52 protein-coding genes and 1 tRNA gene are annotated in these 52,247 nt (G+C 54.1%); 25 read left to right on the top strand and 28 right to left on the bottom strand.

The genetic code is table 11. The annotated features are described in order from the left end of the window. The 6 genes from GEAM_RS02780 to GEAM_RS02755 all read right to left on the bottom strand — a co-directional run. Nucleotides 1–320, bottom strand: a 320-nt coding sequence (locus tag GEAM_RS02780; RefSeq protein ID WP_034787954.1) for a 2-oxoadipate dioxygenase/decarboxylase family protein, incomplete at its 3' end; no start/stop codon positions are given. A 141-nt stretch (nucleotides 321–461) separates the two neighbouring features. Beyond that, nucleotides 462–1,151 (bottom strand): biuret amidohydrolase, encoded by a 690-nt coding sequence (gene biuH / locus GEAM_RS02775; protein ID WP_034787951.1) that lies wholly within the window; start codon nucleotides 1,149–1,151, stop codon nucleotides 462–464. After that, complete coding sequence (locus tag GEAM_RS02770) at nucleotides 1,152–2,471, bottom strand: purine-cytosine permease family protein (RefSeq protein ID WP_034787948.1); 1,320 nt, start codon at nucleotides 2,469–2,471, stop codon at nucleotides 1,152–1,154. It lies immediately after the preceding gene. A gap of 31 nt (nucleotides 2,472–2,502) precedes the next feature. Continuing rightward, on the bottom strand, nucleotides 2,503–3,939 hold the full coding sequence (locus tag GEAM_RS02765; RefSeq protein WP_034787945.1) for an amidase: 1,437 nt from the start codon (nucleotides 3,937–3,939) through the stop codon (nucleotides 2,503–2,505). Nucleotides 3,940–4,239: 300 nt separating this feature from the next. Further along, a complete protein-coding gene (locus tag GEAM_RS02760; RefSeq protein WP_051899380.1) occupies nucleotides 4,240–4,779 on the bottom strand; it encodes a nuclear transport factor 2 family protein in 540 nt (179 codons plus the stop codon). Between the two features lie 69 nt (nucleotides 4,780–4,848). After that, nucleotides 4,849–5,583 (bottom strand): SDR family oxidoreductase, encoded by a 735-nt coding sequence (locus GEAM_RS02755; RefSeq protein WP_034787941.1) that lies wholly within the window; start codon nucleotides 5,581–5,583, stop codon nucleotides 4,849–4,851. A gap of 108 nt (nucleotides 5,584–5,691) precedes the next feature. Between GEAM_RS02755 and GEAM_RS02750 the strand changes: the two genes are divergently transcribed. After that, on the top strand, nucleotides 5,692–6,510 hold the full coding sequence (locus tag GEAM_RS02750) for a LysR family transcriptional regulator (protein ID WP_034787940.1): 819 nt from the start codon (nucleotides 5,692–5,694) through the stop codon (nucleotides 6,508–6,510). Between the two features lie 10 nt (nucleotides 6,511–6,520). On the opposite strand, the gene GEAM_RS02745 is transcribed toward GEAM_RS02750, so the two are convergent. Together GEAM_RS02745 and yeiL are read right to left on the bottom strand one after the other, a co-directional pair. Further along, nucleotides 6,521–7,114 carry a TetR/AcrR family transcriptional regulator gene (locus GEAM_RS02745; protein WP_034787938.1) on the bottom strand — a complete coding sequence of 198 codons (594 nt, stop codon included), beginning with the start codon at nucleotides 7,112–7,114 and terminating at the stop codon, nucleotides 6,521–6,523. A gap of 97 nt (nucleotides 7,115–7,211) precedes the next feature. Then, nucleotides 7,212–7,904, bottom strand: coding sequence for a transcriptional regulator YeiL (gene yeiL, locus GEAM_RS02740; protein ID WP_034787962.1), 693 nt, complete (start codon nucleotides 7,902–7,904; stop codon nucleotides 7,212–7,214). Between the two features lie 132 nt (nucleotides 7,905–8,036). On the opposite strand from yeiL, the gene rihB reads away from it, so the two are divergent. Beyond that, complete coding sequence (gene rihB, locus GEAM_RS02735) at nucleotides 8,037–8,969, top strand: ribosylpyrimidine nucleosidase (RefSeq protein WP_034787937.1); 933 nt, start codon at nucleotides 8,037–8,039, stop codon at nucleotides 8,967–8,969. A gap of 137 nt (nucleotides 8,970–9,106) precedes the next feature. Then, nucleotides 9,107–10,357, top strand: a complete 1,251-nt coding sequence (locus GEAM_RS02730; protein ID WP_034787936.1) for a NupC/NupG family nucleoside CNT transporter — start codon at nucleotides 9,107–9,109, stop codon at nucleotides 10,355–10,357. A gap of 90 nt (nucleotides 10,358–10,447) precedes the next feature. On the opposite strand, the gene GEAM_RS02725 is transcribed toward GEAM_RS02730, so the two are convergent. Then, nucleotides 10,448–10,720 carry a hypothetical protein gene (locus tag GEAM_RS02725; RefSeq protein ID WP_128124581.1) on the bottom strand — a complete coding sequence of 91 codons (273 nt, stop codon included), beginning with the start codon at nucleotides 10,718–10,720 and terminating at the stop codon, nucleotides 10,448–10,450. A gap of 15 nt (nucleotides 10,721–10,735) precedes the next feature. Then, the gene (locus GEAM_RS02720) at nucleotides 10,736–11,311 is read right to left on the bottom strand and encodes a hypothetical protein (protein WP_034787932.1); all 576 of its coding nucleotides are present in this window, start codon (nucleotides 11,309–11,311) and stop codon (nucleotides 10,736–10,738) included. Between the two features lie 278 nt (nucleotides 11,312–11,589). Here GEAM_RS02720 and mdlD point away from each other — a divergent pair, with 278 nt between their 5' ends. After that, nucleotides 11,590–12,900 carry an NAD(P)-dependent benzaldehyde dehydrogenase MdlD gene (mdlD, locus tag GEAM_RS02715; protein WP_034787930.1) on the top strand — a complete coding sequence of 437 codons (1,311 nt, stop codon included), beginning with the start codon at nucleotides 11,590–11,592 and terminating at the stop codon, nucleotides 12,898–12,900. A 30-nt stretch (nucleotides 12,901–12,930) separates the two neighbouring features. Here the strand turns inward: mdlD and GEAM_RS02710 are convergent. From GEAM_RS02710 to gpt, 6 genes are all read right to left on the bottom strand, one after another. Further along, nucleotides 12,931–13,006: transfer RNA gene (locus GEAM_RS02710), tRNA-Thr, on the bottom strand. A gap of 178 nt (nucleotides 13,007–13,184) precedes the next feature. Then, a complete protein-coding gene (gene proA / locus GEAM_RS02705) occupies nucleotides 13,185–14,438 on the bottom strand; it encodes a glutamate-5-semialdehyde dehydrogenase (protein WP_034787928.1) in 1,254 nt (417 codons plus the stop codon). 23 nt (nucleotides 14,439–14,461) lie between these two features. Beyond that, nucleotides 14,462–15,565, bottom strand: coding sequence for a glutamate 5-kinase (proB, locus tag GEAM_RS02700; RefSeq protein WP_034787925.1), 1,104 nt, complete (start codon nucleotides 15,563–15,565; stop codon nucleotides 14,462–14,464). A gap of 142 nt (nucleotides 15,566–15,707) precedes the next feature. Beyond that, nucleotides 15,708–16,109, bottom strand: a complete 402-nt coding sequence (gene crl / locus GEAM_RS02695) for a sigma factor-binding protein Crl (RefSeq protein ID WP_034787922.1) — start codon at nucleotides 16,107–16,109, stop codon at nucleotides 15,708–15,710. Between the two features lie 64 nt (nucleotides 16,110–16,173). Continuing rightward, nucleotides 16,174–17,421 (bottom strand): esterase FrsA, encoded by a 1,248-nt coding sequence (frsA, locus tag GEAM_RS02690; protein WP_034787919.1) that lies wholly within the window; start codon nucleotides 17,419–17,421, stop codon nucleotides 16,174–16,176. Nucleotides 17,422–17,697: 276 nt separating this feature from the next. After that, nucleotides 17,698–18,156: a xanthine phosphoribosyltransferase gene (gene gpt / locus GEAM_RS02685; RefSeq protein ID WP_034787916.1), complete on the bottom strand. Its 459-nt coding sequence runs from the start codon at nucleotides 18,154–18,156 to the stop codon at nucleotides 17,698–17,700. A 307-nt stretch (nucleotides 18,157–18,463) separates the two neighbouring features. On the opposite strand from gpt, the gene pepD reads away from it, so the two are divergent. Then, nucleotides 18,464–19,924 (top strand): beta-Ala-His dipeptidase, encoded by a 1,461-nt coding sequence (pepD, locus tag GEAM_RS02680; RefSeq protein WP_034787912.1) that lies wholly within the window; start codon nucleotides 18,464–18,466, stop codon nucleotides 19,922–19,924. A 69-nt stretch (nucleotides 19,925–19,993) separates the two neighbouring features. Here pepD and dinB read toward each other — a convergent pair whose 3' ends face one another. Beyond that, complete coding sequence (gene dinB, locus GEAM_RS02675; RefSeq protein WP_034787910.1) at nucleotides 19,994–21,052, bottom strand: DNA polymerase IV; 1,059 nt, start codon at nucleotides 21,050–21,052, stop codon at nucleotides 19,994–19,996. 231 nt (nucleotides 21,053–21,283) lie between these two features. Here dinB and GEAM_RS02670 point away from each other — a divergent pair, with 231 nt between their 5' ends. Together GEAM_RS02670 and dpaA are read left to right on the top strand one after the other, a co-directional pair. Then, entirely contained in the window at nucleotides 21,284–22,183 is a 900-nt protein-coding gene (locus GEAM_RS02670; RefSeq protein WP_034787908.1) for a glycerophosphodiester phosphodiesterase family protein, read from the top strand. Nucleotides 22,184–22,481: 298 nt separating this feature from the next. Next, complete coding sequence (gene dpaA, locus GEAM_RS02665) at nucleotides 22,482–23,207, top strand: peptidoglycan meso-diaminopimelic acid protein amidase (RefSeq protein ID WP_034787907.1); 726 nt, start codon at nucleotides 22,482–22,484, stop codon at nucleotides 23,205–23,207. Here dpaA and GEAM_RS02660 read toward each other — a convergent pair. Next, a complete protein-coding gene (locus tag GEAM_RS02660; RefSeq protein WP_034787904.1) occupies nucleotides 23,178–23,945 on the bottom strand; it encodes a class II glutamine amidotransferase in 768 nt (255 codons plus the stop codon). The genes dpaA and GEAM_RS02660 overlap by 30 nt on opposite strands. A 26-nt stretch (nucleotides 23,946–23,971) precedes the next feature. Then, entirely contained in the window at nucleotides 23,972–24,553 is a 582-nt protein-coding gene (gene lpcA / locus GEAM_RS02655; protein ID WP_034787902.1) for a D-sedoheptulose 7-phosphate isomerase, read from the bottom strand. A 248-nt stretch (nucleotides 24,554–24,801) separates the two neighbouring features. Between lpcA and fadE the strand changes: the two genes are divergently transcribed. Beyond that, entirely contained in the window at nucleotides 24,802–27,258 is a 2,457-nt protein-coding gene (gene fadE / locus GEAM_RS02650) for an acyl-CoA dehydrogenase FadE (protein WP_034787899.1), read from the top strand. 88 nt (nucleotides 27,259–27,346) lie between these two features. Here the strand turns inward: fadE and GEAM_RS02645 are convergent, their stop codons facing one another. Then, complete coding sequence (locus GEAM_RS02645) at nucleotides 27,347–27,817, bottom strand: YehS family protein (RefSeq protein WP_034787897.1); 471 nt, start codon at nucleotides 27,815–27,817, stop codon at nucleotides 27,347–27,349. Nucleotides 27,818–28,297: 480 nt separating this feature from the next. On the opposite strand from GEAM_RS02645, the gene GEAM_RS02640 reads away from it, so the two are divergent. The 12 genes from GEAM_RS02640 (at nucleotide 28,298) to GEAM_RS02585 (ending at nucleotide 39,821) form a co-directional block, all read left to right on the top strand. Then, the gene (locus tag GEAM_RS02640) at nucleotides 28,298–28,993 is read left to right on the top strand and encodes a type IV pilus major pilin (RefSeq protein WP_034787894.1); all 696 of its coding nucleotides are present in this window, start codon (nucleotides 28,298–28,300) and stop codon (nucleotides 28,991–28,993) included. After that, on the top strand, nucleotides 28,993–30,636 hold the full coding sequence (locus GEAM_RS02635) for a type II secretion system protein (RefSeq protein WP_084674026.1): 1,644 nt from the start codon (nucleotides 28,993–28,995) through the stop codon (nucleotides 30,634–30,636). Before GEAM_RS02640 ends, GEAM_RS02635 begins: the two co-directional genes overlap by 1 nt. A 24-nt stretch (nucleotides 30,637–30,660) precedes the next feature. Further along, nucleotides 30,661–31,071 (top strand): TcpQ domain-containing protein, encoded by a 411-nt coding sequence (locus GEAM_RS02630; RefSeq protein ID WP_084674024.1) that lies wholly within the window; start codon nucleotides 30,661–30,663, stop codon nucleotides 31,069–31,071. A gap of 18 nt (nucleotides 31,072–31,089) precedes the next feature. Next, on the top strand, nucleotides 31,090–32,559 hold the full coding sequence (locus GEAM_RS02625; RefSeq protein ID WP_034787892.1) for a type II and III secretion system protein: 1,470 nt from the start codon (nucleotides 31,090–31,092) through the stop codon (nucleotides 32,557–32,559). Further along, complete coding sequence (locus tag GEAM_RS02620; protein ID WP_034787891.1) at nucleotides 32,556–33,116, top strand: hypothetical protein; 561 nt, start codon at nucleotides 32,556–32,558, stop codon at nucleotides 33,114–33,116. Before GEAM_RS02625 ends, GEAM_RS02620 begins: the two co-directional genes overlap by 4 nt. A gap of 6 nt (nucleotides 33,117–33,122) precedes the next feature. Further along, nucleotides 33,123–33,950: a hypothetical protein gene (locus tag GEAM_RS02615; RefSeq protein ID WP_034787890.1), complete on the top strand. Its 828-nt coding sequence runs from the start codon at nucleotides 33,123–33,125 to the stop codon at nucleotides 33,948–33,950. Then, nucleotides 33,932–34,408 carry a hypothetical protein gene (locus GEAM_RS02610; protein ID WP_051899378.1) on the top strand — a complete coding sequence of 159 codons (477 nt, stop codon included), beginning with the start codon at nucleotides 33,932–33,934 and terminating at the stop codon, nucleotides 34,406–34,408. The genes GEAM_RS02615 and GEAM_RS02610 overlap by 19 nt, the downstream gene beginning before the upstream one ends. Nucleotides 34,409–34,599: 191 nt before the next feature. After that, complete coding sequence (locus GEAM_RS02605) at nucleotides 34,600–35,934, top strand: ATPase, T2SS/T4P/T4SS family (RefSeq protein ID WP_244956617.1); 1,335 nt, start codon at nucleotides 34,600–34,602, stop codon at nucleotides 35,932–35,934. Further along, a complete protein-coding gene (locus GEAM_RS02600; RefSeq protein WP_034787888.1) occupies nucleotides 35,918–36,946 on the top strand; it encodes a type II secretion system F family protein in 1,029 nt (342 codons plus the stop codon). The genes GEAM_RS02605 and GEAM_RS02600 overlap by 17 nt, the downstream gene beginning before the upstream one ends. A 21-nt stretch (nucleotides 36,947–36,967) precedes the next feature. Further along, nucleotides 36,968–37,774, top strand: a complete 807-nt coding sequence (locus GEAM_RS02595; protein WP_034787887.1) for a prepilin peptidase — start codon at nucleotides 36,968–36,970, stop codon at nucleotides 37,772–37,774. Nucleotides 37,775–37,899: 125 nt separating this feature from the next. Further along, nucleotides 37,900–39,060 (top strand): pyridoxal phosphate-dependent aminotransferase, encoded by a 1,161-nt coding sequence (locus GEAM_RS02590; RefSeq protein ID WP_034787884.1) that lies wholly within the window; start codon nucleotides 37,900–37,902, stop codon nucleotides 39,058–39,060. Further along, entirely contained in the window at nucleotides 39,048–39,821 is a 774-nt protein-coding gene (locus GEAM_RS02585) for an amidohydrolase (protein WP_034787882.1), read from the top strand. Before GEAM_RS02590 ends, GEAM_RS02585 begins: the two co-directional genes overlap by 13 nt. A gap of 47 nt (nucleotides 39,822–39,868) precedes the next feature. Here the strand turns inward: GEAM_RS02585 and GEAM_RS02580 are convergent, their stop codons facing one another. After that, entirely contained in the window at nucleotides 39,869–40,375 is a 507-nt protein-coding gene (locus GEAM_RS02580) for a DUF1993 domain-containing protein (protein WP_034787880.1), read from the bottom strand. 179 nt (nucleotides 40,376–40,554) lie between these two features. Here GEAM_RS02580 and GEAM_RS02575 point away from each other — a divergent pair, with 179 nt between their 5' ends. Next, nucleotides 40,555–41,826, top strand: coding sequence for a glutamine amidotransferase-related protein (locus GEAM_RS02575; protein ID WP_034787878.1), 1,272 nt, complete (start codon nucleotides 40,555–40,557; stop codon nucleotides 41,824–41,826). A 75-nt stretch (nucleotides 41,827–41,901) separates the two neighbouring features. Here GEAM_RS02575 and hpxK read toward each other — a convergent pair whose 3' ends face one another. The 7 genes from hpxK to GEAM_RS02540 form a co-directional block, all read right to left on the bottom strand. Further along, nucleotides 41,902–43,143 (bottom strand): allantoate amidohydrolase, encoded by a 1,242-nt coding sequence (gene hpxK / locus GEAM_RS02570; RefSeq protein ID WP_034787876.1) that lies wholly within the window; start codon nucleotides 43,141–43,143, stop codon nucleotides 41,902–41,904. Next, complete coding sequence (locus tag GEAM_RS02565) at nucleotides 43,143–44,381, bottom strand: pyridoxal-phosphate-dependent aminotransferase family protein (protein WP_034787874.1); 1,239 nt, start codon at nucleotides 44,379–44,381, stop codon at nucleotides 43,143–43,145. Before GEAM_RS02565 ends, hpxK begins: the two co-directional genes overlap by 1 nt. A 43-nt stretch (nucleotides 44,382–44,424) precedes the next feature. Then, nucleotides 44,425–45,174 (bottom strand): amino acid ABC transporter ATP-binding protein, encoded by a 750-nt coding sequence (locus tag GEAM_RS02560; protein ID WP_034787872.1) that lies wholly within the window; start codon nucleotides 45,172–45,174, stop codon nucleotides 44,425–44,427. Beyond that, nucleotides 45,174–45,824 (bottom strand): amino acid ABC transporter permease, encoded by a 651-nt coding sequence (locus GEAM_RS02555; protein WP_128124642.1) that lies wholly within the window; start codon nucleotides 45,822–45,824, stop codon nucleotides 45,174–45,176. The genes GEAM_RS02560 and GEAM_RS02555 overlap by 1 nt, the downstream gene beginning before the upstream one ends. 2 nt (nucleotides 45,825–45,826) lie before the next feature. Further along, entirely contained in the window at nucleotides 45,827–46,492 is a 666-nt protein-coding gene (locus GEAM_RS02550; protein ID WP_034787866.1) for an amino acid ABC transporter permease, read from the bottom strand. 21 nt (nucleotides 46,493–46,513) lie between these two features. Further along, a complete protein-coding gene (locus tag GEAM_RS02545; RefSeq protein WP_034787863.1) occupies nucleotides 46,514–47,305 on the bottom strand; it encodes a transporter substrate-binding domain-containing protein in 792 nt (263 codons plus the stop codon). A gap of 281 nt (nucleotides 47,306–47,586) precedes the next feature. Next, nucleotides 47,587–48,426: a MurR/RpiR family transcriptional regulator gene (locus GEAM_RS02540; protein WP_034787860.1), complete on the bottom strand. Its 840-nt coding sequence runs from the start codon at nucleotides 48,424–48,426 to the stop codon at nucleotides 47,587–47,589. A gap of 152 nt (nucleotides 48,427–48,578) precedes the next feature. On the opposite strand from GEAM_RS02540, the gene GEAM_RS02535 reads away from it, so the two are divergent. Genes GEAM_RS02535 through hpxZ form a run of 4 tightly spaced genes read left to right on the top strand, consistent with a single transcriptional unit; the run spans nucleotide 48,579 to nucleotide 52,183 of the window. Continuing rightward, nucleotides 48,579–50,165 carry a gamma-glutamyltransferase family protein gene (locus tag GEAM_RS02535; RefSeq protein ID WP_034787859.1) on the top strand — a complete coding sequence of 529 codons (1,587 nt, stop codon included), beginning with the start codon at nucleotides 48,579–48,581 and terminating at the stop codon, nucleotides 50,163–50,165. 20 nt (nucleotides 50,166–50,185) lie between these two features. Then, on the top strand, nucleotides 50,186–50,383 hold the full coding sequence (gene hpxX / locus GEAM_RS02530) for an oxalurate catabolism protein HpxX (RefSeq protein WP_034787858.1): 198 nt from the start codon (nucleotides 50,186–50,188) through the stop codon (nucleotides 50,381–50,383). Continuing rightward, nucleotides 50,380–51,780 (top strand): AtzE family amidohydrolase, encoded by a 1,401-nt coding sequence (locus GEAM_RS02525; RefSeq protein WP_034787857.1) that lies wholly within the window; start codon nucleotides 50,380–50,382, stop codon nucleotides 51,778–51,780. Before hpxX ends, GEAM_RS02525 begins: the two co-directional genes overlap by 4 nt. A gap of 19 nt (nucleotides 51,781–51,799) precedes the next feature. Then, nucleotides 51,800–52,183: an oxalurate catabolism protein HpxZ gene (hpxZ, locus tag GEAM_RS02520; RefSeq protein WP_034787856.1), complete on the top strand. Its 384-nt coding sequence runs from the start codon at nucleotides 51,800–51,802 to the stop codon at nucleotides 52,181–52,183. Nucleotides 52,184–52,247 lie beyond the last annotated feature (64 nt).

Here is a 52,247-nt window from a genome sequence, read left to right as displayed (position 1 = left end):
GGCACCCCGGCAGAACTCAAATCGTAATAGCCCACCGGCTCCATGCCCATCACGGCGAACAGCCGCCGCAGGGTCGCCAGCTCTTCGGCGGTGCCGACGCGGATAGCGCCGTGCCGCTCCATATCCAGGCGCTGCAACTCGCCGGTCTGCGCCAGACTGCTGGCAATCTCCGGCGACTGCGCCATCACCTGCTGATTGGTGTCGGCCACCAGCTCCATCAAGGTGCCATAGAGCGGAACTTCCGCCTTATACATGTCGGACATCGCGCGCGAAAAGTTGGCGCGAAGGGTATCGCTACTGACAAAGCCTACAGCGTTCATTCGACTCTTCTCCATGACAACATTGGCTTTTCTCACTGACGTGAGCGCTTCAGTAAACTCTGTTCGATATTGTGAAAATATTCAAACGAAGCGCTCACGCTTTGAGGTTTAAAATTCTTAGCCCAAGCTGTCAGGAAAAGGTTACGCCGTGGCGAGAGCATCCAACAGCGTGGCGGAATCCGTCACCGCGCCGAAGATCCCACCCTGCATTTTGATCATGCTGAGTGCCGCCTCGTGATGCTTTTGCTCCGTCGCCGCGCAGCAGTCGGACAGCACCATGCATTCGAAGCCGCGATCGTTGGCTTCGCGCATCGTCGTGTGGACGCAAACATCGGTGGTGATGCCGGTAATGATCAGGTTTTTGATGCCCCGCGTGTGCAGCACCAGCTCTAGATCGGTGGCGTAAAACGAGCCTTTGCCCGGCTTGTCGATGATGGTTTCATTGGCCAAAGGGGCCAGCTCGGGGATGATTTCCCAACCCGGCTCGCCACGCACCAAGATGCGCCCGCACGGACCGGCGAAGCCAATCTCCGCGCCAATCTGCTTTGAGCGCCAGCGTTTATTGGCGGGCAAATCGCTGAGGTCCGGGCGATGCCCTTCGCGGGTGTGAATAATGGTGAAGCCTTGCGCGCGCATCGCGGCCAACACCGAGGCAATCGGTGCAATCGGTGCGCGCGTCAGGGCAATGTCGTAGCCCATGGTGTCGACATAACCGCCCTTGCCGCAAAAATCGGTTTGCATATCGATGACGATAAGCGCCGTGTTCGCGGCAGAGAGCGAGCCGTCGAATGGCCAGCGGTACGGGTCAGCGTTAATCGTAAATTCGGACATTTATTTCTTCTCCAGCGCGACAACCGGCGATTTGATTGCCAGCATAGTGATTGCGTAATAAGAGACGGCACCGGCGACCAATCCAACGATGGCTTCGCCTACAGACGGGAACCAAATGTGCGCGATGGTGGCGCAGCAGGTACCGATGGCCCATGCCACAAAGGCGCTGGCGCGGACGCGCTGCTCAGTGCGCAGGCGGCTGATTTCGCCCATCAGGATCAGGTCAACAATCATCACCGCGCCAAACGGCGGGACGGCCACGCCAAGCAGGCTCAGCCAGTTGAGGAAGTAGTGCCAAACGCCAATCAGCGCCAACACGCCGCCAATCGCGCCCAGAATCACCGTCCATAAACGCATCTTGCTGCCGAACAGGTGGCTGAAGCCCATCGCGCCGTTATACAGGCAGTGAGTACAGACCGAGCCGAGGTTGATGAACACGAAGACGAAGGCCAGCACTTCCAGCAGCGCGCCGTGGCCCATCAACAGAGAGAGGAAGTTGCCGCCGTTTTGCAGCGGATCGATAGCCGCGCCCGCCGCGACAATCACCACGCCAAACAGATAAGAAATCACGTTAGCTACCGGGAAAGCCGAGAATGCGGCGATCACCGCCGACTTGCCGTCCTTCGACCAGCGGGTGAAGTCAGCGGTCATGGTGCCGGAGTCAGCAAAGCCTGCCACCACCATCGTCACCGCCGTGCCCATGGTCATGCCACCGGCCACTGCCGCCGAACCGTGCCAATTCACAATCTGCGTTAAGTCATGGGTGCCGGAGATAAGCCACAGCGCCACCAGCCCGAGGATCACGTACATCGGCGCGGCAATCATGCCCAGCAGGGAGAGTGCGCGCACGCCAAGGAAGGTGATGGCGATGTAGAGCACGGCGGCGAAGGCGCTGACGCCCAGCTCATTCCAACCAAAAGTTTCATGAATGACCGTGCCGGTTAAGCCAGTTTGGAAGGCATACCAGCCAATCACCACGGTGGAGAGAAAACCGGACACCCAGCCGTAACCCTTAGTACCAAAGGTTTTTTTGGCTTGCAGCGCAAAGTTCAGCCCGGTTGAACCGGCGAAGTGGCTCAGCGCGCCGACATAGCCAAACAGCACCAAGTTACCCAGCAGAATGGCGGCTATCGCGGGCCAAAAGCCGAGGTGCCAAGTGATGATGCCGCCGAACAGCGCATTGGTGAGGATCATCGGGAAGCCAAACCACACGGCGGACACCGAGCGGGTTGAGTGGCGATGGGTTAGCGGAACCGGGCTGTGCTCAAACTCCTGCTCAAGCCCTTTTCCCGCTGCGTCGTTTTTGTTGTTAGTTTTCATAGTGGCGATTCCTGGTCAATAAGATGAAAAATCAGCGCGACAGAACACCGGGTTGCAGGTGGTTCCACGGCTGCGCTTGCTCAAACGCCGCACTGGCGGCAAGAACAGTGGCATCATCCAAATGCCGCCCCACCAGCTGTAAGCCGACGGGCAATCCAGACGGGGTAAAACCAGCAGGAATAGAGGCCGCTGGCTGGCCGGTTAAATTCATTGGGAAGCAGAGGCTCAGCCATTCGTTATTGGCGACCATGCGGCCTTCAATCACTTCTGGCCCCTGCATATGCAGTGGGAATGGCGCGACGGCAAGCGTCGGCGTCAGCAGCAGGTCGTAACGCTGCATAAAGCGCCACATCTGGTTGGTCACGGCTTTGCGCTCGGTGATAGCGTTGGTGAAGTCCTCCGCCGTCCAGTTGCGGGTCAGCATGTCCACCAGATGGGGAGACATCTTGTCGCCGAACTCCGGCAGCAGGCGGCGCATGCCGACTAAGTCGGTGTCCATCGCCACCAGCGCCATAAAGGCACGGCGCGGGTCGTTAAAGCCGGGATGGGCGTACTCCACCACGCAGCCCAGTTCGCGTTCAAACACGCTGACCGCCTGAGCAAAGACTTCGCGCACTTCAGGGGCGACGGCGGCGTATCCCCAATCGGCGCTGACGGCGACGCGCAGGCCTTTGATGTCGCGCTGGGTTGCGCCCAGCCAGTCGACATCGCCTGCCGGAATCGAGTGGCGGTCGCGGGCGTCAGGGCCAGCAATGACTGACATCATTAACGCGGCGTCGGCCACGCTGCGGGTCATCGGGCCAATGTGCTCGAGGGATTCCCAACTAGAGACGCCCGGATAGCGTTCGTCGCGGCACCCCGGATAGAGCGGCACTCGCCCCATCGAGGCTTTTAAGCCATAGACGCCGCAGTGGGCCGCCGGAATGCGCACCGAGCCGCCGCCGTCGCTGCCCAGCGCTAGCGGGCACATACGTGCCGCCAATGCCACGCCGGAACCCGCGCTGGAGCCACCGGGAGTTTTGCTGATATCCCACGGGTTGCGCGGCGATTCGAACAACGGGTTGTGGCCCACGCCGCTGTAGCCAAACTCCGGCGCGGTGGTTTTGCCGAGGATAACCGCCCCGGCGTTACGCACGCGTTCGACCACGATGTCGTCTTCATCGGCAATAAAGTGTTCATAGACGAAAGAGCCTGAGGTGGTTTTCACCCCAGCAGTATTGATCAGGTCTTTTACTGCAATAGGAACCCCCGCCAGTGGCCCGACGGTTTCACCTTTCGCCAGTTTGAGATCGATAGCTTCCGCCTGTGCCATTGCCAGCTCAGGCGTTGGGGTGCAGAAAGCGTGCAGAGTGGGTTCGAGCTGCTGCATCTGCTCAAGCGACGCCGTGGTGACTTCCACCGCAGACAGCTCGCGTTGGCGAATCAGCCGCGCCAGCTTGTGTGCATCAAAATTCAGGATCTCGTTCATCGCCGCTCTGCCCTATCAAACCCACATGACAAACCTATGTGGTGAGAAATGCATAAAGCAGGCCAATATTTGATCCACCTCTCAAAATCAGGTCTGAGAAATAGCTAGCGGGCTTATGGATACTGACTTGAATACAAGTTATTGGCGGTGTGAAGCAGCGAGGGAAGCATAGGTAAGTGGCGGAGGGAACGGCGATGATTGCTAGCACTGCACGGAAAAAAGGCAAGGTGTGCACTGAGGATGGGCGTTAGATGGCCGACAACGCTGGCGGCCATTTGATTGCCAATAATGCCTTTAAAATCAATTCGAGCCGTGAAGTACGTCTGTTAAACCACGAGTTAGCAGTTGGCGCGGAGCCTCGGTTCCATCCACCGGCAGCAGGGTTCTGCTGCGAATTTTCCACTTGCCCTGATGGCGCTCCAACTCCCAGCGGTTCACCACCACTCGGTGAATTCGATAGCCGTTGGAAAAGCCGTGATTGGCCATTTCACGCGGCTCGCCCTGCTTGTCGAGTTGTAGCAGTTGCAAATAGGAGGTCACCACCGCTTTATCGCCACGCAAATCAATCAGCGGCAAACCGGCGAAGTGAGCCAGCCCGCTCTTGATAGCTTCTTCATGAGCCGGTCGGAGGATAAAGGCCGCGATCTCATCAACGCCTTTGGCACCATCCAGACCCGCGCCGCGATCAAAAACGCCGTCTTCCATATAGACGCAAGCCGTATACTCCGCGAGGCCGGTATCCGCACTCGGCGGGTGCGAGGCAATGAGCTCGTAAATGGCTAATTTATCTTCTATAACCTGAAGTCTCTGCTCAAAACCTGAATTATTGTCGTCAGCCATCGGGGTATATCCTCTTTTTGCCAGGTTAAAAAAGGGGCCGAAGCCCCTCTTGAATTTGAATTACTCGGGTTATGCGCCCTGACGGGTCGCAGCCAAGACAATTTCACGCACGCAGACGTACTGCGGCTGGGAGTAGGCATAGTCAATGGCGTGGGCCACGTCTTCCGCGCTCAGCACTTTGCCGCCCATCTCTTGCTTCCACTCTTGGTATCCGGCTTTGATTTCGTCATTGGTGGTGTGGCTTAACAGCTCGGTTTCCACCGCGCCCGGTGCAATCACAATCACGCGAACATTGTGCGGCGAAAGCTCTTCGCGCAGGTTTTCAGACATGCCGTGTACCGCAAATTTGGTGCCGACGTACACCACGTGGTTAGGGAAAGTCTTGCGCCCCGCTACGGAACTGATGTTGATGATGGTGCCCGCTTTACGCTCAATCATCCCCTTGGTGACGGCGTGAACCCCGTTCAACAAGCCTTTGACGTTCACATTGAGCATGTGCTCCCACTCAGTCGGGTTCTGCTGATCAACGCCACCTAGCAGCATCACGCCCGCGTTATTCACCAGTGCGTCTATCGGCCCGAACTGCTGCTGGGCTTCTTTGACTGCCGCCGAAAATGCGTCGATGTCCGTGACGTCGACTGCACGACACAGCGTATTCGGCAGGTTTAAGGCGTTCATGGGCTCAACGCGGCGCGCCAGCAATAGCAGCGCGTGGCCGCGAGATGACAGCAATTTCGCCGTCGCTAAACCAATACCTGAGCTGGCACCGGTGATCACAATTAACGCTTTGGCTGCATGACTCATCACTCTTCCTCATAAATAAAAATGATAGCTAAATTCAGTGCCTCACTTTAAATTGAGCGAAATTTAATGAAAAATGGTTTATTCCTTTCGAAGTCATAAAATAAAATTATGGATAAGCGACAACTTAAAGCCTTCATGTGCGTGTTTGAAGAACGCAACATCACCCGAGCCGCAGCCCTTCTTAACCTGACGCAGCCCGCCCTGTCCGCCACCATTAAGGCACTGGAAGAGGAGCTGGGAACTCAGTTATTCGAACGAAAACCTCGGGGAGTCGAGGTAACAGAAGACGCGCGAGTGCTCTACCCGCACGCCCGACGCATGATTGGCGACATGAGCGCGCTGGCCTGCAGATTTCGCAAAAAACAGGACAAAATTCAGCTCAATATTGGCATTGAGCAGGATATTGCGGCTGCACATCTTGGCAACTTGATGGGCCGAATCAGCCTTGTCCTGCCTGAGGTGCTGGTCACGCTGGACCCGGGCTGTACCGGCGATATCCGTTTGGGGTGCGAAAACCTGCTCTGCGAGGATGAGTTGTTTATTCCGATGTTTGATGAAAGCTATGTGCTGGCTTTCCCGCAGAATCATCCGATTGGCCAAGTACCAAAATTAACCCTCGAGCAGCTTCACGAGCAGCCTTGGGTGATGTCTCCTGAGCATGAATCTCACCAGCGTTTCTTGCCGCTTTACGGCGCATCTGGCGGAATTCCGCGCGCCAATGCCGGAAATTTCACGCTGGCGCTGGATCTTGTCGCAGCCGGTTATGGCTTAACCATCGCACCCGCGTCGCTAGTTGAGGCGCACTGTGAGCTCTCTTCACGCCCGCTTCCCGGCCACCCGCTGATGCGCCGCGTGGGGATTTGCTACGCCATTCAGGCTCAGCTCAACCCAACCATTGAGCTGTTATTGGCGAATTTGGATCACTAGCGGCAGGAGATTATTTGTTTGGCGCGCACGTGAGATGGTCGATGACAGGGTCCACAATCTGTTGAAAGAGTTCAGCATTATTTAGGGCTCTGGCCGACAGCATCGCGCCGTGGACCGTGGACATAAAGGATTTAGCCTGAATATCCGGCGTCTCAGTCAGTTGGAAAATGCCGCTGCTTTGCCCTTTTTGCAGCAAAGCGGCCAGCCAGTTGGCGAGATCGGTGAAATGCCCGGTCACTTCGCTAGAAATCTCCGGTGGTAGTTTGGGCAATTCCACCGAAAGCATCACGCAGATGCAAAAAGGTGAAGTGCCATTCTCAATGCAGGTAGACCAGTAACCGGCGTAGGCTTTAAGTTCGGCCAGCGGATCGTTGAGTTGCTGGCTTATCGCCGCCATCCCGCCCCTCGCCTCTTCGCGATATTCCGCCAACACGGCTTGCACCAGTTCAACCTTGCTCGGGAAGTGATGGTGGATACTGGCTTTTTGAATCTTCACCAATTCTGCAATGTCGGCATAGCTAAAGCTGTTGTAGCCACCAGAGGTCAGCAGTTGTCGGGTGTGAAGAATAATCTCTCTGGCTTTTGGCGAACGCTCTGTAGGCATAGAATTCCTGAAAACTTAACTGATTGATATCCACTAAATTAATATCAAATCTAAGGATCTGCTGCTTTATTGTCAAGATAAACCTACTAGTTGGTAGTCAGGTGGAAAATAGGGTTGCATCCGGTTCCATCTCCCGCGCTAATGCAATGATCGCCGGCTTATTTTTAATGGCATAGCCAGATTTTTGTTTTATTAAAAAGCCGTCATCGACCAGCTGAGCAATCACAAATAATAAATGGCGGTAAGACACACCCATATATTCCGCCACCTGTGTGTGTTTTTCGTGATATAGATCACCATGTTGTGTAAGCAAAATAAATGCAGCCAGACGATTAACCAAAGGAAATGATTGATTACGGGTTAACGAGACAATATTGCGATAATTTTTCTGCGTTAAACTCATGCACAAATTGCGTAAAAAAACTGCGTCATTCAAAAGCTGCGCGCGGAACTGTTTCGCAGGTAGAGCCAGACACCAACACTCTTCAATAGCCTGCACGGCGCGTGATTCATGCTGTTGATCTATCAGCTCAATTTCACCTATAAAGCAACTTGCCGCAAAGAAATCAATCAGCGAAACCCGTCCATTAGCCAAGGTGGCATACAGCTTTGCCCGTCCTCGGGCGAGATAAAACAAGTAAACCGGCCGCTCTCCCTCCTTCACAATATAGTCTCCCGCCATAATGTGAAGTAGCCGAGTTTCCTGCTCAACATTAAATGAAAAATGCTCCTGATAGGCAGAATTCTTTATTAACTGTTGTTTCAAACTTTCATTATGGATTTCTTTCACAATCATTTCCCAGCATGAGATTTCTCATATTTAAGATACGATCTTAGCTGTTAGGTTTAAAGCGTTGACGTAGCAATTTTGTTATGCATTTAAAAAGATCGACAATTTAAACCCTAATAGAGGAAATGAGAGATGGCGCAGAGAAAAATTATACTCGATTGTGATCCCGGTCATGATGATGCTATTGCAATTTTGATGGCTGCTAAACATCCGGCAATTGATTTACTCGGAATAACCATTGTGGCCGGCAACCAGACGCTGGACAAAACATTAGTTAATGGCCTGAACGTGTGCCAGCAATTAGATATCAACGTGCCCGTTTTTGCCGGAATGCCGCAGCCGATTATGCGCAAGCAGATCGTGGCGGACAATATTCATGGGGAAACAGGCCTTGATGGTCCGGTGTTTGGCCCACTGACTCGCAAGGCGGAAAGCACCCACGCCGTGCAGTTCATCATTGATACGCTGATGGCCAGCGATGGCGATATCACTCTGGTGCCGGTTGCTCCGCTGACCAATATCGCGGTCGCCATGCGCATGCAGCCCGCTATTATCCCTAAAATTAAAGAGATCGTGCTGATGGGCGGCGCCTACGGCACGGGGAACTTCACCCCATCGGCAGAATTCAATATCTATGCTGACCCGGAAGCCGCCCATGTTGTCTTCAGCTCCGGCGCGCCTTTGGTGATGATGGGCCTCGATTTGACCAACCAGACAGCCTGTACTCCAGACGTGATTGCTCGCATGGAAAAAGCGGGCGGACCAGCAGGCAAGCTGTTCAGCGACATGATGAACTTCACGCTGAAAACGCAAAATGAGAACTATGGCTTGGAAGGCGGCCCGGTACATGACGCCACCTGCATCGGCTATCTCATTAATCCTGAAGGGATTAAAACCCAAGACATGTATGTCGAAGTCGATGTGAATAGCGGCCCGTGCTATGGCCGAACCGTGTGCGACGAGCTGGGTGTTACCGGCAAACCTGCCAATGCCAAAGTCGGGATCACTATCGATACCCAATGGTTCTGGAATTTGGTCGAAGACTGCGTGCGAATGTACAACTAATTAAATGAAATAAAACACTCTGTATCAGGCATGCAAAATAATGCTTATTTTTTGCATGCCTAAAAACTCATGGGCAGTTTGCTGTCGCCCATTTGGATATCCTGCATACCAAAATTAATAATAACGAGATAATCATTATGGACATAATGAGAAGTGTTTTAGGTATGGTGGTATTACTGGCAATTGCATTTATCCTGTCAGTAAATAAAAGCAAAATCAGTCTTCGGACTATTGGTGCGGCGCTGATTTTACAAATAGCCATCGGCGGCGCGATCCTCTACCTACCCCCAGGAAAATGGTTAGCTGAAAAAGTCGCCTATGGCGTTCATAATATAATGAATTACAGTGATGCGGGCAGCGCATTTATATTTGGTGCATTAGCCGGGCCAGATATGAATAGAGTATTTAACGGCGCGGGCTTCGTTTTTGCCTTCCACGTACTGCCTGCAATTATCTTTATGACGGCCTTGGTGAGCTTGCTTTATTATATCGGCATTATGAAGTTACTGATTCGCGTTCTTGGCGGCATTTTCCAAAAAGCTTTGAATATCAGCAAGATTGAGTCCTTTGTTGCCGTCACCACCATCTTCCTCGGCCAGAATGAAATTCCCGCCATCGTTAAACCTTTTATTCATCGCCTCAATCGCAACGAGCTATTTACAGCGATTTGTAGCGGCATGGCGTCTATCGCGGGGTCGACAATGATTGGCTATGCCGGGCTGGGCGTGCCAATAGACTATCTGTTGGCGGCGTCATTAATGGCAATCCCCGGCGGTATCCTCTTTGCGCGTATCTTGAGCCCGGCCACGGAGGAGTCGCAGATTGTTTTCGATAACCTCTCCTTCACCGAAACGCCGCCAAAAAGCATCATTGAAGCCGTGGCGTCTGGGGCGATGACCGGGCTGCGGATTGCCGTCGGTGTCGCAACCGTGGTAATGGCTTTTGTCGCGATAATCGCCCTAATTAATGGGCTGATTAGCGGCGTGGGCGGGCTGTTTGGGCTAGGCGGTGCAAGCCTTGAAGGCATATTAGGCTATGCCCTTGCTCCCCTTGCTTGGGTGATGGGCGTCGATTGGCATGACGCGACCTTAGCAGGCAGCCTGATTGGCCAAAAGCTGGCGATTAATGAGTTTGTTGCCTATCTCAGTTTTTCGCCTTATCTGCAAACCGCCGGGACTTTAGATGTCAAAACCATTGCCATCATTTCATTCGCGCTATGTGGTTTTGCCAACTTTGGCTCGATTGGCGTGGTGGTCGGCGCATTTTCTGCCATAGCACCTCAGCGTACCTCTGAAATTGCTCAACTCGGGATGCGAGCACTGGCGGCGGCAACGCTTTCTAATTTGATGAGTGCCACCATTGCAGGGTTCTTTATTGGTCTGGCATAAATAATAATTCGCCAGACTTCGGTTGTTCAGGCTAATAATTTTGTTAGCGTGACCAGGTAAAGTCTGGCGATATTAGATATTGAATTAGTATTAAGAATAGCGAGACTCTTTAATCAGCAGCATGACCATTTTATCGACTAAGAACGGCGCGCTTTTATTTAACTCGGAATCATTAAGAATTTTAACTGCCAGAGACAGTGCAAATTCACGAATGTCTTTACTCCCCTTCTCATCGGATTGAGTTGATGAGTTAAATTGCAGTTCGATGATGATTTGAATAAGCTCGTCAATTATCTCAATCAAATCATCTCGCTCACTTCCCTGTGTATTTTTACGGTATGTTGGAAAGTCCATCACATTCACATTACCGTCCTCTCATTAAGCCGCCTTTAAACGACGCTGGCTTACCGTTAGCCAAAGGGCGGAAACCAAGAAATAAAAAGCACCGACCGCCGAGTAACCGGCAATATTAACAATCGAAGGGGGAACCGGCATTTGTGCTTGTAGAATAAAGAACGCGCCCGCCAGTGAAGACTGCGCGCCGCTGAGGATCATGGTCCACTGAGCACCGTAGCTTTTCCAGCGGCCCACTGCGACGCCCAGCTGTAATAAGCCAGACAATATGGCCCAGACGCCAAACACCCCAATTACCCAATTGCGGCTAATCGACAGCGCCCCCAGCACCGCTAAGGTGGTCAGCACGCTGACAATGATATTGGTGGTCTGGATACGGTTATGACCGAGGCCGCCGCTGCGCGATGCATCAATGTAGTTTGCCAACGCATCCCACGCCGGGTAAATGACCAGCAAAACCGCGCCTATGGTCGAAGAGTGTTGCCCCAACGTGAAGGCGGACGCCACCCATAACACTGAAAATAGCGCGCGGGTATAGTAATAACGCTTCAGCCACTGCTCTTGGCCAAGGTTCGCTGAACTTACTGGATTTTTGCTCATACTCTCTCCAAAACTCACTCGTCGCTGAAAACAAAAAGGGTCAATTGGTTGAATTACACAATCAACCTACTAGTTGGTAGGTTGATTGTCAAACACCTGAATGGGACGAGATGCATGACTGAAGATGAGCCTGATTACAGACTGGTAACAAATGGAACCTAGTCGAGCACGATGACCACCCAGTACACTAAACCGAAAATCTACTTGGCTTTAGAGCCGCCAGAACCATCGCTGTCTAAGATTGATCATGACGTTGTACCCAACACCGGAGGATTGAAATGTTAAAAACTGATAACTCGACCATTCAAGCCGTATTTACTAAGCAGAAGAATTTCTTCAAAACTGAAGCGACCAAAAGCGTTACCTTCAGGAAGGAGAGCCTGCAAAAGCTCAAGCAGTCTATTGTCAGTCACACTGAAGACCTGTATGCCGCCTTGGATAGCGACCTCGGGAAATCCAAGGATCTGGTCGATCGCACCGAAATAGGCCGGGTCATCTCAGAACTCGATTTCACACTGGCGCATCTCGACGAATGGGTGGTGCCAGAAACCGTGCCTTCTTATCCTGGCACAACGTTCTCTGAAGCTTTTATTGAGCACGAAGCCTTTGGGGTTAGCTACATCATCGGCCCCTTCAACTACCCGATTAATCTGGTGTTTTGCCCGCTGCTGGGCGCGATTGCCGGGGGCAATACCGCGGTTATCAAACCTTCTGAATCCGTTCCTGAAACCGCGCTGGTTATCCAGAAGATCATTCAGTCTGTATTTGACGAAGAGTACATTGCGGTAATTCAAGGAGGCCGGGACGAGAATGAATTCCTGCTGAGCCTGCCGTTTGACTTCATCTTCTTCACCGGCAGCCCTGCGGTCGGCAAAATTGTCATGACCGCCGCGGCCAAGAACCTGACGCCGGTTATCCTCGAATTAGGCGGGAAATCGCCATTTATCGTGTTGGAAGATGCCAATCTGGACCGCGCGGTGGACATGCTGACTTTCGGCCGGTTCTCCAACAGCGGCCAAACCTGTGTTGCGCCGGACTACGTTTTTGCTCACGAAAGTGTGAAAGACGCCCTGCTGACGAAACTGGTTGAGCGTATCAAAAGCACCATTCCTAACGTTGACTCTGTAGGTAAGCTGGTTTCCAGCAAACAGGTAGAAAGACTGACCGGCATGCTTGAGCAGACCAAAGGCAAAGTGATTTATGGCGGTGAAGCCAACATCGCAACCCGCCATATGCAGGCGACCGTGGTGGATAATGTGGATTGGGATGACGCATTAATGCGTGAAGAGCTGTTTGGCCCGGTTTTGCCAGTCATGACCTTCACCGAGATTGAGCAGATTGCCGAGGGCGTGAATAAGCATCACCCGAAACCACTGGCGGCTTATGTCTTTACCAATGACATTGATAAAGGCCGCAAAATCACCACCCAAATTCCATCTGGCGATGCCATCATCAATGGCGTCATGCAGCAGGCAAGCTCACCGTACCTGCCATTCGGCGGCATCGGTAACTCCGGCGTGGGCGAATATCACGGGAAATACAGCTATCTGGCGTTTACTCATCGCAAATCTGTGGTGATTAATAAATAAGGGTAAACCTAGAGGGGGCTTGCTTTGAAATGGTGCCGACTACCGGAATCGAACTGGTGACCTACTGATTACAAGTCAGTTGCTCTACCTACTGAGCTAAGTCGGCATTTTTACTGCGGGTTACTTCGGGGTGACAAATTATTGAAATCCGAGTCGCAAGTCAAGAGGCAAAGAATCGACTGCTGCTTTTCTCGTCACAGCGGGTGATGGAAGGCTTGGAAATGATGATTTCTGTATAGTTTTTGTTAATAGCCCCGGTGATTCGGGGCTATTTTTTTGGGCTTTTACGGGCGCACTAAATCGTCGCCGTAGCCAATCCACTTGTAGGTGGTCAGGGCTTCTAAGCCCATTGGGCCACGGGCATGAAGTTTTTGCGTGCTGACCGCCACTTCCGCGCCTAAACCAAACTGCCCGCCGTCGGTGAAACGGGTGCTGGCGTTGACGTACACCGCCGAGGAGTCCACTTCATTGACGAAACGGTCGGCCTGACTGATAGAGCGCGTCAGAATAGCGTCGGAGTGCTCGGTGCCGTATTTACGGATGTGGGCGATAGCCTCGTCGATATCCGCCACCAGCGTAACGTTCAAATCCAGCGACAGCCACTCGTCCTGATAATCTTCTTCCGTCACGGCTACTACCTTCGCCGGGCCATTTTGCAGATAAGGCAGCGCCGACTCGCTGGCATGCAGCGTGACGCCCGCGGCATGCATTTTGGCACTCAGCTCAGGCAGGAAGCGGGCCGCGATGGCCTGATGAACCAACAGGGTCTCGAGGCTGTTACAGGCACTTGGGCGCTGAACTTTGGCGCTTTCAATCACGGCCAGCGCTTTGGCGAAATCCACACTCTCATCAACAAAGGTGTGACACACGCCGATACCGCCGGTGATCACCGGAATGGTGGACTGCTCGCGGCACAGCTTGTGCAGCGCCGCGCCACCGCGAGGGATCAGCATGTCGATGTATTTATCCAGACGCAGCATCTCGGTGACCAGCTGGCGGTCCGGGCTTTCAATCGCCTGCACCGCCGCGCGTGGCAGACCACACTGCTCCAGCGCCTGTTGAATCACTTTCACCGTCGCCTGATTGGTGTGGTGAGTCTCTTTGCCGCCGCGCAGAATAGCCGCGTTGCCGGTTTTCAGGCACAGGCTGGCGACGTCAATGGTGACGTTAGGGCGCGCTTCGTAAATCACCCCGACCACGCCCAAAGGCACGCGGCGGCGCTCTAGCTTCAGCCCGCTGTCTTGGGTCGAGCCGTCAATAATCTGGCCGACCGGGTCACTCAGGCGGCACACGTCGCGCACATCGCTGGCGATAGCAGCCAGACGCGCAGGGGTCAGCAGCAGGCGGTCGAGCAAGGCTTCGCTCATGCCACTGGCGCGGGCGGCGGACATGTCTAATTCATTGGCCTGAATAATGCTCTGGCTGTTGGCTTCGAGCATGTCAGCAATCACTTGCAGCGCGTGGTTCTTCTGCGCGGTGCTGAGTGTCGAAAGTGTATAAGAGGCCTGTTTGGCGGCCTGCCCCATTGCGTTCAACATGGGTATATCCTTAAAAATCAGTCTTAACTGACAATCATATCGTCACGGTGTACGGCGACCGGGCCATACTCGTAACCGAGGATTTCACTAATCTGCTGGGAGTGGTGACCGGCAATCATGCGCATCGCGTCGCTATTGTAGCGGCTGACCCCATGGGCCAAATCGCGCCCAGTCAGGTTGCGAATGCGGATCACTTCCCCACGCGAGAAATCGCCTTTCACTTCACGGATGCCTTTCGGCAGCAGCGAACTGCCGCGCTCCAGCATGGCGGCAACCGCGCCGTCATCAATGGTGATTTCACCCGCAGGCGGCGCGCCGAAGATCCAGCGTTTGCGGTTCTCGAGTGGCGTCTGCATGGCGTGGAAGCGAGTACCCACTGACACGCCATTGATGACGTCAGCAATCACGCCCGGCAGGTTACCCGCGGCGATAATGGTGTCGACACCCGCGCGGCACGCTACGTCGGCGGCTTGCAGTTTGGTGGCCATGCCGCCGGTTCCCAGACCAGACACGCTATCGCCCGCGATGCCGCGCAGGGCGTCGTCGATGGCGGTCACTTCGCGAATCAACTCAGCCTGCGGGTTGGTGCGTGGGTCGGCGGTGAACAGGCCGCGCTGGTCGGTCAGCAGCAGCAGTTTGTCTGCACCGGCTAAAATCGCCGCCAGCGCCGACAGGTTGTCATTATCACCGACTTTAATCTCGGCGGTAGCCACCGCGTCGTTTTCGTTAATGACCGGCACGATATGGTTATCGAGCAGCGCGTTCATGGTGTCACGCGCGTTGAGGAAACGCTCGCGGTCTTCCATATCGGCGCGAGTCAGCAGCATCTGGCCGACATTAATGCCATAAATAGAAAACAGCTGTTCCCATAGTTGAATCAAACGGCTCTGCCCCACCGCCGCCAATAATTGCTTGGAGGCGATGGTGGCGGGGAGTTCGGGGTAGCCCAGATGTTCGCGCCCGGCGGCGATAGCGCCCGACGTCACGATAACAATTCTGTGCCCTGCCGCGTGTTGCTGCGCGCACTGGCGAACCAGCTCAACAATGTGAGCACGATTAAGGCGACGGGAGCCGCCGGTGAGCACGCTAGTGCCCAGTTTTACAACCAATGTTTGGCTGCCACTCATAATCTTTCTGCCGTTTGCGTTTGAAGAATTGAATAGAGTTTAAATGATGAAGTGTACTGTTGTCTTTGGAAAAGGAGAACAGCGTTATGCCTTAGGGCATAACGCTAAATTGCAGGGTTCAAGCAGGGGAAAATCGCGGTCTTTAGGCCGACAATTTTAAAGGTTCGTCGCCAAAATCTTCAGCAGGTTCGAGTTTCAAAGACATCTCGACAATCATGGCGTTGAGGTTCTTATGGAAGCCACGCAGCGTAGTCTCCAGTTTGTCACGCACTTCAGCATCTTTAATGTTTTGCTCCTTCCAGTCGCCCTCTTTGTCGAACAACCCGAAGTGATAAACATAGGTAAAACGCTCTTCCTCAGCCTGAAGCTCAATCCACCAGCCCCAGAATTCACGCTTCTCCGGCGCGGGTTTTACGTTAACGCATACCGCTAAACAGTCGAAGAAAAAGCGATCGTTCTCGCACTTGGCTTCCCTGATATAGGGCCCCAACGTGCCGAAACGTTTCATTAGCCTACTTTTAGGGTGACCACTTGGTAACGTCATTACACATTCTCCTTTTAGGGGGCTTCATTTGTAGCAAACCCTTAAGAATTAGCAACCTTTTCGTTTAACGCATGTGAGTCGACAGCCATTCACAAATATCATGCAGCGCCTTGTCGAAATTCTGATAAAGCGGCTCTCTTTTAATGCTCAACAGCTTGCCATCCCCCGAGGAATCAGCGATTAAGCGAGATTCCTCCTTAGGACTGAAGGGGTCTTGCTCCCAGTAACCGGCAATGATTGGCGTCGGCGTTCTGCGCCCGAGCAGCCCCTGTGTTTTCAGAGAATACCTATTAAGCTCGGTCTTCAGCGCGCTGTCACTGGCATTGGACATTCCCAGTCGGCTGGCGAGCACGTCCATATACATGTCGGGTACTTTGTCCTGACATTTGGCGTCGAATAATAGGGTATGAACCAGTGCGCCGAGGGTCGCCACACCGCGAACGCGACGCGGCTCTAAATAGGCCAGACGCACGGCGACATTAGCACCAAAGCGGAAGCCGAGCAGGCTGACTTTGGTTGAATCTATCCACACTACGTCGCTGAGTTTTTTCAGCACTTGCTGATGCAAGAAGCTGGTGTCCTGGGTCAGTTTCCACTTGGCGGAGAAGCCAATCGACGGCATGTCGATGGTCAGCATGGCAATGCCACGCGGCGCAAGGTAGTCGCGGAACAGCCGCTGATGGTCACTCTGCAAGGTATCCAGTCCGCCACACACCATCACGGTTGGGAACGGCGCTTTGCCCTCGTTGGGCAGATGCAGGAAGCCGGTGATCGCGCTGCCGCCTTCGATGGCGAAGTCGATCTCTTTCAGTTGATAAGGAGAATGCAGCGCAGACTGCTCGAAAGCCTTGTTGGCTAACACTTCTGCCTGTTCCGCCAGCGTGTCGCCTCTTAAATGAGGGTAGCCAGCAATGCTATAAAGGTTGGCGGCTTTGAGCCAATATTCGCTGGCGAGGGCCAAGTCTTCGGCCTCTTGCGCCTTTTGTTGCCACGCCATGCCCTGCTGCGACCACTCATAAATCCAGTTACCGCCGCGATAGCCAATCACGGTATCGAGAAGGCGCTCGTCGCTGCGCTTGGCGGTAGAAACGGCAATGCGAGACAGCACTTCTTCCACTTCCAGCGGATTTACGCCGCGCCACAACCACATCAAACGGTTAATCGTGCGATACCAACAAGGTGCCGAATCCCCTTCCAGCGCCGAGTGGAGCGTATTCACCCCGGCATGATGCACACGACGAACCAGCGTCGAGGTTTCTGGATATTTGAAGGTGGGTTTGAACAGTTTTTCCGTAAGGTTGGCTGGTGCCATGATGCAAAATCCTCCGTTAACCAGCTGCGTGGACGAGAATTATAACAGGGACACGTTGCGATAACTCAGCACTCAGGTCAAGCCTGATGCAAATGAAAGACAAACGAAAACGCCCAACCAATCGGCTGGGCGTTTTGCTTTCAACTTCTGTAATCCTCTAAATCATTCGAGTCGCGTCAAGGCGGCAACTGAGCAAAGCCCAGGAGCTTACATTAGTAAGTGACTGGGATGCGCGAGGGCAGCCAACGCAGGAGCGGCTCGAAGGATGACGAGGATTTATTTGCCGACCAGAGGAGGTACGAACACCACACCCATATCCCACGGCTGCTCAATCCACGTATCCTGCGGAATATCAATCACATAGTCATCAACCAGCGGCGCACCGGCTGGTTTGGCGAACATGGTGATGAAGTGCGCTTTTGGATACATGTCGCGGATGGCTTTGGCGGTGCCGCCGGTATCGACTAAATCGTCAACTACGATGAAACCTTCACCGTCACCTTCAGCGCGTTTCAGCACTTTCATTTCGCGCTGATTGTCGTGGTCGTAGCTTGAGATGCACACGGTATCAACGTGACGAATGCACAGTTCACGCGCCAACAGAGCGGCAGGAACTAAACCGCCACGGCTTACCGCGATGATGCCTTTCCATTGTTCTGCCGGCAGCAGGCGTTTTGCCATGGTGCGGGCGTGGATTTGCAGCATGTCCCAAGTTACAACGTATTTTTCGCTCATATAGGTGTCCCAGCCAGTGAAATGACGGCTTCTAAAAATGTATTCGGGGGGAAGAAAAAAGGTTGCGCGAGATTATAGTGAGTCCAGCTCACAAAAACCAGCGCTTATGAGGCCAGAACCCCGCAAACCCCAAGGATTTTCCACTGCCTTACGCGCACTGCTTAGGATTAAGTGATATTCTGTTTGACCAGCCGCCACACCGATTGGCAACTGGATCTGATGAATAATTAACCTTAAACCTACAGCACCTCAATCAGTTCACCGGCCAATGCCTTCTGACTGAGCTGACTGTTACAGGAGACTCATAGTGTCTGAATTGTCTCAACTTTCGCCACAACCGCTGTGGGATATTTTTGCCAAAGTTTGCTCGATTCCACACCCTTCTTACCATGAAGAAGCACTGGCAAAACACATCGTTGAATGGGCACAGGAAAAAGGTATTCACGCTGAGCGTGATGAAGTTGGCAACATATTGTTGCGTAAGCCAGCCACTAAAGGCATGGAAAATCGTAAAGCGGTCGCCCTGCAAGCTCACCTCGACATGGTGCCGCAGAAGAACAACGATACTGTTCACGATTTCACCAAAGATCCCATCCAGCCGTACATTGATAACGGTTGGGTAAAAGCACGCGGCACCACGCTGGGTGCTGACAACGGCATCGGTTTAGCCTCTGCACTGGCAGTATTGGCTGACGAATCCGTTGAGCACGGCCCGCTGGAAGTGCTGCTGACCATGACCGAAGAAACCGGCATGGCAGGCGCGTTCGGCCTTCAGCCAAACTGGTTGCAGTCTGAAATTCTGATCAACACTGACTCAGAAACCGAAGGCGAAATCTATATGGGTTGCGCCGGTGGTATCGACTTCACCGCAACGCTGCCACTGACTCGTGAAGCCGTTCCGGCAGGCTACAGCCTGTTGAAGCTGACCTTCAAAGGCTTGAAAGGCGGCCACTCAGGCGCTGACATTCACTTAGGTCTGGGCAACGCCAGCAAACTGCTTGCTCGCTTCTTGGCTGACAATGCTGAGACTCACGGCCTGCGCCTGTTGGACTTCACCGGCGGTACGCTGCGTAACGCTATCCCACGCGAAGCCATTGCGATCGTTGCCGTTGCTGCTGATAAAGCCGACGCGCTGAAAGCGGCTGCCCAAGAGTTCTTGGCTACCGTTCAATTCGAACTGGCTGCGGTTGAGAAGAAAATTGCTTTCGTAGTTGAAGCGGCGCAAAGCGATGCTAAAGCGCTGAACAAAGAGAGCCAGCATCACTTCCTGTCACTGCTCAACGCGACGCCAAACGGCGTGATCCGCATGAGCGACGACGTGAAAGGCGTGGTTGAAACCTCTCTGAACGTCGGTGTTGTCACCATGACCGAGAGCGAAGTGGCGATCAACAGCCTGATCCGCTCCCTGATCGACAGCGGCAAAGAGTACGTGGTCAGCATGCTGACTTCTCTCGGCCAACTGGCTGGCGCTAAAACGCTGGCGAAAGGCAGCTATCCGGGCTGGAAACCAGAGCCAAGCTCTCCGGTCATGACGCTGGTGCGCGAAACTTACCAGCAGCTGTTCGACAAAACGCCAAATATCATGGTTATCCATGCTGGTCTGGAATGTGGTCTGTTCAAAAAGCCATACCCAGACATGGACATGGTGTCTATCGGCCCAACCATCACCGGCCCGCACTCGCCGGATGAGCAAGTTGAGATCGAAAGCGTTGACCTGTACTGGAAGCTGCTGACCGCCCTGCTGAAAGCGATCCCAGAGCGTAAGTAATGTTTCTTTTGCACCTCCCCCTGAGAAGGGGGAGGAATCAAAACCAGAGAAGATAAAGCGTTTTCAGCCTCACTCCCACGGCAGCAGCAACTGCCTCTCGATCTGCGGATCTTGCAAAGTCACATGTAACCCAACCAATCGCACACCTCGACCGCCCCGCCGCTGTTCCCATGCTTCATGGGCTACCTTCAACAAGTCATTTTTATTCAAAACCGGCCAGACGTGCTCTTGAGTGGTTTGCTGGAAATCGTGAAACTTCAACTTTACGCCCTGCCGGGCAATGCGCAAATCGGGGCTGACGCGGCTCAGTCGGGTTTCCAGCTCGGGGTAAAGCCGGTCGATCAGCGCCACGCACTCTTCCCAACTGTGAATATCTTCCGCCAGCGTGCGCTCGACGCCGACGGATTTACGCAGGCGCTCCGGGGAGACTTCGCGCTCATCAATGCCCTGACAGCGCTCCCACAGCACGCGGCCAAACTTGCCGAAGCCTTTTAGCAGCTTCGCCAAATCATAACGCTGCACATCGCCACAGGTGATCAGGCCGTGCTCCTGCAAACGCTTTGCCGTCACCTTGCCCACGCCGGGGATTTTGCTAAGCGGCAGGTCTTGCAGGAAATCAGCGACTTTATCTGGGGTGATCACGAACTGGCCATTGGGCTTATTGAGATCTGAGGCGATCTTGGCGAGGAACTTGATGGGCGCAATCCCGGCCGACGCCGTCAGGTTGATTTCATCTGAAATGGCTTGGCGGATCTCAGCGGCGATAAGCGTAGCGGAGCCATTGCACTGGGTGGAATCAGAGACATCGAGGTAAGCCTCGTCGAGCGAGAGGGGTTCTATCAATGAGGTGTAGCGGGAGAAGATTTCACGAATATGGTTTGAAGCTTCTTTATAAGCTTCCATCCGCCCGGGGATCACCTTGAGGTGTGGGCAGAGCTTGAGCGCCATGCCGGTGGGCATCGCGCTGTGGACGCCGAACTTGCGCGCCGGATAGTTCGCGGTACTTATCACGCCACGGCGATCACGGCTGCCGCCGATGGCTATTGGGATGTCACGCAAAGAAGGATCGTCGCGCATTTCAACTGCCGCGAAGAAGCAATCCATATCGACGTGAATAATTTTACGCATAGCCCCTCCCAATGACTGTACAAGCATACAGTATCAAGATGGAAATTCAAGTCTACTGAGTTAACCCATAGAGTAGACAAATATTAAAATTGCCGCTTATTTATCCTAATAATAGTTATCTCAATTTTAGATTGAATACTGAAAAATAATCGTTTTTGTGTATGAATTTAATATTTTTTTCATAATCACTCTGTATATTAATTGCTCCATTGTCTCTAAAAGGAATTAGTTATGATCAGCTTTAATCGAAAATTGTTATGCACCACGTTGTTATGCAGCGCCCTGTTCCCACTGACGGGCTTGGCGGCGACCATTAGCGGCGCACCGCAGATTATTGCCCATCGCGGCGGCACGGCTGATGCACCGGAAAACACGGTTCCGGCTATCGAACTGGCGCTAAACAATGGCGCGGATGCCATTTGGGTAACCGTGCAGCTCTCCAAGGATAACGTCGCGGTGCTGTATCGCCCGTCCGATTTAAAATCTCTGACTAATCAGAGTGGTCCGGTGTCGCAGTACACGGCGATGGAGCTGTCGAAAATGGATGCCGGTTGGGCCTTTGGCAGCGGCGATAACCATCCTTATCGTGGCAAAAACATCGGTATTCCGCGCCTGGAAACCGTGCTTAACGCCTTCCCTAAAACCACTTTCTATATTGATATCAAAAGCCCGGACGCCAGCCCTGCCGAGATGGCTAAAGCCTTAAACAAGGTGCTCGACAACACGCACAGCCAGCGCCGGGTGCGCATTTACTCCACCGACAGTCAATATCTGGATTCCCTTCCGGCTTCTATTCCGCGCTTTGAAAGCCGCGATACCACCCGCACCGCGCTGGCTAATATCACCATGGCGCACCAGTGCCAAATCAAAGCTGATGACAAAAGCCGCTGGTATGCGTTGGAAATGAAACGTGAAGTGGAAGTGGTGGAAAAATACACCTTGGGCGAGGCGCGCTCTAAGGCCACGCTGGCGTGGGATAAAGAGGCGATGGACTGCTTCCGTTCACAGGGAGAGGCGCACATTATTCTGATCGGTATTAATAATCAGGCTGACTATCAACAGGCCAAAGCGCTGGGGGCTGACGGCGTGTTAGTTAACTCACCGGCTGATTTCAAAAACATTCCTCGCTAGCGATATTCCCCGGCAGAAATGTCGGGGTATTCACAAAAAAATTGATTAAAAAGTAAACTAACTCATTTTTTCACACTTTATCTGTAAATTTATTCCTAGTGGGATTGCTAAAAAAGCCACCAGCATTAATATGGCATCGAATCATGCATGTTTAATGCCGATTGTATATCAGTGGCGGTCTTAAAGATCTTCGTATCTGTAGACAAAATAATCAGACCTAAACCCCACATAATTGAGATTGCCGCGACGTCAGTAGCAACAGCAACTATCGAGGGGAAATCGTTAAGCAGGAATAAGAATGATCAGAATCGCGCTGTTACTTGCGATGCTCCTCAGTTTGCCCCTTTTTACCCTCGGCACCGCGGCCGCCAGTGAGCCTGTCCCGGTTGATCAAGCGTTAAAACAGAAACTTTTGGGTTCCCCGGTTTATATCCAGATCTTTAAACAGGAACGCAAACTTGAGCTTTATGCCGAACTTCAGGGCGAATATCGCCTAATTGGCACTTACGGTATTTGTGATTTCTCGGGCGGCTTAGGGAATAAACGTCGCGAAGGGGATTTCAAAAGCCCAGAAGGTTTTTACAGTGTCGACATTCATCATTTAAAACCTGATAGCAAATTCTACCGGGCAATTAACATCGGTTTCCCGAATGCCTATGACACGGCTCAGGGCTATTCCGGCAAATATTTAATGATCCACGGTAACTGTAAATCTATCGGCTGCTATGCGATGACCGATCAATACATGGATGAGATTTTCACTTATGTGCAGGCGGCGTTCCAATACGGCCAGCGTAACGTGCAAATCAGCATTTACCCGTTCCGCATGACAGATGCCAACATGGCGTCGCACAGAAACTCTTCTTACATCAGTTTCTGGAACGAGCTAAAGCCGGGCTATGACTACTTCCAGAAGTACCATACGCCGCCAAACGTGGTCGTCAGCTCAGGTAAGTATGTGCTAACTCAGCCCGTGCAAACCACCCCGCTGGGTTCACAGTTGGCGTTCACCACAGTGAAATAAGGCGAATTCACCTGGAGCAATCTTGTTCCAGGTTTCGTTACCCGTTAATGGCTGGGTAGCGATCACCGTGACGACATCATTGGGTGTCGTCTGCTGCTGAAAATCAATTTCCACATCCTGATCCAACAAGGTTGCCTTGCCAAACGGCGCTCTGCGCGTGATCCAATACAGATTGGTCGAGCAGTAAGCCATGACGAAGCGCCCGTCAGACAACAGCATATTGAACACCCCTTTCTGCCGCATTTGGTCAGCCAGCGACGCGATATAGCGAAACACCGCCGGCCAGTTGCCCGGCGTTCGCGGATAGCGTTCAGTCAATTTATGCAGTAACCAGCAGAAGGCGAACTCACTGTCAGTCTGGCCGATGGGCCTTAAGGTGCCAGTATCCAGCTGGCGATAGCCGCGCAGCTGCCCGTTGTGCGCGTAGGTCCAGTTGCGGCCCCACAGTTCACGGGTGAAGGGATGGGTATTTTCCAGCGATACTTCGCCGCGATTGGCCTGACGAATGTGCGAAATCACCGCGCAGGATTTGATCGGATACTCCTGAACGAGACGGGCAATGGGCGAATTAAAGCTCGGATGCGGATCTTTAAAGGTGCGACAACCATTACCTTCATAGAAAGTAATACCCCAGCCATCTTTATGCGGACCCGTGCCGCCACCTCTTTGCACCAACCCACTGAAACTGAAACAGATATCAGTAGGAACGTTGGCGCTCATCCCGAGCAATTCGCACATTGCCAGTCTCCTTTACATCAAAAGCCTTACGCTTTTGCCATCTCTTTTTCGATTAACAGAATCAAAATATGAATCACTTTAATGTGGATTTCCTGCACGCGGTCCGCGAAACCAAAGTGCGGTACGCGAATTTCTACGTCAGCTGAACCGTCCATCTTGCCGCCGTCTTTACCGGTCAGGGTGATGACTTTCATGCCTTTCGCACGCGCAGCTTCAATCGCCTTGATCACGTTAGCGGAGTTGCCAGAGGTGGAGATCCCCAGCAGCACGTCGCCCTTCTGCCCAACCGCTTCAACGTAACGGGAGAAGATATGGTCGTAACCAAAGTCGTTACCCACGCAGGAGATGTGGCTGACGTCAGAAATGGCAATCGCCGGGTAGCCCGGACGGTTTTCACGGTAACGGCCAGTCAGTTCTTCAGCGAAGTGCATGGCGTCGCAGTGCGAACCGCCATTACCGCAGGAAATCACCTTCCCACCCGCTTTAAAAGAATCCGCTAGCAGCACGGCAGCACGTTGAATTGACTCAATATTTGCTGAATCACTGAGGAATTTGTTCAGTGTCTCAGCAGCTTCGTTCAGTTCACTACGGATAATATCCAGGTACATGGCAGCCTCTTTTTATGTCCATTTTCAGCAATAAAGCGTTCCGCCACGCAGTGTAACGGATTGCCGAAACAGCGAGAAGCCAAGAAGCGGTAATCAATCCGAATGTTTGTGATTTTGACCCTTAGTGCGATCGGTTTGTGAGCCAAGTTGTAATTAAGATGTAAATACATTGATAAAGAAATGGACCTGAACTAAAACCAATATATCACTCTAACAGGTCAGACCTCCTACAACTGGGGAGATTTATCATGATGGTTCTTAGTATCGTTGCCTTGCTCGTTATCATCGGTGTGCTGTTCTATCACCGCGTGAACCTACAACTTAGTAGCTTGATTATTCTGGCTTTTACCGCTGCCATGGGCGCTATCCACCTGTGGACTCTCTGGCTGCTGGTGCCGCTGGCAATCATCTTGCTGCCTTTCAACATTCCTGCTCTGCGCCGTTCACTGTTCTCCGCTCCGGCCCTGCGCACCTTCCGCAAAGTCATGCCAAGCATGTCTCGCACGGAAAAAGAGGCGATTGAAGCCGGTACCACTTGGTGGGAAGGCGACCTGTTCAGCGGTACGCCTGACTGGAAAAAGTTGCAGGATTACCCGCAACAACGCCTGACAGAAGAAGAACAAGCCTTTATCGACGGCCCGGTAGAAGAAGCCTGCCGCATGGCGGATGACTTCCAGATCACGCACGAGCTGGCCGACCTGCCGCCAGAGCTGTGGGCCTATTTGAAAGAGCACCGCTTCTTCGCGATGATCATCAAGAAAGAGTATGGCGGCCTCGAATTCTCGGCTTACGCTCAGGCTCGCGTGCTGCAAAAACTGGCCGGTGTGTCAGGCATTCTGGCCATCACCGTCGGCGTGCCTAACTCCCTCGGCCCCGGCGAATTGCTGCAACATTACGGCACCGACGAGCAGAAAGATCACTATCTGCCGCGTCTGGCCCAAGGTTTGGAAATCCCATGCTTTGCTCTGACCAGCCCGGAAGCAGGCTCTGATGCCGGGGCTATTCCTGACGTCGGCGTGGTATGTAAAGGCCAGTGGGAAGGCAAAGAAGTGCTGGGCATGCGCCTGACTTGGAACAAACGCTATATCACGCTGGCCCCTATCGCCACCGTGCTGGGACTGGCCTTTAAGCTGAAAGACCCGGACCACCTGTTGGGCGATACCACTGAGCTTGGCATCACCTGTGCGCTAATCCCAACGGACACCCAAGGCGTGGAAATCGGCCACCGTCACTTCCCGCTGAACGTACCTTTCCAAAATGGCCCGACGCGCGGTAAAGACATTTTCGTGCCTATCGATTACATCATCGGCGGTCCGAAAATGGCCGGTCAGGGCTGGCGTATGCTGGTTGAATGCCTGTCGGTTGGTCGCGGCATCACCTTGCCGTCCAACGCTACCGGCAGCCTGAAATCACTGGCGATGGCGACGGGTGCTTATGCTTATATCCGCCGCCAGTTCAAACTGCCTATCGGCAAGATGGAAGGGATCGAAGAGCCGCTGGCGCGCATTGCTGGTAACGCCTATGTCATGGACGCCGCGGCAACGCTTATCACCAATGGCATTATGCTCGGTGAAAAACCGGCGGTGCTGTCGGCTATCGTCAAATATCACTGTACCCACCGTGGCCAGCGCGCCGTGATGGACGCCATGGATATCACCGGCGGTAAAGGCATTATGCTCGGCAAGAACAACTTCGTGGCCCGTGCTTATCAGGGTGCGCCAATCGCCATCACGGTAGAAGGTGCCAACATCCTGACCCGCAGTATGATTATCTTCGGGCAAGGCGCTATCCGTTGCCATCCGTACGTGCTGCGTGAAATGGCGGCGGCGGAAAGCAACGATCTGCATGATTTCGACCGCGCGCTGTTCGGCCATATTGGCCACGTCGGCAGCAACAAAGTGCGCAGCTTCTGGCTGGGCCTGACCAACGGCCGCACCAGTAAGACACCGGCCAAGGACGCGACGGCTCGCTACTATCAGCAGATTAACCGCCTGAGCGCCAACTTGGCCCTGCTGTCCGATATTTCCATGGGCGTGCTGGGCGGCAGCCTGAAACGCCGCGAGCGCATTTCGGCCCGTTTAGGCGACATCCTCAGCCAAATCTATCTGGCAACGGCGACGCTGAAACGCTATGAAGAAGAAGGCCGTAATAAAGATGACCTGCCGCTGGTGCATTGGGGCGTGCAGGACTGCTTGAATCAGGCGGAAATCGCCATTGAAGAGCTGCTGCGTAACTTCCCTAACGGGCTGGTAGCAGGCGTGATGCGCTTTGTTATCTTCCCGCTGGGTCGTGCTCAGGCCGCGCCTTCTGACCAACTGGACCACGAGCTGGCGCGCATTCTGCAAGTGCCATCAGCCACCCGCAGCCGCATTGGTCGCGGCCAGTATCTGACGGCGAGCGAGCACAACCCGATTGGTCAGTTGGAAGAGGCGCTGAAGGATATTCTGGCGGCTGAGCCGGTGCATAAACGTCTGTCCGACGCGATGGGCAAAAAGCTGTCGTTCACTCGTCTGGATATTCTGGCGCAAAAAGGTCTGGATGCTGGTCATCTGACCCCGGACGAAGCCCGAATTCTGAGCCGTGCCGAAGAGAGCCGCCTGCGTTCTATCAACGTGGATGAGTTCGAAGCCGATGAGCTGGCAGCAAAAAAGCCAGAGCCGGAAGAGAAGAAAGTGGTGAAGCCACGGCAGACTGAAGCCGCATAATACGCGAACCGCAGCACAAAAAAGCCTGAGTGTGTCATGCACTCAGGCTTTTTATTTGGAGCAAAGCCGATAAGACGGCGAGCGGGCTTTAGGCTTTAGACGGGCGGACCCGCGCGGTCAAACCTTTCAGGAAGTAACGCAGCACCTGATCGCCGCAAGGACGGTAGTTCTTATGGCCTTCTTTGCGGAAGAACGCGCTCAGTTCGCCTTCGGACATTTTGAAGTCGGCGGCGGCCAGCACGCTCAGCATGTCTTCGGTTTTCAGCTCAAACGCCACGCGCAGTTTCTTCAACATGATGTTGTTGGTGACGCGTTTTTCTACTTCTGGAGCTGGGAAACGGTCGTCTTTACCACGTTTGAAGGTGATCAAACCGTTGAGGAAGTTAGCCATGACTTCGTCAGGAACCTCCATGTAACCCTCTTCGTCCTCTTTCTTCAGGTAGCGGGACATCACTTCCGGGCTGACGGGCACGCCGGTGGTTTTGAGGATCTCAATCAGTCTGCCTTCGCTTAAATCAAGCATGTGGCGCACGCTGCGCAAGACGTCGTTATGCATCATAATTCTGTATTCCTGTTTGGAGTAAACCGAGGAAATGCCACTGGGTTCACCCCTTCGCACCTCGAAGCGGCACATTATACAAGAAACCGACGCGCTTCGCTGAACTGACGTTCACAGGTCATTTTGTGAAAAAAAATGCGTTCCGCTAACTAATCTAAATAGCTAATCGATGAGGTTCATAATAATAAAAACACCTTGCCAATATTTTATTTTAAGAATCAAAAACAAAACCCAAAATTAATTAATCAAACAAATAACAATTGCGAATAATAAAAATCAACTCAAAAACAACAATTCAATAAAAAAACACCCAGAGCAATTCCAAAAATCTATTGCATTTCATAGCTCGCTTACATAACAATCAGCCTGCCATTAGATATCTGCGCTTAAATAATCACTTCACCGGGGATTATTTATTATGTGTTTAATGAAAAATAAAATATCCAGAAAATCGCTATTAGCATACATAAGGAATGTGTCGTGAAAGAACAAATTAATATACTTAAGAGTAAAGCTAACGCGTATAAGAAATTTAGAAAACAGCGGGGAATGTCATTACTCGAAGTCATTATCGTTTTGGGTATTGTCGGGACTATAGCCGCAGGCGTGGTCGTGCTGGCACAGCGCGCCTTCAGCAGCCAGTCCATTACTAAATTAGTCAGCAACACCAATAGCATCCGTCTGGCGGCACAGGAAGCTTACAGAAATACCGGCTATCCGGTGGCTTCACCTACCGCCACCGTCAACATGTCTCCTACCTCCATCCTGGTAAACGCCAACGCGAAAATCATGATCGCGTCACTGGTACAGCTGGGAAAACTGTCTGAATCTGAAGCCAAAAACGGCATCTCTGGTGACTACTTCCATATGGGCGGAGTACGTATTACCACTGGCCCCACAGCTGGCTTGAAAGGCTTTTATCTTACTATCAACGGGTTAGATCAAGCTCAGTGCCGTAACATTATTACTCAAATTGGTAATCAATGGGATTACGTTGGTGTCGTAGCCGCCGCAGCCGGTGTCGATGCCGTGGCACCAAGCTCGCTGGATGCCACACTGGTTTCTGGGGTATTGAGAAGCCTGCATGCCAGTGGCAACGTCACTATCACTCCTGCGGCAACCTTAGGGGTTTGTACCAATACCCCAAACAACGCCATCGTGTTGGGTAGCCGTTAATGCCCCGCCCCTTCTCCTGTGGGAGAAGGGATTTCTCTACTGACCATCATATTGGCCTAATCGTGCATAAATTCTCTCGCGGTTTCACTTTGCTTGAAATGTTAGTGGTGCTGGTGATCATCGGCCTGACTATGGCTTTTACAGTCAATATCAAGCAAAAGAACATTGAAGAAATTAAACAACGACAGACGGCAAAACTCATTACTCGTGAGATATACGGCTTGGTTAAATTTATTCAGCAAGGTCAGGTTTCTGTTATCGAAAACGGTAAAGGGGATAATTTTAAAACCAATCCACTTTATGATCTGAAATTAAACGGGGCCAGAAAAGCTGTTTATAGTAGAAGAGTCACTAATTATAAAATGACTGAAGTCATTCACTCGGCAAGATTCTTTGAATGGTACGGGCCTATGAGCCAGAGAAGCTATTTTGTCAGTAATCGCTGCGGGCCGGAGACATTAAATAAGGTCTACCAATTCGAGAAAGAATTTCTGCCGTGCGCCTCCCCGAGTCAGCTCAGCAAAGAGGTTTTAAATATTGTTCGCGTTGATTTAGTTGGCGACCCCAAGCGTCAGGATGTCGACCGGGTCGATTTCATCATCAGTTACAGCCCTCTAACGCCGCGAACCGAGGACAAGTTGCGCTTTGACAGCTACCTTCAGGCATTTAACAAAGCGTTTGAAGATATGGGGCTGAGTTACGCCCACGCGCACATTGTGGTGCGCCCGCCGGGCAGCAAGGCTAACTCGGCGTGGCAGCTATTGATGACGGGCAGCGAAAGTCAAAGAGTGCCAGTGAATTTCGGTGAAATGAGCCGCTATATCGCGACCGCCGGCAGTAAGCTTAAACAGCAATTTGGCATCCGTATTTCGGTGAACACTAAAAATGCTCAGAAGACTCAACTCGCAGGCAGCGTCGGGGCGGGAAAGCTCTGCTGGGATGCCTCAAAATCCAATACCACCCTTTGTCTCTCAAGCGAAGCCGGACAGGGCTATAACCATGCTGAAAACAATGTGCTGGTTCTGGAAGCCAATAATGCTGACGGCTCAAAGACCGTGGGCACATTGCTCACCAACGTGATTCTAGAAAGCCCAGGAAGATACACAAACTCTCCCCCGGAGTTGACCACCATTCCGCTGATAAGCTACGCCGCTTTTGGCAATACCATTAATATCGATGCACCTCCCTTATATGGTGCAAGATATTACCAAGAGTACATGGGTCGTCTGGATGATGAAGTGGGGAGAATTACATTACCCGTTCAGCGTTGCCCAATGGGCCCGAACAATCGCCAACTTTACCCAAGAATTGCGGCAGCCATTTCGTCCTTGTCCTCCGATATCTCTTATAACATGAAGGAGAATGTAGGAACTTATCTAAAAGATTATTCTAATCCAGCACTGACTCGATCAGTCGCTCCAAGCGAACTGTCATCGGATTTTAGCAAAGTAGAGATCCAAGTTAACCGTTACGACAATAAATGGGTCGTTACTTCCACCATATCGGCTTATAACCGTGCACACAAAAAAACATTTAGCTACCGTAATCCAAGCTCTGTATCCGTAGTGATCACCCGATGGTGCAGCACCGTTGAAGTTGATTATTCCCGTCTATTTTATAAAGGCCTCACCCCTAACTTTTAATTGGCACTACAGCAGGACATTACTATGAAAGGGATATTTAAACCATTATCGTTACTCTTATTATTTATTAGTACTGCCTCTTATGCGTCACTTCACACTGGTGCTAACTCGGCTAAAATTGATAATACCCACCGGACAGGATTGCTATTAAAAAAACCTCTACTTCACGCCGAAGTTACAACCCAGAAACAAATATTGATTCTGCATGAAAATAGCCTATTAAGTCAGGAAATAAAAAAATGGGCGGATAAAGTCGGCTATAAGCTGCTATGGAATAGCGAAAGCGATTACATGATATTTACTGATACGCTGATATCGGGGAAGAGCAATGATGAAATTCTCAATAATTTGGGGCGTATTTTTGTCTCGGAAAACTATGGGTTAGTTATTAAGTTTTACAGCAAAAATAAAGTGTTAATCATTGATGGACAATAGTTTCACAGGGAAACAGTGATGAAGAATAAATTATTGGTATTTTGCTTATCCGCCATGCTGCCGGGCTGTGCTCACTATTTTGACCAAAAGTACGATCTTAATAGTGAATCTAACCAGATGCCTCAGGTGGTGGAAGCGGATGACATCAAAACCCGTCCCTACCAAAAATATGACGCAGCCTTCCTTGGCAAGCGCGTTGAGTACAATGCCAAGACACAGCAACTGCTGAGTCAAAACGTCAATATTGAATCCTATGAACCTATAGATCTGCCGACCCTGCTTGAATCCGTCGCCGACCAAACGGGGATCAGCTATCGCATCAATGATTCTTTGCCTAATAGCGAGAAGACGGGCAGCCAAGCGGCCCCACTTCAGGCACACACTATTAACTTCAACGGCACGTTTGAAGAGTTTATGCGTTACATATCCGTGCTTTATGATGTTTCCTCGACACTGGACCACAACAACGTGTTGACCACGTCGTTGTATGAAACCTATGCCATTAAGCTGGATTTCTATGGGCAAAATAACAAATTCGAAGCCTCACTCGATCTGTCGAGCAATGAAGCCACGGCGGAAGGCGGCCTGATTGCCAAATCAGAAACCAAGTTTGAATCCACCTTCTGGGAGGATGTTAAAGACATGGCGGAGAAGTACGTTTCTAGCGGTATTTACAGCCTTTTTAAAGATGCCTCTATTTTGACTTTTACCGCCAGACCTTCGGAACATAAGACCCTTAGCCAAATCCTCAAGAAATACCAGACCGACAACAGCCGCCAGTTTATTGTCAGCTACAAGGTTTTTGTGCTGGATAAGCGAAAAATTAAAAAAGCCGGTGCCGCGATGAATATCGATCTGATTAACGGCGGCACGGGGATAAACCTCACCACCGCAATGATGAAATCTGCAGAAGGAACCTTTAAGGCCGGGCGTAAGTTCTATTCGCCAGAAGCTGGGCGCACGCTAAACATTAATGCTCAACTTGACGCTTTTTATGAACTTACGGGTTCGCGAGTATTGCAGAGCGGCACCTTTGTTACTCGTAACAATATGCCTATTCCTTTGAATATGACCAAGAGACAGAACTATGTCTCCGGGCGCACCAGAACCATTAATGAAACCACTAATCGCGAAACCATAGAGGTCACCACTGATAGAATTATTACTGGCACCAGTTTTATTATTACGCCTAGAGTTCTGTCAGACGGCAGAATAGAAGTCTCCAGCGGCTTTACCAAAAGATTCCTCAATGGTCTCGACACCTTCGAGCTTATTCAACTGCCTGTCGTGACCACCACGGAAACCTTTAATGTTTCTACCGTCACGGCGGGCACATTATTAATGGTCAGCAAGTACCAAGCGACGGAAATGTCAGACGGACAGCGAGCGATGCTGATAGGCGCGGGCGGCGAGAGCAACCAATCTGATGCCACTGTCGTCATGGTGGTGGGTATCGACTATCATCAGGCGCCCTACTCATTAAAATGAAAAATAACTTCATCCAACAGTTAACCGAAAACCATATTGTCACTGGGTTAATCTGGGAAAACGCCTATTCCGGCAGTAATGCTAAGGATTATCGCCAATGGATTGAGGCGACGAAAAAGAGTCACCATCAGGTGGTCTATACCGATGATAAGAATAAAAGCCACTATGGCTACACGGACAAGCCGGTTTTATATCATGACCCGTTCGCCACCTATATTAATACTCAATTTGGCGATGGCATTTATTATGCCGTTGTCTCTGAAGATGAATATTATTTGTTAATGATTTATAGCGGTCAGATTATAGCTGGAACCGACAGGCTGATTGGCAAAGCCTTTTTTGATGAAGTGATACGCGTGTTGCCGGAGTCGGACTACGGCGATTTGGAGCTTATTCTATTAGAAGACAAGCATATCGAAACCGTCATTTCATTGTGTGAAAAACGCAAGAAAAGGCTGCGCAAACAGAGACTGTTCCTCTATAGCGCTTTGCTGCTTACGGCCATCGGCGTGGTGGGGTTAACGCTGGTGCTGATAGACTTCTTTTTCTCCGGATAATTAACCATGCTGAATAAAGATTACATCTGGAAAGACATCACCCAATCGGCGCGTAAATTGCCCATTATTATCAGCACCGTTGTGGTGATACTGATTTTATTGTCGATTAGCGGAGGATACTTCCTGCTGTATGTGCCGAAAAAAGAGCGACTGGCGCAAGAGGAGATCGCCCAGCAGCAGGTAGCGCAGAAGATCCAGCAAGTAAAACAGTACTATCTGGATAGCTTTAGCGGCGGGCATATTACCAGCTTAAACAAATTGCTGACGGAGATGGCGCGCAGCCGCATTCCATTACAACTGGCGGGTTATCGGGAAGAGAATGTCAACTGCGATACCACCAGCTGTAATTTCCATTATCTATTGCAAGACAATGGGATTTTTAATTTACAGCAAAAGCAGTTTTGGCATCGGCTATTTACGGCGAGCTTCTCTGCTGGTGAGGTTAATTATCAAGGTCTGCCTTCAAAACTGGAAAATCATCCTTTATTGAAGAAATACCAATCCGCTGCGGCTATTCAATTACCCCAATGTGTCAATCTGTTGAATTATATTTACGGGCATAACAACGCCGTCGCCAGTAAAGAAAAAATAATCCTTCTCAGCGCGCCAGAGTCCTCAATTTCATCTCTCGAGGATGAAGTCGGCCAGCGCATGGGTCAGCGCTATCAATTCTTAAGCGCCACTTGGGAAGTTGAACTGCCCAGGGAAGCCATTTACGTGATGCAGTATTTCAAAACTCTCGCCTATCAGGACGCCTTCTTTATTAAAGAGGTGGCGGTGAGCAAGACAGGGACCAAAATATCAGGAGGATTGTTATGCAAAAATGGACATTGATCGCCCCGCTGCTGCTCATGTCAGCACCCTATGCCGTGCTGGGTCAGGATAATCTCCCGCCACTGGCCAGTAATCAGCTTGAGATCCCGGCGGTATCTCCTGAGCAAGACCATATTGCCAGCATGATGGAAGACAACTTCTATTTTGAGACTGAGCATCGCAAGCTGGTCAACGAACTGGCGCTGGAAGAGCTTCGTAGCAAGCTGAGTAAGCTAAAAAATGAGCCTTTACAAGGCGATGTGCCTGACAGCGCCGCCAGTGCCCCGCAGCAATTTTCTGAGGGGCCAAAAGTCCTGCTGATTTCTGACATCGCTGGCGTGTCGCGCGTGGCCATCGCCGTGGGCAAGCAGGTAAAAATGGTGCGCCTGAATGAAGTATTTCAGGCCAATGGCAAAGCGTACAGGCTACAAGCCGGTGCTCAACGTGGGGCAATGAGCATTAAGGAAGTCACGCCGTGAGCTTCGAATTCCTCCGGCTTGAGTCGCCGGACATCACCGGCAGCGGCTGGCTGTTCAAAGAATACGATGAGCACCTGCTCACCGCCTCGTTTGAGGATAAGCACTACCTGATCTGCCCCCGCCCGCTGCTGGAATGCTTGCCGACCATCCAGTTTGACCTGTGGCGGTTGGGCAAATTCCAGTCGCCAGCCATCAGCGGCATCGTGCAGGTCAGCGACAGCACTTATTACGAAATTCTCGAGGAGCTCTCCTCGCAGACTCGCCAGTTAGCCGTGCTGAGTACCAGCTCGACCCAAAAAACGCTGGAGCAGATCTTGCTCTACGCCGTCGATTCCGGTGCCAGTGACCTGCATATCACCCGCAATGAAGTGGTAGCGATTATTGAGCTGCGCATCAACGGCGTGCTGACCCTTTACATGCAGATGAAGTCGCAACGGTGCGATGAACTGGTGTTTGTGCTCTATAACGTCGAGGCCAGCACCAAGGACACCACGTGGAATCGCAACATCCCGCAGAGCGCCAACATTCTCTACATGCTGAACAAAAAGAGTTATCGCTTTCGCTATGCCCACTTCCCCATTTTTGGTGAAGAGGACGGCTGCTACCACGCCGTGCTGCGTATCATCCCCTCCGGCGTGTCGAAAGCCGTGGTCGCCAGTCTGGACAAGCTGGGGATCAGCGACGCCGAGTTAAGTGACCTGAAGAAAATCCTCTGCAACCCTTATGGCGCCTACTTTATCTCTGGCACCACGGGCTCGGGGAAATCCACCACCCTCAAGAACCTGATGGAGTGGCTACAGGTCAATCGCTACGGCGACAAGGGCTGTTTTCTCACCGTCGAAGACCCGGTGGAATATCAAATCTACGGCGCCAAGCAGAGTTCGGTGCTCAATGGCGAAGACGGCGGCTTTCACGCCGCGATTAAATCCGCGCTGCGCCGCGACCCCGACGTGCTGATGGTCGGGGAGATCCGCGACAACATCTCGGCCAACGCGCTGGCCGGAGCCGTGGAGAGCGGCCATTACTGCTTCACCACGGTTCACGCAGGGAATATTGTCTCGCTGCTGCAACGCCTGTGCGCGATGGGCATCACCAGCGACAAGCTCTCAACCCCCGGCTTTCTGGCCGGGCTGCAGTGCCAAAAGCTGATCCCTATCTTGTGCAACGCCTGCAAAAAGGCCACCAGCGCCAACCACTGTGACAAGCCCTACGCGCTGTTTGCCCGCAATGCCGAAGGCTGCGCGGCCTGCAAGAACACCGGCGTTGCCAGTCGGCAACTGGTGGTGGAGTACATGCTGCCGACCCATGCCGAGCTGGAATTCATTGCCAAAGAGCAGTGGCTGCAAGTCTACGGCCTATGGCGCAATAAACGCGCCCTCAGCCCTTCACTCACTGAAGGTTTTGAAATCAAAGAGAAGGTGATGGCCGCCGTGCTGCAAGGGCGAGTCTGCGCCAATTGGTTTGCCATGGAATTTGGCACCCTGCTTGAAGAAGACATGGAGGTTCTGCTTGAGAAAGTTAGCTAAATCGCAGCGACTGTACCTGTATCAGTTCTGCTCGGACATGATCCACGCCGAACTGCCGCTGTATGACGCACTGCTCAAACTGCAGCAACAAGGCGGGAAATTGCTCGGCAAAGGCTTCAGCAATAAGCTCAAAACCCTTACCGATAAAATGCGTGAAAGCACCTCAATATCCGCGGTGTTCGAAGAGCTTATCCCACGCGATGAACTCAGCGTTATTCATGCCGCAGAGCGCAGCGGCAGTCTGGCCGACGGCTTTCTAACACTGGTTAACGTCATTCGCTACAACAGTGAATTAACTCAAAAGTTAATCTCAGCGGTGATCTTCCCGATCATCATGCTGGTGCTAGCGCTGATTGTGATTGCCGGTTACGCCGTCAAGGTGTTCCCGGCTTTCGAAGAGGTGGTGCCCATCGCCACTTGGCCGAGCGTGACGCAGGCTTTGTACCACTTCGGTAACGCGCTGATTGAGGGTTTATGGCTAAAAATAGTGCTGGTAGGCACCGCCGCCATTTTCCTGATCCGCTTTACCATGGTGAACCTGACCGGCTACTTCCGCGATCGCGTTCTGGATAAAATCCTGCCCTTCTCCACCTATAAACAGATTGGCGCGTCGATATTTCTCAACAATATGGCGCTGATGCTCAAAAACGGCATTCCCATTAACGACGCTTTGGAAATCATCAAGTTAAACTCCAATCGCTGGCTCAAGCATCACATCGACAGCATGCTGTCTAAGATGTCCCACGGCCAAAACTACGGCGAGGCACTCAATAGCGGGCTGTTTGGGCATGAAGAGCTGCTGAACATTAATCTCTACGCCGGGCTTCCCTCGTTTAATCAGGTGCTGAACTCTGTCTCCAGCCGCTCGCGGGTGAAGATTCAGGAATATATCCAGAAGCTGTCGGGGCTGCTGAAGTCTCTCTCCACGCTGGTGCTCGGCGGCTGCGTGATTTGGGTCTTTATCGCGCTGTTCGCCCTGTCGGACACCATCTCGCAGATGACCTCCTTCTAATCGCCTTGCTGGAAACCCCTCGTGACTGAATTCATTAGTCTGTTTTACCCGCCGCTGATGTGCATGATTGGCCTGATCATCGGCAGCTTTTTAAATGTGGTGATTTACCGGCTGCCTTTGATGCTCTGCCGTGAAGAGGCTGCTGCGGCCGCCTTAAGCCTAAGCTGGCCGCCCTCGCACTGCCCAAGCTGCAAGCAAAAGGTGCTCAAGCGCGACAACGTTCCGGTGCTGAGTTGGCTCTTGCTGCGCGGCCGCTGCCGTCACTGCCAGACGCCAATCTCCGCGCAATATCCGCTGATTGAAGCCCTGACCGGCGCGGCTTTTCTGCTGATAGCGCTGGCCTATGTCCCAGAGTACAGCGAAGTGCAACTCGGCCTGTTTGCCCTGTTGTTCGCCATCCTGCTCTGCCTGTCGGTGATTGACCTCCACCACCTGCTGCTGCCGGATCCGTTGGTGTTTTTACTGCTGTGGAGCGGCCTTGGCGCGTCGGCGCTGGGCTATCTTCCTCTGCGATTGTCTGACGCAGTACTGGGCGTGATAGTCAGTTGGGCCTTGCTGAGCGGGCTGCGCGAGCTGTATCAGACACTGCGCAAGGTCGAAGGTCTGGGCTATGGCGACGTAAAACTGTTCGCCGCCGGCTCTGCGTGGTGTGGCTTGCAAGCCCTGCCGCAGCTGATTTTGGCCTCGGCGCTGTTTGGCATCGTGGCGCATATTCTGTCAGGTATTCGCCGCCGTCGCCCTGCTCCCCTCGACCAGCCCGCCTACTTTCCCTTTGGCCCGTCCATTGCCATGGCGACGCTGCTGCTGTTCCATCTAAACCTCTGGTGACGGGATATAGACAGTTTGGCTCTGGGCTAGATGAAATTAGCATTTAGCCATCTAAGCGTCTCGATTGCCATATGTAAACAGCGTGTTATCATCGGGGAAACCTAAGACCCTAATGCAGGCACGCCATGAGTAAAGCAGCGCTGATCCCACAAAGTAAACTTCCTGCCTTGGGCACAACCATTTTTACCCAGATGAGTGCCCTCGCGCAGCAACACAACGCCATCAACCTGTCGCAGGGTTTCCCTGATTTCGACGGCCCGGACTACCTCAAACAGCGCCTTGCGCATCACGTCAGTCAGGGGGCTAACCAGTACGCGCCAATGACCGGCACCGCCGCGCTGCGCGAAGCCATTGCCGAGAAAACCCAGCGTATTTACGGCTATGCGCCGGATGCCGCCAGCGACATCACCATCACCGCCGGGGCCACAGAAGCTCTGTATATCGCCATTACCGCCCTGATCCGCGAAGGCGACGAAGTGATTGCCTTCGACCCAAGCTATGACAGCTACGCGCCAGCGGTAGAGTTGGCGGGCGGCGTGATGAAGCGTATTCAGCTCCAGCCGCCGGAATTTAGCGTCGACTGGGCGGCCTTTGCCGACCAGATTAGCGAGCGTACCAAGCTGGTTATCATCAATACGCCGCACAACCCTTCGGCCACCACCCTGAGCCATCAGGATATCGAGCAGCTTTGGCAGCACATTGCCGAGCGCGAGATCTTCGTGCTCAGCGATGAAGTCTACGAGCACATCTGCTTCGCGCCCGAAGGCCATGCCAGCGTGCTGCGCCACCCTGAGCTGCGCCAGCGCGCGATTGCCGTCTCCTCCTTCGGCAAAACCTTCCACATGACTGGCTGGCGCGTCGGCTACTGCATCGCGCCCGCGATCATCACTGCCGAACTGCGCAAAGTTCACCAATATCTGACCTTCGCCATCACTACGCCGGTGCAGCTGGCCTTGGCCGACATGCTGCGCCAAGAGCCACAACACTGGCAGGAGTTGCCCGCCTTCTATCAGGCCAAGCGCGACCGTTTAGCGAAAGGTCTGGCGAGCAGCCGCCTGAAAGTATTGCCGAGCCATGGCACCTATTTCCTGCTGGTCGATTACAGCGATGTCTCTGATTTAGATGACGTTGCATTCTGCCACTGGCTGACCGAACATGTGGGGGTCGCGGCGATCCCGATGTCCGTATTCTGCGCCGCGCCTTTCCCACACAAACTGATCCGGCTGTGTTTCGCCAAACAAGAAGCCACGCTGGACGCTGCCGCGGAGCGACTGTGTCAACTTTAAAACTCTCATTACTGCAACAACCGCTGGTCTGGCTGGATGGCGAAGCCAACCTCGCTCACTTCGACCAGCTGCTGGCGCCCCTGACCGACCGTGACCTGATTGTGCTGCCGGAGATGTTCACCACCGGCTTCGCCATGCAGGCCCCCGACCGCGCACTGCCCGAGATTCGCGTAGTGGAGTGGCTGCAAAAGTGGGCGAAAACCCTGAATGCCATGATTGGCGGCAGCGTGGCGCTGAATACCGATAAAGGCGCGGTGAACCGTTTTCTGCTGGTTGAGCCGCAGGGCAGAGTTCACTTCTACGACAAGCGCCACCTGTTCCGCATGGCCGGTGAGCACAACTACTATGTGGCGGGGAAAAAGCGCGAAATCGTCGAATGGCGTGGCTGGCGGATCTTGCCGCAGGTGTGCTACGACCTGAGATTCCCGGTCTGGTCGCGCAACCAGCAAGATTATGATTTGGCGCTGTATGTGGCTAACTGGCCTGCACCGCGCAGCCGCCACTGGTCAGCCCTGCTCACCGCCCGCGCTATTGAAAATCAGGCTTATGTCGCCGGTTGCAACCGCGTGGGGGATGACGATTACGGCCATCACTACAGCGGCGACAGCGTGATCATCAACCCGCAGGGGGAAGACTTGACCCGCGCCGAGCCGGGCGCTGCCATTGTGCTGAGTGCTGAACTGTCGCTGGAGGCGCTGCAAGACTATCGCGAAGCCTTCCCGGCATGGCGCGACGCTGATAGCTTCCTGCGCCACGAGTAAGGCTGAATTCCGGCCAGAGATGGCCGGAATCTAGTGCTGCTAAACGCTTAGAACGCGCCGAGGAAATCGGTCTTGCCGAGATTTACACCTTCGTGGCGCAAAATGGCGTAGGTCGTGGTGATGTGGAAGAAGACGTTTGGCGTCGCGAAATCCATCACATACTGCTTGGCCGTGAAGTTCAGCTCGCCGGTACGCATTTTCACCACGATTGGGCGCTCATCATCCCCTTCCAGCTGTTCAGGCTTCACGCTGCGAATGAACTCCAGCGTTTTGGCGATACGGCCCTGCAGCTCTTCAAACGTCTTCTCATTATCTTCATAGGCTGGCGGCGTTAAACCGGCCAGACGCGCCACCGCGCCTTTAGAAATATCGCTGACAATCTGCACCTGACGGGCCAGCGGGAACATATCTTCAGCCAGACGGCTGTTCAACACTGCATCTTCACTCAACCCTTTCTCTTTCGCCCAGTTGGCGCCTTTTTCTAACAGAGCGGAAAGGTTCTCTAAACCACGAACGTACTGTGCTGCGGTACTCACATAAAGCGATGCTGACATGATGTTTCCTTTAAAGAGAGAGGGGTAAAAACGACAACGAGATTAGCGGGTTATTGCGCCGCTGACACCGTATTTCCGTGCGATAAAAGCGATAAATTATCGCTAAATGTAAAGAGCCTCAGGGTGGATCGCTTCTTGCATCCTTTTAATCCGCGAAAACATCTGACAGAGGCTTATTGATGACTATCACCTTTATTGCACACTCCACGCCCGAACCTGCGTTGTACGGCGCGATGGCCGCGATACTTGCTGAACTGCGCGCATTACCGCTGTGTCACTTGCCCGTCACTCACGATGCCAAACGCTTCGCTAATGCGCGCCAACACGTCACCGCTCAAGGGCAACAACTGACCAGCGGGCTGGTGTGGCTAGAGCGCCTGACCGGGCGCAGTCCCGGCGCAGAAATGGACCTCGACAGCCTGATAACCCGCGCCCTGCGCGAAGATATCGTCATTCCTTCAATTCAACCTTTAGACCGCGAGCTGGCATTAAGAGCCGCCGAAAACGGCATTGTGGTCGAATCATTACAGGTGGTTAAACAGCAAGAAAAGTTCCATTTAGAAGATGTCGATACAGGAAAAATGCGCAGCAACGGCTGGGCAAGGGACATCTTCGGGCGCTGGGCTTTTGGCTCAGTTTTACAGCCAGTGATGCGCGGTGCGCAGAAACTCCGCATCGCCGTGGTAGGCGATATGAACGAACACGCCGAGAGCTATCCGGCGCTGCTCGCTGCACTAGCAGACGCCGCCGATGCACTGGCATTGAACATCGAGGTGGTTGGCGTCTCGCCAACTTTGTCGGGAAGCCAGCTGGATAGCGTGCTGTTTGACGTTGACGGCGTGCTGCTGCCGGGCCTGCTGCCGTCGCTGGGTGAATACCCGCAAAACGGCCTGCTGGCTATCGCCACCTGGGCGTTAGACCATCGCCTGCCGGTGCTGGGGATCAATCAGGGAATGCACCACATGGTGGCGGCACTCGGCCAAAAAACGCTGGGGCGCGAACGAGTGGTGATGCACGGCCCCGCCACGCTGAACGCCTTACAAACCTGCCTGCCAGTGCCTCAGGACTCACCGCGCTGCATGGGCAACCAGCAAATTTACAGCCAGTCCGGCAGCCGCGTGGCGCAGATCTTTGGCCGCGAATCAACCCAGCGTTATAACCAGCGCTGGAGCCTCAACCCGGAACTGGTAGATGAACTGCACGGCGCGGGTCTTGAAGTCAGCGCCACCGGCGAAAAAGGCCGTGGCATCGCCGCCGTTGAACTGCGCGATCACCCCTTCTTCGTCGGCATTCAGAGCCATCCCGAGTTGCAATCTCGCCGCGAACGCGCCAGCTCGCTGCTGATGGCCTTCCTGCAAGAGATTCGCCAAAACATTCGCCAGCGCGACATCAGCCACGCCACGCTGAGCAAAAGCGTGCGCCTTAAGCAAAGCTATTTTTCAATGGGTTAGTTGGAAGGAATCTTTGAGTGGCGTAGCTGAAAGGAATCAACCCTCTGCTATCAGGCAGAGGGTTGGAGGAAGAAATTACTCGGCGAAGCTCAGCAAGGTATCAATATAGGCCTGCGTGGCAACCGCGACATCCTCGACCGTGACAGATTCATCGGGATGATGGCTAACGCCGTCTTTGCAGCGCACGAACAGCATGGCTACCGGCCAGCACTCGGCGATAGCAATGGCGTCGTGCCCCGCGCCGCTCGGCAGGAACAGCGACTGGCCTTGCAGATTTGCCACGCTGTGGCCGAAACGCTGCTGTAATTCAGCGTCACAGGCGGTGGCATCGATGCTGTAAAACTGCTCGGCGTCGAAGCTCAGCCCGCGCCGTGCGGCGATCTCTTGGGCTTTCGCCAGCAATTCCGCCAGCAAAGCGTTGAGAGGAGCATCCTGCGGGCCGCGCACATCCAGCGACAGATTCACCTGCCCCGGAATGACGTTGACCGCGCCCGGCAAGGCTTCGATATGGCCGACGGTCGCCACCAGATCTCCGCCCTTCGCCGAGGTGATAGCCTCAATGGCTAAGGTCCATTCTGCAGCGGCGGTCAGGGCGTCCTGACGCTGGCCCATCGGCACGGTTCCCGCATGACCGGCATAGCCGATAAAACGGCAGTTCAGGCGGCGCGCGCCGTTGATAGCCGTCACCACGCCGAGAGGCAAATCCGCCGATTGCAAGCACGGGCCTTGCTCAATATGCAGCTCGAGGTAGGCGCAAAAATCCTGCGGCGCACGGCGCGCATCCAAGATATTCTGCGGGTCTAGCCCAATCTCGCGCATCGCGCTGGCAACGGACACGCCCTGTGCGTCGGTGCGCTCCAGCCAGCCTTCCGGCCACGTGCCGGTCAGCCCACGGCTGCCGAGCAGCGTAATGCCAAACCTCGTGCCCTCTTCATCGGCAAAGCCCACCACTTCCACCGCCATCGGCAGGCGAATGGCGTTTTGATGCAGATAAGCCACGGTTTCAATCGCGGTGAGCACCCCCAGCGGGCCGTCGTAGCGACCGGCGTTGCGCACGCTGTCGAGGTGAGAACCCAGCAGCAGCGCGGGTGCGCCTGGGTTTAGCCCTTCATAGCGACCACAAATATTGCCGACGCTGTCGGTCCAGGTGCTCATGCCCACCGCCTGCATCCATTCGGCCACCAATTGGTTGGCCCGCAGATGCTCCGGCGACAGATAAACGCGGGTCAGCTGACCCGGCGTTTCAGTGATTTCCGCCAGCGCATCGCAGCGCGACATCACGCGCTGCGCGGCCAACAGCGTTGAGGCTGCAACCATTACTGGCCTCCCGCGTAGCTGTCCCACGCGGCCTGTGAACCCGCGCCGTATTTCGACGCAAAACCGAGGCGATTGAGCACGGCTTCCAGCGCCACCAGCGTCTGCATCACGCAGTCTTTACGGGCGTTATAGCCCATGGTGCCGATGCGCCAAATCTTGCCCGCCAGCGGGCCAAACGAGGTGCCGATTTCAATCGAGAAATCGTTGAGCATCATCTGACGCACCTGCTCACCCGGAATGCCCTGCGGGATAACCACGCCCAGCACGTTATTCATGCGGTTGTTCAGGTCACCGAACACTTCCAGCCCCATGCCCTGAATCCCGGCCAGCAGCGCGTCGCCGTGCAGCTTGTGGCGCGCAATGCTGTTATCCAGACCTTCTTCAAGAATGACGCGGGCGCATTCGCGGGCGGCGAACAGCATGCTGGTCGCTTCGGTGTGGTGGTTGAGGCGCTCTGGACCCCAGTAATCCATGATCATGCCGAGATCGAAATAGTTGGAGTAGATCATCTCTTCGTCGCCGTCGGCGTGGTCGGCGGTACGGATACCTTCCTCGACACATTTACGGCGGCGGATCTGCTCTTCAAAGCGCGGGCTGAGGGTCACCGGCGAGCTGCCTGACGGGCCGCCGAGACACTTCTGCAACCCGGCGGACACGGCGTCTAAGCCCCATGCATCGGTTTCCAGCGGGTTGCCGCCGAAAGAGGCGGTGGCGTCCGAGTAGAACAGCACCCCGTGGCGGCGGCAGATCTCACCGAGCTGCTCCAGCGGCTGCAACATGGTAGTTGAGGTGTCGCCCTGCACGGTCAGCAACCAGCGCGGTTTGACTGACTTGATAGCATCTTCAATTTGCTGCGGGTCGAACACTTCGCCCCACGGTGCTTCAATGGTGTGGACTTCGGCGCGGCAGCGGCGGGCAATTTCACACAGCAGGTGGCCGAAACGGCCAAACACCGGCACCAGCACTTTATCGCCGGGGCGAATGCCCGACAGCAGAATGGCTTCAATGCCCGCGCGCGAGGTGCCGTCGATCAGGAAAGTCCACTGATTCTCGGTTTTATACAGCGCGCGGTACAGGGCCATCACTTCATTCATATAGCCCGTCATCACCGGATCGTACTGGCCGATTAACTGGCTGCTCATCGCGCGCAGCACGCGCGGATCGGCGTTGATCGGCCCCGGCCCCATCAGCAGGCGAGTTGGCGGATTGATTTGGCCAAATTTCTGAATATCCAACATGGTTAGTCCTTTAAAGTCGTTGAGTCGAGTTGAGTTGTTTTCATCAGACGGCAGCCTCGTTTAAGCCGCGCACCGACGCGATAAATTGTTTGAGTTCGGCAGTTTGCGGGTTGGCAAACAGCGCCCGGCTTTCGCCTTGTTCCCACACGGTGCCTTGATGCATAAACACCACGCGGTCGCCCACTTCGCGGGCAAAATTCATTTCGTGCGTCACCAGCACCAGCGTCATGCCCTCTTTCGCTAGCTGCTCCAGCACTTTCAGCACTTCGCCCACCAGCTCGGGGTCCAGCGCCGAGGTAATTTCGTCACACAGCAGCACTTTCGGGTTCATCGCCAGCGCGCGGGCAATCGCCACGCGCTGCTGTTGGCCGCCAGACAGGTTGGAAGGGTAATAGTCCATCCGGTCCGCCAACCCCACTTTCGCCAGCATCTGTGCCGCCAGCTCGCGGCACTCGGCAGCTGATTTCCCCAGCACGCGGCGAGGAGCCAGCATGACGTTTTCCAGCGCGGTCATGTGCGGGAACAGGTTGAAGTTTTGGAACACCATTCCCACCGAGCGGCTGATTTCGCGCGCTTGAGAATCGCGGTTGGTGATGGTCATGCCGCCCAGCTTGATGCTGCCGTCCTGATAGCCTTCCAGCCCGTTAATGCAGCGCAGCAAGGTGCTTTTCCCCGAACCGCTGCGGCCGATAATCGAGATCACTTCGCCGCCGTCGATATCCAGATCCACGCCTTTCAATACGTGGTTCTGACCGTAATATTTTTGCACTTGGTTGATAGTGATCAGCGGCATTATTTGTTCTCTCCACGCAGCGATTTTTCAAGATAGTGACTGTACATCGACAGCGGATAACACATCAGGAAGTAGCCTAGCGCCACTAATCCAAACACTTTGAACGGCTGATAGGTCACGTTGGTCAACATAGTTCCGGCCTTGGTCAGCTCGACAAACCCGATGATTGACGCCAGCGCCGTACCTTTAATCACCTGCACCGAGAACCCCACCGTCGGCGCAATCGCAATCCGCAGCGCCTGCGGAGCAATCACGCGCCACAGGGTCTGGCTGAAACTCAGCCCCAGACAGCGGCATGCTTCCCACTGGCCCTTTGGCAAGGCTTCAATACTGCCACTCCAGATGTCCACCAAGTAGGCGCTGGTATAGAGCGTCAGCGCCAGCGCGGCGGCGGTCCACGGGCTGACATCTATGCCAAACAGCCCCAGTCCGAAGAAGGCCAAGAACAGCTGCATCAGCAGCGGCGTCCCCTGAAACAGCTCTGAGTACAAACGCACCGTGCGGGTCGGCCAGCTGCGCTTGGTCAGGCGAATCAACAGCAGTGGCAAGGTCACTAAGGTGCCGCCGATAAACGCCGTCAGCGACAGCAAAATGGTCCAGCGCGCCGCCAACAGCAGGTTGCGCACGATGTCCCAATCGGTAAAGGTCATCATCAGCTGTAACTCCCAAAGAAGCGGCGGCCTGCAAACAACAGCAGCTGACGCATCGCCACCGACAACAGCAGGTAGAACAGCGTTGTCACCAAATACACCTCAAAACTCAGGAAGGTGCGCGACTGAATTAAGTTGGCCGCGAAGGTCAATTCCTCATACGACACCTGCGACACCACCGACGAGCCGAGCATCACAATGATGCACTGGCTGACCAGCGCCGGATAAATCCGCTTCAGCGACGGCGGCAGCACCACCCGTAAAAAGGTCTGGCTGCGGGTCAAACCCAGCACTCGCCCGGCTTCCCACTGGCCTTTCGGCGTCACCTGAATCCCGGCGCGGATGATCTCTGTGCTGTAGGCACCTAGGTTAATCAGCATCGCCAGCAGCGCCGCCTCACCGGCGGTCATTTTCAGGCCAATGCCCGGCAGACCAAACACGATGAAGAACAGCTGCACCACGAACGGCGTGTTACGGATAATTTCGACATAAATGCCCCACACCGTGCGCAGCGTTTTGTTACTGCCGCAACGGATGGCAGCTCCGCAGATACCGATTGCGATACCACCAACCGTCGCCATGACTGTCAGCTGGATAGTGGTCCACAGGCCGGACAACAGCTCCGGCATATACGGCCACAGCGCAAGAAAATTCAGCTGGTAGGTCATGCTCTTTCTCCCCTATCCTGCTCAGGAACCCAGATTCGCAGGCAGCGGTGCTTTCATCCATTTTTCGGAAAGCGCGTTCAGGGTCTTGTCAGCCACGGCTTGAGCAATCAGCGCGTTCACTTTATCTTTCAACGCTGGCTCGTCTTTACGCAGGCCAACGAAACATGGCGAATCCTTCAACAACACTTTGGAAACCGGCGCTTTTTCCGGGTTCTGGCGAGCAATCGCCGCCACCACTAAGTTGCCAGTGGCGATAAGCTCCACCTGACCAGACAGGTAAGCTGACAGCGTGGTGTTGTTGTCTTCGTAACGCTGAATTTTGGTGTCTTTCGGTGCCACGGCGGTCAGCGCCAAGTCTTCAACCGCGCCGCGGGTCACGCCCACCGTCTTGTTCGCCAGACCATTCAGGTCAGTCACGTTATCGCCCTTCGCACCAAATACGCCGAGGAAGAACGGCGCGTAGGCATTGCTGAAGTCGATCACTTTTTCACGCTCGGCGTTCTTACCCAGACTAGAGATAACCAAGTCCACTTTGTCGGTTTGCAGGTAAGGCACGCGGTTGGCGCTGCTCACCGGAACCAGCTGCAACTTAAGTTTCATCTTATCGGCGAGGTAATGCGCCATGTCGATGTCATAACCTGCAGGCTGCAAATCCGTACCCACTGAACCAAACGGCGGGAAGTCCTGTGGCACCGCAACCCGCAGCACGCCGCGCTTTTGAATATCTTGCAGCTGGTCGGCCATCACGCTCGACGCCTGGAAAACCAACATTGCTGCACCAACCCAAGCCAACAACCGTTTGTTCATTTTCATTAGATTATCTCCGGTGATTAAATTTGTGAAACGTTAGATTCTTATAAATTGTGTTTTGCAACTAATGTGCCAAAAGCAATGCAATGGGTGAAATAGCGCTGCGCCCAAGCCGCAGGCGCTAAAAACCAGCTATAAAAGGAGAGAAGGTGAAACGCGTTGCCTCGTCACGGGGCAACGAGGTAAACGGAGAAGGTAAGTTGTTGCACTACTGTTGTGCGCAGGCACCAAAAAAGCGCCTGAAATGATGCACAACGGTGAAGCAGAGAAAAAAGAGGCAGGGTTTAGCGCTGTTCTAGCTCGTCGAGGTCGCTATAAAGGTCGCTGATTTGATGAATTCTTTGTCGGCCGGAAGCCAGCATTTCATGCAGCAAAGCGTTACTCAGCAGATTCGCCAAACTCATCGCCGCCGAGTAGGAGTCGAAGGCCGACACGCTGTCGAGAGAAGCCGCCAAATGCCAGCGCGCCATGGGTAACAACGACTGCGCCTGAGGTTCGCAAATCAGCAATACTGGCACATTCAAGGCCTGAAGCTGGCTGAGGATAGCCCTTGCCGCGCGCGGCCTGCGGCGAAACGCCACGAAAATCACCACGTCCTGCTCGGTTAAATCCACCAGCTCTTCCGCCAGCGTTTGCCCCGGCTGCGGCATCATCATCACGCCCTGACGCACCTGCACCAGCTGCTGGCGCAGGTGTAGCGCCACCGGATAACTGTTGCGAAATCCCAGTAAACGCACCTGCCGCGCCTTGCTCAGCGCAGCAATTACGGCGGTGAACTGCTGGTCATCAATCTGGTTAATCCACTGGGTCAGATTGGCCATTTCCTGCTTATAGTGGCGCGATAACAGGGTGTTGCCCTGCACCGCGTCACGGCTGTCGGTCAGCGGCATACCGCTCTGGCGCAGGGTGCGCACTTCGTCGCGCATATCGCGGTAGCTCGGGTAACCAAGACGCTTGAACAGGCGGCTGACCGTGGCTTTCGACACATCACTCAGCCGCGCCAGCTCGGCGCTGTTGTAGCTCATCAGGTCATCAATGTTGGCGAAGATAAAGTCCGCCACCCGCTGCTCCTGCGGCGTCAGCTCGGGATAGTGCTCGCGCAGCCGCTCATCGATTTGTTTCATTGTTGCTCCTACGCAACTCTCGTTTCAGGGCGAACATATCATGTGCGGCATCTATCCTTGCAACATAAATTATTCACCAAAGTAGTGAATTCCTGCCGATGTGGAACATCTCTTGCTTGTTATTCAGCAGAAAAACAAGCCAAGGACCACCCATGATCAACAGTAACAGTTCGCCGCTCGGTATGGCGGTCACCCCCCATCATCTCGCCAGCCAAAGTGCGCTTGCGGTGCTGCGCGAAGGCGGTAACGCCATTGAAGCCATGGTCGCCGCCGCCGCCACTATCGCCGTGGTTTACCCACATATGAACGGGTTGGGGGGCGACGGTTTTTGGCTGATTGTGCCGCCGCAGGGCAACCCGATTGCCATCGACGCCAGCGGCGCAGCCGGAACGCACGCCACGCTGGATTTCTACGCCGGTGAGACTCACATTCCCCATCGTGGCCCGAAAGCCGCCCTGACCGTGGCGGGCACCGTCGGCGGTTGGCACGAGGCGCTGAAGGTTTCCGCCGAGCTGGGAGGCGAGCAAAAGCCGCTGTCGCGCCTGCTGGGTGACGCTATTCGCTACGCCGCCGATGGCATTCCGGTGACCGCCTCGCAGGAGGCTGCCACCCGCGCCAAGCACCACGAACTGCGCGACATCCGCTCTTTCGCCGATGTCTTCCTGCCGTATGGCGAGATCCCGCGCGCCGGGACACGCTTTACCCAGCCGCAGCTGGCCTCGACGCTTTCCATGCTGTGCGAAGACGGACTGGACAGCTTCTATCGCGGCGAACTGGCAGACAGCCTCGCCGCCGACATGCAGAAATTGGGCATGCCGCTGACCCGCGACGATCTGGCGGCCTATCGCCCGCAGCGCCGCAACCCGCTGCGCCTCAAGCACAGCAAAGGCGAAATCTTCAACCTGACGCCACCGACGCAGGGTTTAGTGTCGCTGGCGATCCTCGGCCTGACTGACCGCCTGCCGCTGGAAACCATGGACGAAGGCGCGACCATTCATAGCGTGGTGGAAGCCACCAAGCTGGCCTTCGGCCTGCGCGACCGTTACATCACCGACCCAAAAATGATGACGCAGGACGCCCAAAGCCTGCTGGCACCCGACTACCTCGATGCCCTCGCCACCCGCATTAACCCGCACTGCGCCGCCGACTGGGGCAAAGGCAAAGGTCCGGGCGACACCGTGTGGATGGGCGTGATGGACAGCAGCGGGCTATCGGTTTCCTTCATTCAGAGCATTTATCACGAATTTGGCAGCGGCGTGGTGCTACCGGAAAGCGGCGTGCTGTGGCAGAACCGCGGCGCCTCGTTCAGCCTCGACGCCGACCACCTGCTGGCGCTGGCACCGGGCAAACAGCCCTTCCACACCCTCAACCCTGCCGCCGCGCGCCTGTATGACGGGCGCACCATGGTTTACGGCTCAATGGGCGGCGACGGCCAGCCGCAGACGCAGGCGGCGGTGTTTATCCGCCACGTGGTGCAAGGCCAGTCATTGCAGCAGGCGATCAGCGGCCCGCGCTGGCTGCTGGGCCGCACTTGGGGCGAAAGCTCGGACTCATTAAAGCTGGAGGGGCGTTTCGAACACGCCACCCTAGCCGGTCTGCGCCAGCGCGGCCACGAAGTAGAACTGCTGGCAGATTACAGCGAAGCGGTCGGGCACGCGGGGGCGATTGTGCGCCACACCAACGGCATGTTTGAAGGCGCGTTTGACCCGCGCAGCAACGGCAGCGCCGCCGGATTCTAATTTTTGACAGGGGAAACACTATGAGCAAAACAACATCGCGCCCAGCCGACTGGGCCGCCTACATCAGCCAGATGGAGTCCGTGCTGGCATTGGAACTCGACGACGCCCGTCGTCAGGAGTTATTGGCACAGTTCAGCCGCATCGCGCAGATGGCGCAGCCTTTGATGGATCTGCCGCTGGACCCGCGTCTGGAAATCGCCGGGGTTTATCACGCATGAAAAGCTCTGAAGATTTAACGATCAGCCAGTTGCACCACGCGCTGCAAAGCGGCGACCTGTCGGCCACTGAAATCGCCAACGCCACCTTAGATAATATTGAGAAGAGTGATCCGACGCTCAACGCTTTCACTCATGTCACCCGCGATCGCATGCTGAGCGAAGCGGCGAAAGTCGACAAACTGCGCGCCAGCGGCGGCACCTTACCGCCATTGGCCGCCGTGCCTTACGCGGTGAAAAACCTGCTCGACGTCACCGGGCAAGTGACGCTGGCGGGTGCCAGCCTCAACAGCCAAAACCCGGTCGCCCAACAGGACGCGTGGACAGTTTCACGCCTTGCCAGCCAAGGCGCGCTGCTCTCCGGCATGCTGAATATGGACGCCTACGCCTATGGCTTCACCACCGAGAATAGCCACTACGGCGTGACCCGCAACCCGCGCGATACTTCACGCATTGCGGGCGGCTCTTCGGGCGGTTCTGCCGCCGCCGTGGCTGCGGGCTTGGTGCATTTCAGCCTCGGCAGCGATACCAACGGATCTATCCGCGTACCCTCTTCTCTCTCCGGCATTCTGGGGTTGAAACCGACCTTCGGGCGCATCTCGCGCAGCGGCAGCCAGCCGTTTGTCGCCAGCCTCGACCATATCGGCCCGCTGGCTCGCTGCGCCTCCGACCTGTCTCAGGTGTATGACGCAATGCAAGGCACCGACCCGCAGGATGCTTTTCAGGCCGACAAACCGACCACTGAAACCTTCAGCCGTCTGACTCACGGGCAGCAAGGTTTGCGCACCGCGGTGCTCGGCGGTTATTTCTCCACGTGGTGTGACGACGACGCCAAAGCCGCCGTGAAGCGAGTCGCCAAGGCGCTGGAAGCGCAAGAAGAGGTGGAAATGCCGCAGGCCGAACTGGCCCGCTCGGCGGCATTCCTGATCACCGCTTCCGAAGGCGGCAATCAATATTTGCCACTGCTGCGCGCCATGCCAGAACAGTTCGAGCCATTATCCCGCGAACGTTTATTAGCCGGGGCGATGATCCCCGCCGCGTGGTATGTTCAGGCGCAGCGTTTCCGCCATCAGTTCCAGCAGCAAATTCTACCGCTGTTCGAGCACTGGGACATTTTGATCGCCCCTTCAACCCCGTGCAGTGCCACGCTGATTGGTCAGGAAACGATTCATATTAACGGCACCGACCTGCCAACCCGCGCCAGCATGGGCATGTTGACCCAGCCGATCTCGTTCCTCGGTTTGCCGGTAGTTTCCGTGCCGGTGCAAACCGCCAGCGGCCTGCCGATTGGCTTACAACTGATTGCCCCACCGTGGCGTGAAGACCTTTGTCTGCGCGCCGCGTGGGCACTTGAGCAGCAGGGTGTGGTGAAGGTGTTAACCTCACCGGTAACACAATAATTTGACCAGAGAAGAAAAAATGAAAACTGACAATATTGATCGCCCGGCGATTTTGGCCGAAATGAACGCCGCGTTTTATCGTTATGAGCAGGCGTTGATCAGCAATGATATTGACGTGCTCGACGAGCTGTTCTGGCACGACCCGCGCACCGTGCGCTTCGGCGCAGGCGAGAACCTGTACGGCATCGAAGCCATCCGCGAGTTCCGCGCCTCCCGCCCTTCACAGGGTTTGGACCGTGATTTGGTCAACACCACCATCACCACCTTCGGCGACGATATGGCGGTCGCCAGCACCGAGTTCCGCCGCGCAGGCAGCGACAAAATCGGCCGCCAGCAGCAGACATGGGTGAAGATGCCGAGTGGCTGGAAGATCGTGGCGGCACATGTCAGTTTGATGGTTTGACCGAACCATGGGCGGTTCAGCTTTTGGAAAGCTGAGGAAACTTTCTTAACTTCAAAACCGTGGG

This window comes from Ewingella americana ATCC 33852 (assembly GCF_000735345.1).
In the GTDB taxonomy this organism is placed as follows: Bacteria; Pseudomonadota; Gammaproteobacteria; order Enterobacterales; family Enterobacteriaceae; genus Ewingella; species Ewingella americana.
The sequence above is the reverse complement of the archived record's forward strand: the minus strand, read 5'-3'. Positions and strand labels throughout refer to the sequence as shown.

What these genes read in the sequence shown, in the direction of transcription:
- biuH (WP_034787951.1), bottom strand. Translation starts at nt 1,151, where the DNA reads ATGTCCGAATTTACGATTAACGCTGACCCGTACCGCTGGCCATTCGAC.
- GEAM_RS02770 (WP_034787948.1), bottom strand. Translation starts at nt 2,471, where the DNA reads ATGAAAACTAACAACAAAAACGACGCAGCGGGAAAAGGGCTTGAGCAG.
- GEAM_RS02765 (WP_034787945.1), bottom strand. Translation starts at nt 3,939, where the DNA reads ATGAACGAGATCCTGAATTTTGATGCACACAAGCTGGCGCGGCTGATT.
- GEAM_RS02760 (WP_051899380.1), bottom strand. Translation starts at nt 4,779, where the DNA reads ATGGCTGACGACAATAATTCAGGTTTTGAGCAGAGACTTCAGGTTATA.
- GEAM_RS02755 (WP_034787941.1), bottom strand. Translation starts at nt 5,583, where the DNA reads ATGAGTCATGCAGCCAAAGCGTTAATTGTGATCACCGGTGCCAGCTCA.
- GEAM_RS02750 (WP_034787940.1), top strand. Translation starts at nt 5,692, where the DNA reads ATGGATAAGCGACAACTTAAAGCCTTCATGTGCGTGTTTGAAGAACGC.
- GEAM_RS02745 (WP_034787938.1), bottom strand. Translation starts at nt 7,114, where the DNA reads ATGCCTACAGAGCGTTCGCCAAAAGCCAGAGAGATTATTCTTCACACC.
- rihB (WP_034787937.1), top strand. Translation starts at nt 8,037, where the DNA reads ATGGCGCAGAGAAAAATTATACTCGATTGTGATCCCGGTCATGATGAT.
- GEAM_RS02730 (WP_034787936.1), top strand. Translation starts at nt 9,107, where the DNA reads ATGGACATAATGAGAAGTGTTTTAGGTATGGTGGTATTACTGGCAATT.
- GEAM_RS02720 (WP_034787932.1), bottom strand. Translation starts at nt 11,311, where the DNA reads ATGAGCAAAAATCCAGTAAGTTCAGCGAACCTTGGCCAAGAGCAGTGG.
- mdlD (WP_034787930.1), top strand. Translation starts at nt 11,590, where the DNA reads ATGTTAAAAACTGATAACTCGACCATTCAAGCCGTATTTACTAAGCAG.
- proA (WP_034787928.1), bottom strand. Translation starts at nt 14,438, where the DNA reads ATGTTGAACGCAATGGGGCAGGCCGCCAAACAGGCCTCTTATACACTT.
- proB (WP_034787925.1), bottom strand. Translation starts at nt 15,565, where the DNA reads ATGAGTGGCAGCCAAACATTGGTTGTAAAACTGGGCACTAGCGTGCTC.
- crl (WP_034787922.1), bottom strand. Translation starts at nt 16,109, where the DNA reads ATGACGTTACCAAGTGGTCACCCTAAAAGTAGGCTAATGAAACGTTTC.
- frsA (WP_034787919.1), bottom strand. Translation starts at nt 17,421, where the DNA reads ATGGCACCAGCCAACCTTACGGAAAAACTGTTCAAACCCACCTTCAAA.
- gpt (WP_034787916.1), bottom strand. Translation starts at nt 18,156, where the DNA reads ATGAGCGAAAAATACGTTGTAACTTGGGACATGCTGCAAATCCACGCC.
- dinB (WP_034787910.1), bottom strand. Translation starts at nt 21,052, where the DNA reads ATGCGTAAAATTATTCACGTCGATATGGATTGCTTCTTCGCGGCAGTT.
- GEAM_RS02670 (WP_034787908.1), top strand. Translation starts at nt 21,284, where the DNA reads ATGATCAGCTTTAATCGAAAATTGTTATGCACCACGTTGTTATGCAGC.
- dpaA (WP_034787907.1), top strand. Translation starts at nt 22,482, where the DNA reads ATGATCAGAATCGCGCTGTTACTTGCGATGCTCCTCAGTTTGCCCCTT.
- GEAM_RS02660 (WP_034787904.1), bottom strand. Translation starts at nt 23,945, where the DNA reads ATGTGCGAATTGCTCGGGATGAGCGCCAACGTTCCTACTGATATCTGT.
- lpcA (WP_034787902.1), bottom strand. Translation starts at nt 24,553, where the DNA reads ATGTACCTGGATATTATCCGTAGTGAACTGAACGAAGCTGCTGAGACA.
- fadE (WP_034787899.1), top strand. Translation starts at nt 24,802, where the DNA reads ATGATGGTTCTTAGTATCGTTGCCTTGCTCGTTATCATCGGTGTGCTG.
- GEAM_RS02645 (WP_034787897.1), bottom strand. Translation starts at nt 27,817, where the DNA reads ATGATGCATAACGACGTCTTGCGCAGCGTGCGCCACATGCTTGATTTA.
- GEAM_RS02635 (WP_084674026.1), top strand. Translation starts at nt 28,993, where the DNA reads ATGCCCCGCCCCTTCTCCTGTGGGAGAAGGGATTTCTCTACTGACCAT.
- GEAM_RS02630 (WP_084674024.1), top strand. Translation starts at nt 30,661, where the DNA reads ATGAAAGGGATATTTAAACCATTATCGTTACTCTTATTATTTATTAGT.
- GEAM_RS02625 (WP_034787892.1), top strand. Translation starts at nt 31,090, where the DNA reads ATGAAGAATAAATTATTGGTATTTTGCTTATCCGCCATGCTGCCGGGC.
- GEAM_RS02620 (WP_034787891.1), top strand. Translation starts at nt 32,556, where the DNA reads ATGAAAAATAACTTCATCCAACAGTTAACCGAAAACCATATTGTCACT.
- GEAM_RS02615 (WP_034787890.1), top strand. Translation starts at nt 33,123, where the DNA reads ATGCTGAATAAAGATTACATCTGGAAAGACATCACCCAATCGGCGCGT.
- GEAM_RS02610 (WP_051899378.1), top strand. Translation starts at nt 33,932, where the DNA reads ATGCAAAAATGGACATTGATCGCCCCGCTGCTGCTCATGTCAGCACCC.
- GEAM_RS02590 (WP_034787884.1), top strand. Translation starts at nt 37,900, where the DNA reads ATGAGTAAAGCAGCGCTGATCCCACAAAGTAAACTTCCTGCCTTGGGC.
- GEAM_RS02580 (WP_034787880.1), bottom strand. Translation starts at nt 40,375, where the DNA reads ATGTCAGCATCGCTTTATGTGAGTACCGCAGCACAGTACGTTCGTGGT.
- GEAM_RS02575 (WP_034787878.1), top strand. Translation starts at nt 40,555, where the DNA reads ATGACTATCACCTTTATTGCACACTCCACGCCCGAACCTGCGTTGTAC.
- hpxK (WP_034787876.1), bottom strand. Translation starts at nt 43,143, where the DNA reads ATGGTTGCAGCCTCAACGCTGTTGGCCGCGCAGCGCGTGATGTCGCGC.
- GEAM_RS02565 (WP_034787874.1), bottom strand. Translation starts at nt 44,381, where the DNA reads ATGTTGGATATTCAGAAATTTGGCCAAATCAATCCGCCAACTCGCCTG.
- GEAM_RS02560 (WP_034787872.1), bottom strand. Translation starts at nt 45,174, where the DNA reads ATGCCGCTGATCACTATCAACCAAGTGCAAAAATATTACGGTCAGAAC.
- GEAM_RS02555 (WP_128124642.1), bottom strand. Translation starts at nt 45,824, where the DNA reads ATGACCTTTACCGATTGGGACATCGTGCGCAACCTGCTGTTGGCGGCG.
- GEAM_RS02550 (WP_034787866.1), bottom strand. Translation starts at nt 46,492, where the DNA reads ATGACCTACCAGCTGAATTTTCTTGCGCTGTGGCCGTATATGCCGGAG.
- GEAM_RS02545 (WP_034787863.1), bottom strand. Translation starts at nt 47,305, where the DNA reads ATGAAAATGAACAAACGGTTGTTGGCTTGGGTTGGTGCAGCAATGTTG.
- GEAM_RS02540 (WP_034787860.1), bottom strand. Translation starts at nt 48,426, where the DNA reads ATGAAACAAATCGATGAGCGGCTGCGCGAGCACTATCCCGAGCTGACG.
- GEAM_RS02535 (WP_034787859.1), top strand. Translation starts at nt 48,579, where the DNA reads ATGATCAACAGTAACAGTTCGCCGCTCGGTATGGCGGTCACCCCCCAT.
- hpxX (WP_034787858.1), top strand. Translation starts at nt 50,186, where the DNA reads ATGAGCAAAACAACATCGCGCCCAGCCGACTGGGCCGCCTACATCAGC.
- GEAM_RS02525 (WP_034787857.1), top strand. Translation starts at nt 50,380, where the DNA reads ATGAAAAGCTCTGAAGATTTAACGATCAGCCAGTTGCACCACGCGCTG.
- hpxZ (WP_034787856.1), top strand. Translation starts at nt 51,800, where the DNA reads ATGAAAACTGACAATATTGATCGCCCGGCGATTTTGGCCGAAATGAAC.